The organism is Kribbella sp. VKM Ac-2571 (assembly GCF_004362255.1).
GTDB lineage: Bacteria > Actinomycetota > Actinomycetes > Propionibacteriales > Kribbellaceae > Kribbella > Kribbella pratensis.
Window position 1 is genome coordinate 1 of record NZ_SNWS01000006.1, and the last position, 56,511, is coordinate 56,511.

General features: G+C 69.1%; 53 protein-coding genes and 1 pseudogene (1 of these 54 only partly in view). 23 read left to right on the forward strand and 31 right to left on the reverse strand.

Features of this window, described 5'->3' with window-relative positions:
- Nucleotides 1-173: 173 nt before the first annotated feature.
- On the forward strand, nt 174-1,211 hold the full coding sequence (locus tag EV651_RS14605) for a hypothetical protein (protein ID WP_133785728.1): 1,038 nt from the start codon (nt 174-176) through the stop codon (nt 1,209-1,211).
- Nucleotides 1,212-1,290: 79 nt separating this feature from the next.
- On the opposite strand, the gene EV651_RS14610 is transcribed toward EV651_RS14605, so the two are convergent.
- Genes EV651_RS14610 through EV651_RS14635 form a run of 6 tightly spaced genes read right to left on the reverse strand, consistent with a single transcriptional unit; the run spans nt 1,291 to nt 5,746 of the window.
- Complete coding sequence (locus tag EV651_RS14610) at nt 1,291-2,028, reverse strand: ABC transporter permease (protein WP_133785729.1); 738 nt, start codon at nt 2,026-2,028, stop codon at nt 1,291-1,293.
- The gene (locus EV651_RS14615; protein ID WP_133785730.1) at nt 2,025-2,747 is read right to left on the reverse strand and encodes an ABC transporter ATP-binding protein; all 723 of its coding nucleotides are present in this window, start codon (nt 2,745-2,747) and stop codon (nt 2,025-2,027) included. Before EV651_RS14615 ends, EV651_RS14610 begins: the two co-directional genes overlap by 4 nt.
- Nucleotides 2,748-2,789: 42 nt before the next feature.
- Nucleotides 2,790-3,359 (reverse strand): HDIG domain-containing metalloprotein, encoded by a 570-nt coding sequence (locus EV651_RS14620; RefSeq protein ID WP_133785731.1) that lies wholly within the window; start codon nt 3,357-3,359, stop codon nt 2,790-2,792.
- Nucleotides 3,359-3,949: a TetR family transcriptional regulator gene (locus EV651_RS14625; protein ID WP_133785732.1), complete on the reverse strand. Its 591-nt coding sequence runs from the start codon at nt 3,947-3,949 to the stop codon at nt 3,359-3,361. The genes EV651_RS14620 and EV651_RS14625 overlap by 1 nt, the downstream gene beginning before the upstream one ends.
- Nucleotides 3,946-4,809 (reverse strand): sugar phosphate isomerase/epimerase, encoded by an 864-nt coding sequence (locus EV651_RS14630; RefSeq protein WP_133785733.1) that lies wholly within the window; start codon nt 4,807-4,809, stop codon nt 3,946-3,948. The genes EV651_RS14625 and EV651_RS14630 overlap by 4 nt, the downstream gene beginning before the upstream one ends.
- 4 nt (nt 4,810-4,813) lie before the next feature.
- Nucleotides 4,814-5,746 carry a Ppx/GppA phosphatase family protein gene (locus EV651_RS14635; RefSeq protein ID WP_133785734.1) on the reverse strand — a complete coding sequence of 311 codons (933 nt, stop codon included), beginning with the start codon at nt 5,744-5,746 and terminating at the stop codon, nt 4,814-4,816.
- Nucleotides 5,747-5,831: 85 nt separating this feature from the next.
- Here EV651_RS14635 and EV651_RS14640 point away from each other — a divergent pair, with 85 nt between their 5' ends.
- Nucleotides 5,832-6,572 carry a hypothetical protein gene (locus EV651_RS14640; RefSeq protein ID WP_133785735.1) on the forward strand — a complete coding sequence of 247 codons (741 nt, stop codon included), beginning with the start codon at nt 5,832-5,834 and terminating at the stop codon, nt 6,570-6,572.
- On the opposite strand, the gene EV651_RS14645 is transcribed toward EV651_RS14640, so the two are convergent.
- A complete protein-coding gene (locus EV651_RS14645) occupies nt 6,565-7,518 on the reverse strand; it encodes an NAD(P)-dependent oxidoreductase (protein WP_133785736.1) in 954 nt (317 codons plus the stop codon). The genes EV651_RS14640 and EV651_RS14645 overlap by 8 nt on opposite strands.
- 191 nt (nt 7,519-7,709) lie before the next feature.
- On the opposite strand from EV651_RS14645, the gene EV651_RS14650 reads away from it, so the two are divergent.
- Complete coding sequence (locus tag EV651_RS14650; protein WP_133785737.1) at nt 7,710-8,339, forward strand: VOC family protein; 630 nt, start codon at nt 7,710-7,712, stop codon at nt 8,337-8,339.
- Here the strand turns inward: EV651_RS14650 and EV651_RS14655 are convergent.
- Together EV651_RS14655 and EV651_RS14660 are read right to left on the reverse strand one after the other, a co-directional pair.
- Complete coding sequence (locus tag EV651_RS14655; protein WP_133785738.1) at nt 8,336-9,724, reverse strand: wax ester/triacylglycerol synthase family O-acyltransferase; 1,389 nt, start codon at nt 9,722-9,724, stop codon at nt 8,336-8,338. The genes EV651_RS14650 and EV651_RS14655 overlap by 4 nt on opposite strands.
- Nucleotides 9,725-10,023: 299 nt before the next feature.
- Nucleotides 10,024-11,448, reverse strand: a complete 1,425-nt coding sequence (locus EV651_RS14660) for a beta-N-acetylhexosaminidase (protein WP_133785739.1) — start codon at nt 11,446-11,448, stop codon at nt 10,024-10,026.
- A 163-nt stretch (nt 11,449-11,611) separates the two neighbouring features.
- On the opposite strand from EV651_RS14660, the gene EV651_RS14665 reads away from it, so the two are divergent.
- From EV651_RS14665 to EV651_RS14715, 11 genes are all read left to right on the forward strand, one after another.
- Nucleotides 11,612-12,811 (forward strand): MFS transporter, encoded by a 1,200-nt coding sequence (locus EV651_RS14665; protein ID WP_238156890.1) that lies wholly within the window; start codon nt 11,612-11,614, stop codon nt 12,809-12,811.
- A 4-nt stretch (nt 12,812-12,815) separates the two neighbouring features.
- A complete protein-coding gene (locus EV651_RS14670) occupies nt 12,816-13,511 on the forward strand; it encodes a class I SAM-dependent methyltransferase (RefSeq protein ID WP_133785741.1) in 696 nt (231 codons plus the stop codon).
- A gap of 90 nt (nt 13,512-13,601) precedes the next feature.
- Entirely contained in the window at nt 13,602-14,153 is a 552-nt protein-coding gene (locus EV651_RS14675) for a hypothetical protein (RefSeq protein ID WP_133785742.1), read from the forward strand.
- The gene (locus tag EV651_RS14680) at nt 14,143-15,387 is read left to right on the forward strand and encodes an ABC transporter substrate-binding protein (RefSeq protein WP_133785743.1); all 1,245 of its coding nucleotides are present in this window, start codon (nt 14,143-14,145) and stop codon (nt 15,385-15,387) included. Before EV651_RS14675 ends, EV651_RS14680 begins: the two co-directional genes overlap by 11 nt.
- Nucleotides 15,387-17,159 (forward strand): ABC transporter permease subunit, encoded by a 1,773-nt coding sequence (locus EV651_RS14685; RefSeq protein WP_133785744.1) that lies wholly within the window; start codon nt 15,387-15,389, stop codon nt 17,157-17,159. The genes EV651_RS14680 and EV651_RS14685 overlap by 1 nt, the downstream gene beginning before the upstream one ends.
- The gene (locus tag EV651_RS14690) at nt 17,156-18,439 is read left to right on the forward strand and encodes a hypothetical protein (protein WP_133785745.1); all 1,284 of its coding nucleotides are present in this window, start codon (nt 17,156-17,158) and stop codon (nt 18,437-18,439) included. Before EV651_RS14685 ends, EV651_RS14690 begins: the two co-directional genes overlap by 4 nt.
- Nucleotides 18,440-18,498: 59 nt before the next feature.
- On the forward strand, nt 18,499-19,899 hold the full coding sequence (gene radA / locus EV651_RS14695; protein ID WP_131335478.1) for a DNA repair protein RadA: 1,401 nt from the start codon (nt 18,499-18,501) through the stop codon (nt 19,897-19,899).
- Between the two features lie 170 nt (nt 19,900-20,069).
- Entirely contained in the window at nt 20,070-21,008 is a 939-nt protein-coding gene (locus tag EV651_RS14700; RefSeq protein ID WP_133785746.1) for a beta-ketoacyl-ACP synthase III, read from the forward strand.
- A 179-nt stretch (nt 21,009-21,187) separates the two neighbouring features.
- The gene (gene disA / locus EV651_RS14705) at nt 21,188-22,282 is read left to right on the forward strand and encodes a DNA integrity scanning diadenylate cyclase DisA (RefSeq protein WP_133785747.1); all 1,095 of its coding nucleotides are present in this window, start codon (nt 21,188-21,190) and stop codon (nt 22,280-22,282) included.
- A gap of 491 nt (nt 22,283-22,773) precedes the next feature.
- Nucleotides 22,774-23,349 carry a PadR family transcriptional regulator gene (locus EV651_RS14710; RefSeq protein WP_133785748.1) on the forward strand — a complete coding sequence of 192 codons (576 nt, stop codon included), beginning with the start codon at nt 22,774-22,776 and terminating at the stop codon, nt 23,347-23,349.
- On the forward strand, nt 23,325-24,839 hold the full coding sequence (locus tag EV651_RS14715; RefSeq protein ID WP_133785749.1) for a DHA2 family efflux MFS transporter permease subunit: 1,515 nt from the start codon (nt 23,325-23,327) through the stop codon (nt 24,837-24,839). Before EV651_RS14710 ends, EV651_RS14715 begins: the two co-directional genes overlap by 25 nt.
- Here EV651_RS14715 and EV651_RS14720 read toward each other — a convergent pair whose 3' ends face one another.
- Nucleotides 24,840-25,520: a hypothetical protein gene (locus EV651_RS14720; RefSeq protein WP_133785750.1), complete on the reverse strand. Its 681-nt coding sequence runs from the start codon at nt 25,518-25,520 to the stop codon at nt 24,840-24,842.
- Nucleotides 25,521-25,619: 99 nt separating this feature from the next.
- On the opposite strand from EV651_RS14720, the gene EV651_RS14725 reads away from it, so the two are divergent.
- A complete protein-coding gene (locus EV651_RS14725; protein WP_202870335.1) occupies nt 25,620-26,489 on the forward strand; it encodes an A/G-specific adenine glycosylase in 870 nt (289 codons plus the stop codon).
- A gap of 54 nt (nt 26,490-26,543) precedes the next feature.
- Here the strand turns inward: EV651_RS14725 and EV651_RS14730 are convergent, their stop codons facing one another.
- The 8 genes from EV651_RS14730 to EV651_RS14765 all read right to left on the reverse strand — a co-directional run bounded on the left by EV651_RS14730 (nt 26,544) and on the right by EV651_RS14765 (nt 37,927).
- Nucleotides 26,544-27,494, reverse strand: coding sequence for a DivIVA domain-containing protein (locus EV651_RS14730; protein ID WP_133785751.1), 951 nt, complete (start codon nt 27,492-27,494; stop codon nt 26,544-26,546).
- A gap of 72 nt (nt 27,495-27,566) precedes the next feature.
- The gene (locus EV651_RS14735; protein ID WP_133785752.1) at nt 27,567-29,549 is read right to left on the reverse strand and encodes a kinetoplast-associated-like protein; all 1,983 of its coding nucleotides are present in this window, start codon (nt 29,547-29,549) and stop codon (nt 27,567-27,569) included.
- 340 nt (nt 29,550-29,889) lie between these two features.
- Nucleotides 29,890-31,002, reverse strand: coding sequence for a CU044_5270 family protein (locus tag EV651_RS14740; RefSeq protein WP_133785753.1), 1,113 nt, complete (start codon nt 31,000-31,002; stop codon nt 29,890-29,892).
- Nucleotides 30,999-31,514, reverse strand: a complete 516-nt coding sequence (locus tag EV651_RS14745; protein WP_202870336.1) for a SigE family RNA polymerase sigma factor — start codon at nt 31,512-31,514, stop codon at nt 30,999-31,001. Before EV651_RS14745 ends, EV651_RS14740 begins: the two co-directional genes overlap by 4 nt.
- Before the next feature lie 145 nt (nt 31,515-31,659).
- Nucleotides 31,660-34,206 carry an ATP-dependent Clp protease ATP-binding subunit gene (locus tag EV651_RS14750; RefSeq protein ID WP_133785754.1) on the reverse strand — a complete coding sequence of 849 codons (2,547 nt, stop codon included), beginning with the start codon at nt 34,204-34,206 and terminating at the stop codon, nt 31,660-31,662.
- Between the two features lie 420 nt (nt 34,207-34,626).
- Nucleotides 34,627-34,956: an Lsr2 family protein gene (locus tag EV651_RS14755; protein WP_130384932.1), complete on the reverse strand. Its 330-nt coding sequence runs from the start codon at nt 34,954-34,956 to the stop codon at nt 34,627-34,629.
- 216 nt (nt 34,957-35,172) lie between these two features.
- A complete protein-coding gene (gene lysS, locus EV651_RS14760; protein WP_133785755.1) occupies nt 35,173-36,693 on the reverse strand; it encodes a lysine--tRNA ligase in 1,521 nt (506 codons plus the stop codon).
- A gap of 10 nt (nt 36,694-36,703) precedes the next feature.
- Complete coding sequence (locus EV651_RS14765) at nt 36,704-37,927, reverse strand: MFS transporter (RefSeq protein ID WP_133785756.1); 1,224 nt, start codon at nt 37,925-37,927, stop codon at nt 36,704-36,706.
- A gap of 58 nt (nt 37,928-37,985) precedes the next feature.
- Here EV651_RS14765 and EV651_RS14770 point away from each other — a divergent pair, with 58 nt between their 5' ends.
- The 4 genes from EV651_RS14770 to EV651_RS14785 all read left to right on the forward strand — a co-directional run bounded on the left by EV651_RS14770 (nt 37,986) and on the right by EV651_RS14785 (nt 40,663).
- Complete coding sequence (locus EV651_RS14770; protein ID WP_166658613.1) at nt 37,986-38,552, forward strand: helix-turn-helix transcriptional regulator; 567 nt, start codon at nt 37,986-37,988, stop codon at nt 38,550-38,552.
- Between the two features lie 74 nt (nt 38,553-38,626).
- Nucleotides 38,627-39,073, forward strand: a complete 447-nt coding sequence (locus EV651_RS14775; protein WP_133785758.1) for an NfeD family protein — start codon at nt 38,627-38,629, stop codon at nt 39,071-39,073.
- Entirely contained in the window at nt 39,061-39,954 is an 894-nt protein-coding gene (locus EV651_RS14780) for an SPFH domain-containing protein (RefSeq protein ID WP_133785759.1), read from the forward strand. Before EV651_RS14775 ends, EV651_RS14780 begins: the two co-directional genes overlap by 13 nt.
- A gap of 46 nt (nt 39,955-40,000) precedes the next feature.
- Nucleotides 40,001-40,663 carry a DedA family protein gene (locus tag EV651_RS14785; RefSeq protein WP_133785760.1) on the forward strand — a complete coding sequence of 221 codons (663 nt, stop codon included), beginning with the start codon at nt 40,001-40,003 and terminating at the stop codon, nt 40,661-40,663.
- On the opposite strand, the gene EV651_RS14790 is transcribed toward EV651_RS14785, so the two are convergent.
- Nucleotides 40,649-41,947 (reverse strand): hypothetical protein, encoded by a 1,299-nt coding sequence (locus EV651_RS14790; RefSeq protein ID WP_238156925.1) that lies wholly within the window; start codon nt 41,945-41,947, stop codon nt 40,649-40,651. The genes EV651_RS14785 and EV651_RS14790 overlap by 15 nt on opposite strands.
- A 171-nt stretch (nt 41,948-42,118) precedes the next feature.
- On the opposite strand from EV651_RS14790, the gene EV651_RS14795 reads away from it, so the two are divergent.
- Complete coding sequence (locus EV651_RS14795) at nt 42,119-42,679, forward strand: carboxymuconolactone decarboxylase family protein (RefSeq protein ID WP_133785762.1); 561 nt, start codon at nt 42,119-42,121, stop codon at nt 42,677-42,679.
- On the opposite strand, the gene EV651_RS14800 is transcribed toward EV651_RS14795, so the two are convergent.
- The 7 genes from EV651_RS14800 to EV651_RS14830 all read right to left on the reverse strand — a co-directional run bounded on the left by EV651_RS14800 (nt 42,667) and on the right by EV651_RS14830 (nt 49,852).
- On the reverse strand, nt 42,667-44,091 hold the full coding sequence (locus EV651_RS14800; RefSeq protein WP_133785763.1) for a multicopper oxidase family protein: 1,425 nt from the start codon (nt 44,089-44,091) through the stop codon (nt 42,667-42,669). The genes EV651_RS14795 and EV651_RS14800 overlap by 13 nt on opposite strands.
- Before the next feature lie 35 nt (nt 44,092-44,126).
- A complete protein-coding gene (locus EV651_RS14805) occupies nt 44,127-44,564 on the reverse strand; it encodes a DUF6220 domain-containing protein (protein WP_133785764.1) in 438 nt (145 codons plus the stop codon).
- 105 nt (nt 44,565-44,669) lie between these two features.
- The gene (locus tag EV651_RS14810) at nt 44,670-45,428 is read right to left on the reverse strand and encodes a type III pantothenate kinase (RefSeq protein ID WP_133786090.1); all 759 of its coding nucleotides are present in this window, start codon (nt 45,426-45,428) and stop codon (nt 44,670-44,672) included.
- Nucleotides 45,429-45,532: 104 nt separating this feature from the next.
- Complete coding sequence (gene nadC, locus EV651_RS14815; protein WP_133785765.1) at nt 45,533-46,387, reverse strand: carboxylating nicotinate-nucleotide diphosphorylase; 855 nt, start codon at nt 46,385-46,387, stop codon at nt 45,533-45,535.
- Nucleotides 46,380-48,038: an L-aspartate oxidase gene (locus tag EV651_RS14820; protein WP_133785766.1), complete on the reverse strand. Its 1,659-nt coding sequence runs from the start codon at nt 48,036-48,038 to the stop codon at nt 46,380-46,382. The genes nadC and EV651_RS14820 overlap by 8 nt, the downstream gene beginning before the upstream one ends.
- A 141-nt stretch (nt 48,039-48,179) precedes the next feature.
- The gene (gene panC / locus EV651_RS14825) at nt 48,180-49,007 is read right to left on the reverse strand and encodes a pantoate--beta-alanine ligase (protein ID WP_133785767.1); all 828 of its coding nucleotides are present in this window, start codon (nt 49,005-49,007) and stop codon (nt 48,180-48,182) included.
- Nucleotides 49,004-49,852, reverse strand: coding sequence for a Rossmann-like and DUF2520 domain-containing protein (locus tag EV651_RS14830; RefSeq protein ID WP_133785768.1), 849 nt, complete (start codon nt 49,850-49,852; stop codon nt 49,004-49,006). Before EV651_RS14830 ends, panC begins: the two co-directional genes overlap by 4 nt.
- Nucleotides 49,853-49,934: 82 nt before the next feature.
- On the opposite strand from EV651_RS14830, the gene EV651_RS14835 reads away from it, so the two are divergent.
- Both EV651_RS14835 and EV651_RS41865 read left to right on the forward strand, forming a co-directional pair.
- A complete protein-coding gene (locus EV651_RS14835) occupies nt 49,935-50,492 on the forward strand; it encodes a 2'-5' RNA ligase family protein (RefSeq protein ID WP_133785769.1) in 558 nt (185 codons plus the stop codon).
- A pseudogene (locus tag EV651_RS41865) lies at nt 50,492-51,133 on the forward strand (SAM-dependent methyltransferase); the annotation flags it as partial. The gene EV651_RS14835 and the pseudogene EV651_RS41865, both read left to right, overlap by 1 nt.
- A gap of 104 nt (nt 51,134-51,237) precedes the next feature.
- On the opposite strand, the gene EV651_RS14845 reads toward EV651_RS41865, so the two are convergent.
- Together EV651_RS14845 and EV651_RS14850 are read right to left on the reverse strand one after the other, a co-directional pair.
- A complete protein-coding gene (locus EV651_RS14845) occupies nt 51,238-52,644 on the reverse strand; it encodes a PH domain-containing protein (RefSeq protein WP_238156892.1) in 1,407 nt (468 codons plus the stop codon).
- Between the two features lie 11 nt (nt 52,645-52,655).
- A complete protein-coding gene (locus EV651_RS14850; protein WP_133785772.1) occupies nt 52,656-53,144 on the reverse strand; it encodes a PH domain-containing protein in 489 nt (162 codons plus the stop codon).
- A 26-nt stretch (nt 53,145-53,170) separates the two neighbouring features.
- Here EV651_RS14850 and EV651_RS14855 point away from each other — a divergent pair, with 26 nt between their 5' ends.
- Complete coding sequence (locus EV651_RS14855; protein ID WP_133785773.1) at nt 53,171-54,370, forward strand: NADH-quinone oxidoreductase subunit D; 1,200 nt, start codon at nt 53,171-53,173, stop codon at nt 54,368-54,370.
- Nucleotides 54,371-54,422: 52 nt separating this feature from the next.
- Here the strand turns inward: EV651_RS14855 and EV651_RS14860 are convergent, their stop codons facing one another.
- From EV651_RS14860 to EV651_RS14870, 3 genes are all read right to left on the reverse strand, one after another.
- The gene (locus EV651_RS14860; RefSeq protein WP_133785774.1) at nt 54,423-55,382 is read right to left on the reverse strand and encodes a hypothetical protein; all 960 of its coding nucleotides are present in this window, start codon (nt 55,380-55,382) and stop codon (nt 54,423-54,425) included.
- 124 nt (nt 55,383-55,506) lie between these two features.
- A complete protein-coding gene (locus EV651_RS14865; protein ID WP_133785775.1) occupies nt 55,507-56,280 on the reverse strand; it encodes an inositol monophosphatase family protein in 774 nt (257 codons plus the stop codon).
- A 24-nt stretch (nt 56,281-56,304) separates the two neighbouring features.
- A protein-coding gene (locus EV651_RS14870; protein ID WP_133785776.1) for a hypothetical protein crosses the window boundary here: on the reverse strand, nt 56,305-56,511 show its 3' portion. 189 nt of this gene lie beyond the right edge of the window; 207 of the gene's 396 nt are visible here — the last part of the coding sequence; its start codon lies off the right edge, out of view; it ends in the stop codon at nt 56,305-56,307.

Below are 56,511 nucleotides of genomic sequence, written 5' to 3' on the forward strand. Positions count from 1 at the left end.
CGCGAGATCTACCCACTCCTGCGACCAGTCCCCGGCAACGCCGAACACCAACTGCAAGCAGCCGCATGACCACTTGACAAACATAGGGGCATCCAGGCGGCACGTGGTCTCGACACTCTCCGACGAGCCATCGACCAGCGGCGGGCGTGCCAGGCGCTGTGAAGGAGAACGAGATGGAAGACGTAGAACAGATCAGCGCCGAACTCCACCGACTCGCCGAGTCGGAGGGGATGGATCCGCTGGACACGACCCGGGTGCTGGAGCGCGGCCGCCGCGGAAGGCGGCGCCGGAAACTGATCGGCGCGGGCGGGGCGGTCGCCGGTGTCGCGGTGATCGCACTCGGCGCGAGCCTGCTGCCCAACCTGAGTTCGGCCGGCAACCAGCCCGGTGTTGCGGGCGACCAGACCGCGAACTCGCAGTTCGGCCCCGTACCGGGTATCCCGCGCGGCGAGGCGTCCGCGGACCAGCGGATCACGCGCGCGGAGGCTGAGCGCCGCTGTTCCCTGCGGAACCCGAAGGAGACCCGAAAGCTCGCGGGCACGGGTACGGCGAGGTCGGGACATATGGCGATGTACCAGTTCAAGGAGGGCGCGAGCGGCATCACCTGCCTCATCCCCGGTGGCGACAAGCCGTCGGCGGAGCTGGTCGCGGCGGCGGCGAGGAACCCGCTCCCGAAGAGCACCGCGGACAAGCTGCGGAACTGTTCCGTGCTGGCCTGGGTCGACGTGACGGGCTGGCAGGTCGTGGCCTCGGACGAGTCGAAGGCGCTCGGACAGGCCCAATTGGTCGCGATCTCCCCCACGGGACACAAGGTCATGCAGTGCGAACTGCTCCGGGACAAGGCCATGGGGGGCGAGTTCGCGGGGAGCGCGACGTTCACGACGCTCACCAGCCTCAGCGGTGACGACCCGGTGCTCAACCCGGCGGACAAGTCGTCCCGTGCCGACATGTACGTGGCCGGCGGCGGGGGCGGGGGCTGTACGGCGGGTACCTGCACGGAGTACTCGATGACCGGCTGGGGCCGGGTCTCCTCCAAGGCCGCGGTCACGGTCCGGCTGCGGATCGGGAAGGGACCGGTCTACCAGGTCCCGGTCGGCGAAGGCGGCTGGTTCGCCTTCACCTGGAAGACCAAGTCCGTGTACAAGCTGAAGGACCAGCCGAAGGTCGCGGCGTACGACCGGGCCGGAAAGGTCGTCAAGGTCTTCCAGTAACGACGGTCATTATCAACCAAACGGCTGCGTCGTTGACGGCTGGGCCGGCGCGCGCCCGGCGCGGCGCGCGCCGGATTTCTCAGGCAGTACGGCGTTTGAGGGTGGCTGCGCCTAGGCCGAGGGCGGCGAGGATGAAGCCAAGGACGACCAGGGTGTCGCCGCCTGTGCCGGTGGTGAAGCCGTTGCCCTTGGCAACTCCTAGGACGGCGTCCACGGCGTACGACAACGGCAGTACGTCGCTGATCGCGTGCAGGACTGTGGGTAGTTGATCGCGCGGGACCAGGAGCCCGCACAGCAGAATCTGCGGGATCATCACGGCCGGCATCATCTGGACGGCCTGGAACTCGGTCGCCGCGAACGCGCTCGCGAACAGGCCCAGCGCCGTACCGAGCACGCCGTCGAGGACCGCGACCACGCCGAGTTGCCAGGCGGCGCCCTGGATGTCCAGATCCAAGAGGTACAAGGCGATCGAGACCACGGCGAGCGCCTGGACGACGGCGACCAGTGCGAACGCGAGCGCGTACCCGAGCAGGAAGTCCAGCTTGCCCATCGGCATCGTGAACAGCCGCGACAGCGTTCCGCTCGACCGCTCGCGCAGCGTCGCGACCGACGTGACGACGAACATGATGATCGACGGGAACACCGCGAGCAGCGGGCCGCCGATCCGGTCGAAGACCATCGGGGAATCGGTGAACATCCACCACATCAGGCTGACCAGCAGCGCCGGCAGCACGATCAGCATCGCCACCGTCCGGTGGTCCCGCCGCAGCTGGGCCAGCACCCGGGCGGCTACGGCAAACGTCACTCGCAGTGTCATCGCGCACCGGCCTTTCGCTCGATCAGGGTGAGGAACGCCTGCTCGATGTCGTTGGTCCCCGCCGACAGGAGCAGGTCCTGGGGCGTCTCGTCGGCGAGCAGTTCACCGTCGCGCATCAGCAGGAGACGATCGCAGCGCGAAGCCTCGTCCATGACGTGACTCGACACGAGCAGGGTCGCGCCGGCGTCGGCGAGCTGGTGGAAGAGGTTCCAGAGATCGCGGCGGAGGACGGGGTCCAGCCCGACCGTCGGCTCGTCCAGCACGAGGAGTTCCGGGCTTCCGAGCAGCGCCGCCGCCAGGGATGCCCTGGACGCCTGTCCACCTGAGAGCTGATCGACGCGGACGTCGGCGTGACTGGTCAGATCGACCACCTCGACGACCCGTTCCACGTCGGACGACGGGACCCCGAGGACGGCCGCGAAGAAACGCAGGTTCTCGGTGACGGTCAGATCGCCGTACACACTCGGCTCCTGCGTCACGTAGCCGATCCGTCCGCGCAGCTTCGGCGCACCGGCCGGCAGCCCGAGGACCGAGATATCGCCGGTCACCCGCGCCTGCAGGCCGACGATCGCGCGGATCAGCGTCGTCTTGCCGCAGCCGGACGGCCCGAGCAGCCCGGTCACCGATCCGCCCCGGAGGTCGAACCCGACCCCGCGCACGACCTCCCGGTCACCCCGGACCACGACGACGTCACGGCAGCTCACCGCGTTTTTCATCATATGATGAATTTAGCGCGTACGACGTTCCGTGGCAACAGGTCGTCAGACGACGGGGTAGCCCGTGTTCTCGCTCAGCGCGGTCAGCGACGGGTCGCCGTACCTTTCGCGCAGGGCGGCGAAGCGCTCCACCTTGTCCGTGCCGAACCGGCTGATCTCGGCGGCGAACGTGGTGCCGGTGAGGAACACCGGTGGGCGACGCTTGCTGTGGAACTTGTCGGCGTACAGGACCAGTTCCTCCTCCGGCGTCCGTGGGAGGTAGTCGTCCACCGGGATGGGCAACGCCTGACGCAGCACGTCGTCGCGCGTGATCCCGACGCCGGTGTGACACGACGCGAACCGGCAGAGCTCGATCGGGAAGCCGAGAGACGCGAGCAGTTCGTGCCCCAGTACGCCGTGCCGCACGTACGCCGTCGACTCCAGGCGATAAACCCCGATGTCGTGGAGCAGCGCGCCCGCACGCACCAGGTCGGTGTCGATGTCGACGCCGGCGAAGAACTGTTCGGCAATCGAGCACACCAGCCGACAGTGCTCATGGACGAGCTCGAACGCGTCGCGACTCGGCGCGTACTCGCGGTGGAGCGCGCGGATCTCGTCGTCGGTCGGGATCTCCATCAACCGGTCAGATGCAGCTGGAGAACCGGCGCCAACCGGTCGATCAAGGTCTCGATGTCGATGGACGCGATCGGTTCGAGCCCGACCAGGTACCGGACGATCGCGGCGCCGACCAGTTGGGTGGCGACCAGGCCGACCCGCAGTCGCGCGTCGGGTACGTCGAGCACCTGCGAGATGGGCTGGATGATCATCTTGGTGATGCCTTCGCGCATCATCCGCGCCACCTCGTCGCTGGTGACGACGCTGCGGAACAGCGCTTTCATCCGCTGCTGGCCGTCCGGCGACTCCCAGACACCGAGAAAGGCGGTGGCGATCCGACGCCCGATCTCTTCCAAGGGTCCGTCGAGGATCTGCGCGGCGATCAGGCGCGGGTCGATCGGGATCGCCATCGCCTCGATGAACAGCTCGTCCTTGCTGTCGAAGTAGTGGTGCACGAGGGCCGCGTCGACACCGGCCTGGCGTGCGACGGCGCGGATCGAGGTGGCCGCGAACCCCTTGTCCGCAAAGGATTCCCGGGCAGCCTGCACGATCTCGCCCCGGGTATCCGGTCCCCCTGGGCGGCGTCCCGGCGTACGACCGGTAGCTGTCACGGAGTCAGCTCCGAGATCTCACCTTCCGGGGTGACGGCGAACGACGTACGACGCGACCGGGAGGCTCCAGGTCGGACGAAGTGCTTGCGGGTGAACTCGAGAGACTCGACCAGGTCGACCTCGCGCTCGGAGCGGCTGGTCGCGCGGCGGGTGTTGATCTCGATGATGATGTGGCCGCGGAAGTCCTGCTGTGCGAGGACGCCCAGCAGGTCCGCGGCGCGTTGCGTGCCGCGTCCCGGGACCAGGTGCTCGTCCTTCGCGGAGCCGGTGCCGTCGGTCAGATGTACGTGGGTCAGACTCTTGCCCATCGTCGCGGCCAGCTCGACGCAGTCCTGCTCGGCGGTCGACGCGTGCGACAGGTCGAGGGTGGTGTGCGCGTACTCCTGCTCGGTCGGGTCCCAGCTCGGCGCGTACGCCTGCAGGTCGCGGCCGGGCGCGCGCCACGGGTACATGTTCTCCACCGCGAGCGTCACGCCCGTCTCGGCCTCCAGCCGGGCGATCCCCTCGACGAAGCCGCGCGCGTAGTCCCGCTGCCAGCGGAACGGCGGGTGTACGACGACCACGTCGGCACCGAGCTCCTTCGCGGCCTCGGCGCTGCGCTCGAGCTTGCTCCACGGATCGGTCCCCCAGACGCGCTGCATGATCAGCAGGGTCGGGGCGTGGATCGCGAGCACCGGCAGCTGGTGGTAATCGATCAGCCGCTGGATCGCGTCGATCTGGGTGCTCAGCGGATCGATGCCGATCATCACCTCGACACCGTCGTACCCGAGCCGGGAAGCCAGCTCGAAGCCGCTCGCGGTGGATTCCGGATACACCGAGGCGGTGGACAGGCCGATCTTGGCGGTCGTACGGGGGTTCATTCGTTCACCGAGGTTGCAGCTGGTCGAGCCGGGACAGGATGACGCCTTCACGCAGGGCCCACGGGCAGACCTCGAGCGCGGGCAGGTCGAAGAGGTCCATCACGGCGTCGGCGACCAGCGCGCCGGCGGTCAGCTGCGACGCGCGACCGGCCGAGACCCCGGGCAGGGCGGCCCGCTCGGCGGCCGACATCTTGGTCAGCTTCGGGATCCACTCGTTCAGGTCGTCCCGGTTCAGCGTGCGCGGCACGTACGGTCCGTCGGCGGACGGGGCCGCGCCGGTGATCCGGGCCAGCGAACGGAAAGTCTTGCTGGTGGCAACCGAACGCTGCGGCTTACCGGCCCGCAGGACCGGACCGGCCACCGCGGCCAGCTCCATCCGGATCCGGCGACGCAGCGCCCGGACCTCGTCCTTGGCCGGCGGGTCCGTGGTCAGCCCCTCGCGGGTCAGCCGGCCGGCGCCGAGCTGGACCGACTCCGCCACGGTCGGCTGCTCGTCCGACCCGGCCGCGATCTCCAGCGAGCCGCCGCCGATGTCGAACACCGCCAGGCGCCCGGACGACCAGCCGAACCACCGCCGTACCGCCAGGAAGGTCAGCCGGGCCTCGTCGTCGCCGCTCAGCACCTCGAGGTCCACGCCGGTCTCGTTGCGGACCCGGCCCAGCACCTTCTCGCCGTTCGGCGCCTCGCGGAGCGCCGAGGTGGCGAACGCGAGCACCGACTCGCAGCCCTTGTCCTCGGCCAGCTCGACCGCCTGCTTGGTGAACGCGACCAGCCCGTCGGCACCGGACTGGTCGATCTTGCCGTCCTTGTCCAGGTGCTCGGCCAGCCGGAGCTCGATCTTGTGCGAGTACGCCGGCAGCGGCGCGGCACCGCGATGCGCGTCCACCACGAGCAGATGGACGGTGTTGGATCCCACGTCGAGTACGCCGAGCCGCATACCCTCACGCTACTGGACAACCGGATAATCGGTGTTCTGGCGTCGGCGTTCACGGATGGGCAGGTAGTGCGCGTAGGCTTTCCAGGTGCCTGAGGTTTCTCTCGATTTCCCCCGTGACTGGGTCGAGTTCACCGATCCCGCCGACCCCGACCAGGTCTTCCGCTGCGACCTGACCTGGCTGACCTCCAACTGGTCCTGCATCTTCGGCGGTGGCTGCCAGGGGATCTACAAGGGCCGTCCGAACGACGGCTGCTGCACCCTCGGCGCGCACTTCTCCGACGCCGACGACGAGAAGCGGGTCAAGAAGTACGTCAAGGAGCTCGGCAAGGACGACTGGCAGTTCCGCAAGGAAGGCCGGACCAACGGCTGGGTCGAGACCGACGACGAGGGCGAGCGCAAGACCCGGGTCTGGGAGGGTGCCTGCATCTTCCTGAACCGGCCGGGGTTCGAGGGCGGCGCCGGCTGCGCGCTGCACGGGCTGGCGTTGAAGCGCGGCATACATTTCGTCGAGACCAAGCCGGACGTGTGCTGGCAGCTGCCGATCCGGCGGACCTTCCGCGAGGTGGAGCGGCCGGACGGGACGACGTACACCGAGGTCGGCATCGGCGAGTACGACCGGCGCGGCTGGGGACCGGGCGGGCACGACCTCGACTGGTACTGCACGGGCAACACCGAGGCACACATTGCGGTCGAGCCGGTGTTCGAGTCCAGCAAGGTCGAGCTGCAGACGCTGATGGGTCCCAAGGCGTACGACGTACTCGTCGATCTGTGCCGTCAGCGCCTGGAGGCCGCGCGGCCCTTGCTACCGCATCCCGCCTCTAAGTAGCGATCTTGCCGTTGTCGACGAGCCAGCTGATGCCGGAAAGGGCTGCCTCGAACGCGGAGTAGCGCGGACGGAAGTCGAGCAGCCTGGCGGCCTTCTCCATCGAGCAGTGGGGGCTGTGCTCGATGTGGTCCCGGGTGGCGCCCGCGTCCTGCTTGGACAACCGTTGCTGCAGCTGGCCGATCGGGAGGAAGCCCAGCTGCGCCGGCTGGCCGAACCAGTCGGCGACCTCGTGGGCGTACCCGCGCAGGGTGATCGCGTCACCCGCCACCGCGTGGAAGCTCTCGCCGATCGCGGTCGAGCGACTCGCGATCGCGGCCAGGAACACGCCCGCGACATCGTCGGCGTGGACCGGGTTGAGCGTCTCCAGGCCGAGGTTCGGCAGCAGGACGTCCTGCCCTTGGGCGAGCTTCTCGTAGACGGCGAGGTCGAAGTTGCCGGCCGGGTTCACCGGCGTCCAGCCAGGGCCGCAGATGTGACCGGGGTGGACGATCGTGACCGGGAAGCCGTCGCGGCGGGCCTTGGCGAGCAGGTAAGCCTCGATCGCGGCCTTCTGCGTGCCGTAGTCGCCGAACGGCTTGCGCGGCGCGTCCTCGCGGGTCGGGACGCTCACGCTCGGTCCGTGGACCCAGATCGTGCCGCAGTGCAGCAGGTGCTGGATCTTCCCTTCGACCGCCTCCGTGAGCTGCCGGGCACTGTCCTCGGTGAAACAGATCAGGTCGATGACGACATCCGGGCTCAGGTCCGCGACCCGTCGGCCGAACGTCCCCGCGGCATCCTCCGCGGCCCGGTCGACCTGGACGAACTCCACGTCCTTCCAGGTGCCGTCCGAGTGGTACGGCGTACGCTCGCCGCGACTCAGCACCGTGACGTCGTGCCCGAGCCGGATCAGCCGCGGGACGAGATAGGTTCCGATGTGACCGGTACCGCCGATGACTACTGTGCGCATGGCACCTCACAGTAGGGCACGCCTCCCGATCCCACGCCGTCGCGAGGAGGTGCTCGGTGCGGTGCATCGGCGTGCGGGGGCGAGGTGCCGTGCCGAGTGCCCCGCAGTAGGCGTGGGATCGGGAGGCGTGCCCTGGGTCCGACACACCCCGGGGGCCGCGAGTGTCGGTGGAGGGCGTAAGAATGACAGGCATGCGTCTGGATCATCTGTCGTACGCGTGCGGGCCCGATGGGTGCCGGGCGACCGTCGAGCGGTTGTCGGCGGCCCTCGGGGCCGAGTTCGTCGACGGCGGGGTGCATCCGCGGTTCGGCACGGTGAACCAGATCCTCCCTCTGGAGAACGATCGGTACATCGAGGTCGTCGACGTGCTCGACCATCCGGCGTCGGACAAGGCGCCGTTCGGTCAGGCGGTCCGGGCCCGCAAGGAGCTCGGCGGCGGCTGGCTGGGCTGGGTGGTGGCGGTCCGCGACATGGAGCGGATGGAGAAGCGCCTCGGACGGGAGGCGGTCCCGGGCAACCGGCACCGGCCCGACGGGGTCAACGTGACCTGGCGGCAGATCGGCGTGAAGGGCCTGATCGCCGACCCGCAACTGCCGTTCTTCGTGCACTGGGACGACCTCGGTCAGCACCCGTCGATCGGCGGCAAGGGCATCAAACTCAGCGCCCTCGAGATCGCCGGCGACCCCGCCCGCGTCACCGACTGGATCGGCCACCCGGCCGACCACCTCCTCGACGACCTCGACGTCGACTGGCGCCCCAACGGCCAGCCCGGCCTGGTCTCCGCCGTCTTCGAAACCCCGAACGGCACCGTCCGGCTCTAGTGGATCTTCTCGAGCTCCGTCAGGGACGTCTCGAGGTGAGCGAGCATGCGTTGCAGGTGCGGGACGGTGCGGCGGCAGCCGATCAGGCCGAAGTGGAGTTCGTGGGCGTAGCTGGTGACGCTGATGTTCAGCGCCTGGCCGTTGAGGACGATGCTCGCGGGGTACATACCGAGCAGGCGCGAGCGGTTCCAGTACAGCGGGCTGTCGGCCGGGCCGGGCACGTTCGAGATGACCACGTTGTACGGCGGTGTCGTACGACCGGCGACGCCCGGTAGGACCGCGGCGGGGCCGGCGACGCCGAAGCCGAGTGCGCCGACGATGAGGTTCTGCAGCGGGCTGAGGTCGGACAGAACGCGTTTTCCGTGCGCGGTCGACGCCATGATCCGGCGGATCCGGCGCTCGGGATCGGCCTGGTCGGTGGCCAGGTCCGCGATCAGCGTGGCAAGCGAGTTCCCGCCTCCGGGCGCGTCGTCCGACGTACGTAAAGAGACCGGCACCATCGCGGTCAGCGCCTTGTCCGGCAACGCGTCCAGCTCGAGCAGATAGTTGCGCAAGGCCCCTGAACACATGGCCAGCAGTACGTCGTTCAGCGTCGCGCCGGTGATCGCCCGGACCTTCTCCAGCCGTTCGATCGGCCACGACTGCGCCGCGAACCGCCGTGCGCCGGTGATCGGCTGGTTGAAGATCGTCCGCGGCGCCTGGAACGGCATCGCCGAGTGCAGCAGGCTCTTCACACCGGCCAGCGGGAGACCGGCCAGCCCGGCGGCCGTCTTCACCGCGTCACCAGGCACCTTGGCGATCGTCTGCAGCAACCGGGTCTCCGGCCGCGGCGCGGCGGTCTTCGGCGGCAGCGCGTACGTGGCCGGCATCCCGGTGCGGGTCGGGTCGGTGGTGAGGGTGTCCTGCATCCAGCGCAGCGCGCTGACGCCGTCGATCATCGAGTGGTGGATCTTGCTGTAGAGCGCGAACCGGCGGCCCTCGACGCCCTCGATCAGGTGCATCTCCCACAGCGGGCGGTGCCGGTCGAGCAGCGTCCCGTGCAGGCGGCTGGTGAGCTCGAACAGTTCGCGGTACCGGCCGGGACGGGGCAGCGCGGACAGGCGGACGTGGTACTCCAGGTCGATCTGGTCGTCCTGTTCCCAGGACCAGTAGCCGAGGTCCACCGGCCGGTTCCGCACCCGGCGCGCGAACAGCGGATTCACCTCCGGCGCCGCGACCATCTCGTGGTACAGCCGCGACACGAAGTCCCGCGACGACTCCGGGAACACATGATCCCGGCCGGCCCCTTCCGGGAGCTCGAACAGCATCAGCCCACCGACATGCATCGGCTGCTCCCGCGACTCCCCACCCAGAAACATCGCATCCAGCGGCCCCACCACGCTCATGCGCGCCTCCGCTTCCCGACCCGCCTCCTGGCAATTCATCCTTCGTCAGGTCCACCAGGGCCGTCTACCCCTGCTAACAGGACTAACCGAGATTTTGTTACCCCATCAGCTATCCCGGCCTCTGGTGGGTCCACCCACCAGAGGCCGGGTTTGCGTCCGAGATCCCGGACGCAAACCCTGCATCTCGGACGTCAACCCACCAAAGTGCGCGGCGGGGTGACATGCGCGGGGCGGGGCGGGGTGACGTGCGCGGGGCGGGGCGGGGCGACGAGTGCGGGACGGGGCGGTGGTGGGGCGGGTCAGTCGAGGGGGCGGTAGTTGAGGCCTAGGGCCTCGATTCGGGTGAGGTGGGGGCGGAGGCGGCCGATGAACTCGTCGTACGAGACCTTCGGGGAGCCCCAGGCGCGTTCGGCGAAGGCGGACAGGCGCGGCAGGAGCATGTAGCCGACCTGCTCCGGGCCTTCCATGTACTCGGTCCAGATCTGGCACTGGGTCCCGACGATCAACGCCTTCTCCTGGTCGGACAGCCCCGCCGGGATCACCTCGAAGTCGTACACCTTCTCCAGCGGGATGTTCCCGCCGATGGCGAGCGGCTCGGTCGCGGGGTCGCCCTGGTAGTAGTCGAAGTACACCGACTCACACGGCGCCATCACGACCTCGTGCCCCGCCTTCGCCGCGACCTCGCCGCGCTGCGCACTCCGCCACGCCATGATGACCGCGTCCTTCGGGCAGTCGGTCTCGACCATCTCGTCCCAGCCGACCAGCCGGCGCCCTTCCTCGGCCAGCACTTCCGCGACCTGCGCCGTGAACCAGCCCTGCAACTGTCCCGGTTCGTCCAGCCCGAGCTCTGCCTGCCGCTTCTGCGCCGCCTCCGACTCGGCCCACTGCACCGACGGGCACTCGTCGCCACCCAGGTGGATGTACGGCGACGGGAAGATCTCCAGCACCTCACGCAGCACGGTCTTCACGAACTCGACGGTCGCGTCGTTCACGTTCAGCACGTCGTCGCTGATGCCCCAGTACTGCCGGACCGTCAACTGCCGGTCCGGGTGGTTCCCGAGCTCCGGGTACGCCGCGATCGCGGCCTGCATGTGCCCCGGCAGGTCGATCTCGGGTACGACGGTGATCCCGCGGTCCGCGGCGTACGCGACGATCTCACGCAGGTCGTCCTTGGCGTAGAACCCGCCGTGCGGCGTGCCGTCGTACTCGAACTCCTGCTGGCCGTGCGACATCTTGCCGACCATGGTCTCGGCCCGCCACGCGCCGACCTCGGTGAGCCGCGGGTACGCCTCGATCTCGACCCGCCAGCCCTGGTCGTCGGTGAGGTGGAAGTGCAGCACGTTCAGCCGGTGCAGTGCGAGCACGTCGATGATCCTGAGGACGAACTCCTTCGGCATGAAGTGCCGCGCGACGTCGAGCATCATCCCGCGCCAGCCGAACCGCGGCGCGTCCTCGACGTGCGCCAGCGGTACGGCGACCTTCCCGTCCGCGGCCGGCTCCGCCGACTCGACCAGCTGGGCGTACGTCGTCTCCGCGTGCCGGAGCGCGTCCTCGGAGCCGGCCGTGAGCCGGGCGCCGTCCGCACTGATGTCGATGCGGTACTCGTTCGGGTCGAGGTTCTCGACCACGTCCCGGACGGCGTCGGCGACCGGATCGGCGGTGATCCACCGGCCTTCGTCGACGGTGAGTTGTCGCGGGGCAGGGACGATCGCGATGTCGGACATCCGGAGTCTCCAGAGGCGCGGTGAGATATGTCAGAACGATCCTATAGAGGGTCCTCAGACACCCTCGCAGCGTGCGGAAGTGCGTGGAAGTCGGTGGCGGAGAGCAGTCGCGAGCATCCAGAACGGAGCTGCTTCTGCGTCAGGTTCATGAGAGGGTTTGCCCGTGACAAGCGAGCGGCAGCGGACGACCCTGCGGGTTCTGGTGGCGAGCAACGCGCTCGGAGGGGTCGCAACGGCGAGCGGATTCGCCGTCGCGGCACTGCTCGCGGAGAACGTGTCCGGCTCCACGTCCATGGCCGGGCTGGTCGCCACGTCGACCACGTTGGGCGCTGCCGTTCTCGCCGTACCGCTGGCCGGTCTGGCTCGCTCACACGGTCGACGGGTCTCGTTGAGCGTCGGCTACTCGATCGCCTTCCTTGGCGCTGCGCTGACGATCCTCGCCGCGCAGATCGGCTCACTGGCGCTACTGCTGGCCGCAGGGTGTCTATTCGGCAGCGGCTCGGCCTCCAACCTCCAGTCGCGGTACGCCGCCACAGACGCCGCAGAGCCCAGCCGCATCGCCCGTTCGCTCGGGCTGGTCGTCTGGGCCACCACGATCGGTGTGATCGTCGGACCGAACCTGACCGGCGTCGGCGGCTCGGTCGGCACGTCACTCGGAATCCTGGCCTTGGCGGGTCCGTATGTGTTCTCTGTCGTCGCCTTCGGCCTCAGCGCGGCCACGGTGTGGGTCGGCATGCGCAGCCAGGTACGGCCCGGCAAAGTGGAGCGCCAGCCGCTGGCCGAGACGTTCCGCCAGGTCATCCGCATCCCGCACGCGCGTCTCGGCCTGCTCGCGATCGCGACGGCGCACGCGGTGATGGTCGGCGTGATGTCGATGACCTCGGTCCACCTGCGCCACCACGGCGCCTCACTGACGATCGTCGGTTTCGTCATCAGCGGGCATGTGGCCGGTATGTACGCCCTGTCCCCGCTGACCGGGTGGCTGGCCGATCGGCTCGGCCGGATCCCCACGATCGGCATCGGCCTCGGCATCCTCGCGATCGCGATGACACTGGCCGCTGTCGCGCCGGACGACGCGCACGCGCTGACCGGGCTGGCGCTGTTCACCCTGGGCCTCGGTTGGTCCGCCTGTCTGGTGGCCGGGTCCACGCTGCTGTCGCGGTCCGTGCCGGACAGCATCCGTACGTCGGCGCAGGGCCTGTCGGACCTGACGATGGGCGCCCTGGCTTCCCTTGCGGGCACAGCTGCCGGGCCGGTCCTCGCGTACCTCGGCTTCCACTGGCTGGCCGTCTTCTGCGGCATCCTCCTCATTCCGGCCGCCCTGCTCGCTGCCACCACCAAACAGGCAGTGGCTAGGGTCTAGCGATGTGAGCATCGCGGAGGGCGGGATCCCGAGTCCGAACATCTGGCACCACCCGAAGGTGTACGAGGTCGAGAACCGGGCGGTCGATCCGAACGGCGTGATCGAGCCGGCGATGCGGGCGATTCGCGACTGGGCCGGCGCGACGGTCCTCGACATCGGCTGCGGCACCGGGTTCCACCTGCCGACGTTCGCCGCGACGGCCGCACAGGTGATCGGCGTCGAGCCGCACGGAGCACTGGCGGACGCGGCTCGTCGACGTACCCAGGCGTTGCCGAACGTCGACGTACGGCAGGGCACGGCGCAACGCCTGCCGGTACCGGACGCGTCGATCGACGTGATGCACGCGCGCTGGGCGTACTTCTTCGGGCCGGGGTGCGAGCCCGGGCTGGCCGAACTGGACCGGGTGATGCGCCGCGGCGGGACCGCGTTCGTGATCGACAACGACGGGAGCCGGTCGACGTTCGGTGAGTGGTTCAGTACGTCGTACCCGAAGATCAAGGCGCCTGTGGTGGAACGGTTCTGGACCGATCGCGGCTGGCACCGGACGCCGCTGGACATGGGCTGGCGGTTCGAGAGCCGCGCCGATCTCGAGGCGGTCGTGAAGATCGAGTTCACGCCTGAGGACTCCAAGCGGATCTTGGCCTCGCACCAAGGAATAGAGGTCGACTACGCGATCAACTTGTGGAGCAGGACCTTCTGACGACACTCTGTGGTCTGCGGACGGACCTCCGGTCCTCATAGGGTTGACGCACCACTTGACGGGGCATTCCTGGGGAGGCGCCAGCCGCGGATGGACGGACTGCTGCTCGATCACGTGCCGGGGCTGCCGGGGCGGCTCCGGATCGACGTAGGTGAGCAGCGTGCGGTGGTGGTGCCTCAGGCAGCCGACCGCCGCAGGCTGGCCGACATCGTGACCGGACTGGACGATCCACCGCCGGGTGCGCTGGTGCTGGCCGGCGGAACCGTCCGGCTGGTACCTGCGGAAGGCGGCCTGCTCCCCCACCTCACTGTGCTCGGCAACGTGATGCACGGGCACCGCACGTCGCAGGCGATCACCAGACAGGCCGCGCGAGAAGCGAGTGTGGTCAAGGCGATCGGCTGTGGGCTGGAAGACGTGCTGGACCGCTACCCGTACGAGATCACGGCAGGCCGTCGCCGCCTGGCCGGAGTGGCTCGTGCACTCGGCGCGTACCCGCAGGCGATCGTGCTGGAGGACGCCAATGGCCTGCCTACCTGGGGATCGCTCCTGTCGCTCCGTCCCAACCCCGACCTCGCTTCAGCCGCGCTGCTGCTCATCACGACCAGCGCGACACGTACGACGGGGTTCGTCGATGCTGAGTAGCCGCAGAGCGTTCCTGGGGACCGCAGCAACACTTCTGCTTGCCGGGTGCTCGAGTGACGTACTGGGACTGCGGCGTGCGGTCCGCGTGGCCGTCAGCTGGAGCGGCGAGGAACTGCGCGTGTTCCACAAGGTCCTGGACGGCCTGGACCTGAGTTACCCGGTCGAGGTCGTACCGCTCGGCGACGACATCTCCACCGCCTTCGGCGCCCGCTCCACCCGCAGACCGGACATCGTCATGCTGCCGCAGCCGGGTCTGGTCCCGCGCCATCTCGCTGACCTGGAGCCGATCCCCGACGACATCGCACCACTCGGCCGGGCCCGCCTCTGGAAAGAGCTCCTGGTTCATGAAGGAACGACGTACGGCGTGCCGTTCAAGACAGCGCACAAGTCGGCGGTCTGGTACCGCCCCTCGGTGTTCCGGCAGGTCGGCGTACAGCCGCCGCGGCTGTGGAGCGAGTGGCTGACGCTGAACCGGACGCTGACAGAGGCGGGCGTCACGCCGTTGGCACTGGCCGCAGGTGACGGCTGGGTCCTGACGGACTTCCTGGAGAACGTCCTGCTGGGCATCGCGCCGTCCGTGTACTTGGGTCTGGCAACCGCGACAGACCCGCGGCCTTCGCAGCAGCCACAGTTCGGGGCCGCACTGCGGTTGCTGGGCACCATGTGGTCGGCGCCTGGCCTTCTTGCCGGCGGTGTGAAGGAGTCACTCGTCCAGCAGTTCCCGGACGCGCTGGTGGAGGTGTTCGGCCACCGCAAGGCCGCCATGGTGCTCGCGTCCGACTTCGCCGAACCAGTGGTGCGCTCGTTTGCCGCAGACCCCAGCGACATAGGGCTTTTCACGTTCCCTCCCATGACTGCCGGCGCTGCCGCACCCGTAGTCGTCGGAGGCGACGTGATGGTGCTGCCGAAGCCGACCACGGAAGACGCACGCGACCTGGTACGCCGGTTGTCCGCGCCGGCCGCTGCGAACCCGTGGATCGCCGAAGGTGGGTTCCTGGTCGACGGACGGACCAGCGGGTACTCCCCCGAGCTCACCCGGCTCGCCGAGCAGCTGACCAGGCCGGGAGAGCAACTGCAGTTCGACCTCTCGGACCGGCTCGGTCGCATCGGAGACATCAATGGGCTGTGGCGAGTGCTGACCGACTTCCTGGTCGCGGTCGGCCGTCGTGACACCGCCGTACAGGATGCGGTAGACGACGCGATGGCCGACCTGCGGAAGGTGGAGGAGGGCTGATGGGCCTGCAGACCAACGGCCTGTCGCTCGAGATCGTCGGCCGGGAGATCACCGGCCGTCCGGTGCAGGGCAAACCGCGCCGACCCGCCGGGCCGTATCTGCTGGGGCTGCCGGCGTTGCTGTTGAGCTGTGTGCTGCTGGTGCCGATCGGTGTGACCGTGGTGGCGGCGTTCCGGACGCGGGGCGGGTTCGGGTTCGGCAACTTCGCTGTGATGAGTGACCCGTCCGCGCTGCATGCCGTGGGCAACAGTCTGTTGTGGGTCATGGTCGCGTTCGGGACCGTGGTGGTCGGGTTCTTCCTTGCTCTGCTGAGTTATCGGCTCCCAGCGGTCACGACGTTCCTGCAGCCCGCCCTGGTCATTCCGTTCGCTGTCTCGGTGCTGGTGTCCGGTGCGACGTTCCGGCTGATCTTCGACCCGACACCGGAGCGGGGGACGATTACTGCTGTCTGGACGCGGCTGTTCGGCACCAGCCCGGTGTGGCTGGGTCCTGGTCTGTTCTGGCTGGTGCTGGTGTCCGCGTTCGGCTGGACCTGGCTCGGGTACGTCGTGTCGCTCTTCCGCGCCGGTCTGGACGCGATACCGGACGACGTGTCGCGGACGATCACAGCTGAAGGCGTGACGGGCTGGAGACGGCTGCGGGCGTTGGAGATCCCGCTGCTGCGTCCGGTCACCGGTGTCGTCACGCTGACGCTGGTGATTGCAGCAGTGCGGGTGTTCGACCTGGTGCTGATCGTCGTACCAGGATCCATGCAGCGGTCCGCCGACGTACTGGGGCTGAACTGGTGGCGGGCCACCACGACAGGTGGCGACTCTGGGCGTACGGCGGCGCTCGGTGTCGTGCTGTTCGCGATCGTCGCGGCGGTCGGGCTGATCGGCGTCCGCGGACTGCGCCGACGGCGGTGGGCGATGCCGGTGACCGTCGTACGGCCGGATCCGTCAGTAGGGCGGCCGAAGCCCGGCCGGGTGGTACGGCGGTTCGGATGGCTCATCGGACTTGCTGTGGCACTGGTGTGGATCTTCCCGGCCGTCGTACTCGTCGCCACAGCGCTGCACTCGCCCCGAGAGGCCGGTCTCCGCGGGTGGTGGTCGCTGTCCGGCCTGGGGTTCTCGTCGTTCGCCGCCGCGGCCAACGTCGGGTTGTTCCGGGCACTGCTGTCCACGCTGGTGATCGCAGCCGCTGCAACAGCCGTTCTGCTCGTGATCGCCGTACCAACGGCCTACCTGGTCGCCTGGGGCGGTCTGCCGACGCGACTCGGGCGGATCGCGATGGGCGTGTTCGTCGTACTGGCGGTGACACCAGTGCAGATGTACGCCGCTCCGCTGCGGGATGCGATCGACACAGCCGGCTTGGCCGGGTCGCGGGTCGCACTGGCATTGGTGCACGCGGCTGCCGGCCTACCGTTCGCCGTACTGCTGCTGAGATCCGCCTTCGCGTCTGCACCACCAGCGCTCGTGTCCGAGGCGCTGCAGGGCCCAGCGCGACAGAGCGCCGTACTGGCGACTGTGCAGCGGACATACCGCCCCGCACTGATTGCTGTTGCGGTGCTGGAGTTCGCGCTGGTGTGGAACGACTTCATCGTCGGGTTCCTGATCAGTGGTCCTGGTACGACGCCGTTGTCGCTGGTGCTGTGGGGTGAGGCGCGGCAGTTCTCCACGTCGAGCGGACCGGTCGCTGCTGCGGCTGTAGTCGCATCGGTGGTACCTGTGGTTCTCATGCTGTCGTTCTGGCGGACCGTGGTGCGCGGACTGACGACAGGGAGCCGGCCATGAGTGAGGAGCAGCCGAAGCCGACACAAGAACCCCCGGAGGAGCAGTCGCGGATCCAGGAGTTCTCCCTGGTCGTCGGCGGTGTCGCATCCGCTTTGCTCACCGACCTCACCTCACAACTGCTGAACCAGAGCCTTGGCCAACGCGGCATTGTGCAGTGGGTCGGGTACTCCGTGGCCGCCCTGCTCGTGGTCATCTCCTACCTTCGGTTGCGTGCACGCCGCCGGCGTGCGCGCACCCGCCGCCTGCAAGGCGCGAGTGAACTGCACGCTGCGGCCGAGGAAGCCGAGCAGTGGATGATCGCGCTCGGCTCGGACGCCGGCGGGATGGCCGCCGCCGAGTGGTTCACGGTCAACGAGGACTGGCTCCGCGACCTGGTCGCGACCGAGAAGCCGCAGAACGCAGCCGTCGACGACTTCGCCCGGATCTGCGACGCGCTCGAGGCCTGGTACGTACGCCGTCCCGATCCCGAAGCCCTCCTCGAACTGAGCGAGCTCCTGAGCGCCACGGCCGAGGCCAACGGTCGCCGCGGTCTCGCCGAGCTCGCAGCGGCTCGGGCGGCAACGGCGTACCGGATGCTGGGTGACCTGGACACCGCCAGCACCCGGCTGGGCGTCTCCGACAACATCGCGACCCACGGCCGTACGGCGGCTGCACTGAAGATGAGGCGCCAAGTCGAACGCGCCCTGCTGCACCTGGCCCGCGCTGAACGCGCACCAGCCGGCAACGACCGCGACGAGGCCGTCCTGAACGCCCGCGACCGGCTCGACGACGCACGACTCGCCCGCCCCGGTCCTGACCTCGCGGCCGACGTGGCGATCTCCATCAACCTCGCCGTCGTGCACCTGTATCAGCACGACGACGAAGGCGCCCTGGAGCAGCTGCGACCCGCACTCGCCCGTGCGACAGCAGCCGGCGACGTGAGTGGCCAGGCCCATGCGCTGGAGCTCATGGGTGTGGCCGCGTGGATGCGGCGCAACCAGCACGAGGCCGGCAGCCGGTGGGAGCACGCCGCCCACCTGTACGCCGAGATCGACGAACGCGAAGGTCACGCCCGCTGCCTGCAGCACCTCGGCTCCGCGGCCGTCCACGCCGGCGAACTGGACACCGCGCGCGAACTGCTCGAGCGGAGCGCAGCGCTGCGGACGTCGGAGAGCGAGATCCTCACCAAGTACCTCGACGCGGCCCGCCGTACCTCGGAACTTCCCGTCGTCGCCGACGACCCACCACGCCGTACGGCGGTCACCTGGCTGAAACGCCTCCGCACCTTCCTCACCCGCTGACCGACCGCGTCGCGCGGCGTCGCAGCAGGTTTGTCGGAGGGCTCACCTAGGTTGGTCCCATGGCAAAGGCGGGCACTCAGGCAAAGAGCAAGGCCGCATACGCGTGCTCCGAGTGTGGATGGACCTCGGCGCGGTGGATCGGGCGGTGCGGCGAGTGTCAGGCCTGGGGCACGGTCACCGAGGTCGGTGCGCCGAAGGCCGCGCGGATCACCGCCGGCCCGGTGACCTCGCCGGCGATGCCGATCGCGAAGGTGTCCGCGATCGAGGCCGAGTCCCGCCCGACCGGTATCGGCGAGCTCGACCGCGTGCTCGGCGGCGGTGTCGTGCCGGGCGCGGTGATCCTGCTCGCGGGCGAGCCGGGCGTCGGCAAGTCCACGCTGCTGCTGGAGGTCGCGGCGCAGTCGGCCCGCGGCGGCCAGCGGACGCTCTACGTGTCCGGTGAGGAGTCGGCCGCGCAGGTGCGGCTCCGGGCCGGGCGGACCGACGCACTTGTCGACGAGCTCTTCCTGGCGGCCGAGACCGACCTGGGCGCGGTGGTCGGTCAGGTCGACGCGGTCGAGCCGTCGTTCCTGGTGATCGACTCGGTGCAGACGATGGCGCACCCGGAGGTCGACGGGGCGCCGGGCGGCGTGACGCAGGTCCGCGAGGTGACCGGCGCCCTGGTCCGGCTCGCGAAGGAGCGGCACATCGCGGTCGTGCTGGTCGGTCACGTGACGAAGGACGGCGCGATCGCCGGTCCGCGGATGCTCGAGCACCTGGTCGACGTCGTGCTCGCGTTCGACGGCGACCGGCACTCCGGGTTCCGGATGGTGCGCGCGACCAAGAACCGGTTCGGCCCGTCCGACGAGGTCGGCTGTTTCGACATGGTCGACACCGGGATCGTCGAGGTCACCGACCCGACCGGGCTGTTCGTCTCCGAGCACGCCGAGCCGGTGGCCGGCACGTGCGTGACGGTGATGATGGAGGGCCGCCGCCCGCTGCTGGCCGAGGTACAGGCACTGGTCGGCCCGTCCGCCGCACCACAACCGCGCCGCACCACGTCCGGGCTGGAGTCGTCCCGGGTCGCGATGGTCCTCGCCGTACTGGGCAATCGCGCGGGCCTGAAGCTGGCCGACCAGGAGGTGTACGTCGCCACCGTCGGCGGCGTGAAGATCACCGAGCCGGTTGCGGACCTGGCGGTCGCTATCGCGGTCGCGTCCTCGGTGATGGACAAGCCGATCCATCCCGGGCTGGTCGCGATCGGCGAGGTCGGCCTGGCCGGCGAGGTACGCCGCGTCGGCGGCCTGGAGAAACGTCTCGCGGAAGCCGCGCGGCTCGGGTTCACCAAGGCGATCGTCCCCGCCGACATCCCGAACCGGAGCAAGGACGTGAAGCCGATGGACATCCAGAAGAAGTACGGCCTGCGCACCTTCGCCGCCCCCGACCTCCGCTCCGCCCTGCTGGCCGCAGGGCTGGCTTGAATTGCTGCGACTCCGCCGCGACGGGTCATGGGGCCTGCCTGGCGCTCTGTGGCCAACGCCACAGGTGAGACCGGGGATCTACAGCGGCCGGGTCGGGAACGTACTCTGGGGACGCCCCCGCCGGGTTCACCGTCGAGCCCGGGTGTACGACGACCCGCAGGAGCACGTAGATGACCGGATCAAGAGTTGTCGCGCTCGGCCACTACCAGCCGGAACGGGTGCTCACCAACGACGAGCTCGCCACGATGGTCGAGACCAACGACGAGTGGATCCAGAGCCGGGTCGGCATCCGGGAGCGCCGGATCGCGGCGCCCGACGAGCAGGTGGACGAGATGGCCTGGCGGGCCGCCGACAAGGCCGTCGCGAACGCGGGGATCGACACCTCGGAGATCGACTACGTCGTGGTCGCCACCTGTACGGCGATCGACCGGTCGCCGAACATGGCCGCTCGGGTCGCCGCTCGCCTCGGCCTCGGCAACCCGGCCGCGATCGACCTGAACACCGCGTGCTCGGGCTTCGCCTACGCACTGGCGACGGCCGACCAGGCCATCCGGGCCGGCGCCGCGACGAAGGCCCTGGTCATCGGCGTGGAGAAGCTCAGTGACTGGACGGACTGGACCGACCGCACCACCTGCGTGCTGATCGGTGACGGCGCGGGCGCGGCCGTGCTGGTCGCGAGTGACGAGCCCGCGGTCGGTCCGGTGGTGTGGGGTTCGGTCCCGGAGATGTCGGACGCGGTCCGGATCGAAGGACGCGACGGCCCGTTCGCCCAGGAAGGCCTGAGCGTCTTCCGCTGGGCCACCACGCAACTGCCGGAGATCGCCAGGCAGGTCTGCGAGAAGGCCGGCCTGAAGCCCGAGGACCTCGGCGGCGTCGTCCTGCACCAGGCCAACCTGCGCATCATCGAGCCGCTCGCGAAGCGGCTCGGCGCGGTCAACGCGGTGGTCGCCAAGGACGTCGTGGAGTCCGGCAACACGTCGGCCGCGAGCATCCCGATCGCCCTGTCGAAGCTGGTCGAGAAGCGCGAGATCCCGTCCGGCGCGCCGGTGCTGCTGTTCGGATTCGGCGGCGGCCTTACGTACGCCGGTCAGGTCATCCGCTGCCCCTGACGCGGCAGGCGTCGTACGTCCATCGACCTCGTTCACGCGGGAAATCCCAACTGCACAGTCCGATGCACGGGCGACTGCACGCGCATGCGCCGCCGCGGGCCGATCCGCGAGCGCCGCAGCGAGCGCTGCGGCAGATATCCGGACAACGGCAGGCGGCTGACCGCATAGACTCAGGTTCCGTGGCGGCGAACACGGACAAGAACAGCACCGGCGCCCGGCTCCGCGCGACGCTCGCGGCAGTGGCGCCGGGTACCGAACTGCGCGAAGGCCTGGAACGGATCCTGCGCGGACGGACCGGCGCACTGATCGTGCTCGGGCACGACAAGGCGGTGGACGCGATCTCCACCGGCGGCTTCGAGATCGACGTCGAGTTCACCGCGACCGGACTGCGTGAGCTGAGCAAGATGGACGGCGCGATCATCCTCGACCGCGACGCCACCCGGCTGATCCGCGCGGCCGTCCACCTGATGCCGGACCCGTCGATCGTCACCCAGGAGACCGGCACCCGGCACCGGACCGCCGACCGCGTCGCGCGGCAGACCGGGTTCCCGGTGATCTCGGTGTCGCAGTCGATGCACATCATCGCGCTCTACGTCGACGACCAGCGTTACGTGCTCGAGGACTCGGGCGCGATCCTGTCCCGCGCCAACCAGGCGCTGGCCACCCTCGAGCGCTACAAGCTGCGGCTGGACGAGGTGTCCGGCACGCTGTCCGCCCTCGAGATCGAGGACCTGGTCACCGTCCGGGACGTGGCTGCCGTCGCGCAGCGACTCGAGATGGTCCGCCGGATCGCGACCGAGATCGACGGGTACGTCGTCGAGCTCGGCACCGACGGCCGGCTGCTCACCCTGCAGCTCAACGAACTCGTCGCGGGCGTGGCCGGTGAACGTGAACTGGTGGTCCGCGACTATCTCCCGCCGGCGACGGGTCGCCGAGCCAAGACCGCGGACGACGTACTGCTCGAGCTGGACGCTGTCAGTCCGACGGACCTGCTGGACATCGGCCAGGTCGCCCGGGCGCTGCAGCTCGGCGGCGCCGAGCAGCTGGACGCGGCGGTCACCCCGCGCGGCTACCGGCTGCTGGCCAAGGTGCCGCGGCTCCCGGGTGCCGTGATCGACCGGCTGATCGACCACTTCGGGCACCTACAGAAGTTGCTCGCGGCAAGCATCGACGACCTGCAGACGGTCGAGGGGGTCGGCGAGAACCGGGCCCGCACGGTCCGCGAGGGCCTGTCCCGGCTGGCCGAGTCCAGCATTCTCGAACGCTACGTCTAGAAGCCCGCACGGGACATTCGCGACATCTGCCGGGGGTGCCCGCCCCAGCGGCGGGCAACCGGGTGGGTCATTGTGGGGAGCTTCACCCTCCCAAAACAGGCAGTAGCCCTCCCCAGTCCCGATGAAAGGTCTCCCCAAACCGGTTTGGGACCCCCGCCCTCCCCGTTCCGTCACAAGGCCTCCCCAAACCGGTTTGGGGAGGCCTGTGGGCATGGACTGGGGAGCCGGGCTGCCCGTTTCGGGAGTGCAGGACTCCCCAAACTGGTTTGGGGAGGAACGGGCGCGTCGAGGAGGGCTTGTTCGGGCAGGTGATTCCAGCGCTTGTCAGCGTGCGCCCGGGCTCAGGCCGTGAACTTCAGGAGCGGGCTCTCGTCGCTCACTGTCATTACGCCTCCGGTTCGTGAAAGAACCGGAGGCGCCTTGATTTTCGACACGCATCGCCTAATACTCCATATGGAACATTTCGTGCGGAGCAATCCAGGTGGAGGATCATGGCGGCCGAACTCACCCCGTTGGCGATCTCGGTCCTGGCGTTGCTCAAAGAGGAACCGATGCACGCCTACGAGATGTACCAACTGCTGGTCAAACGACACACCCACTGGCTCGTCAAGGTCCGGCCCGGCTCGCTCTACCACACGGTCGAGCGGCTGGCGCGGCAGAACTACGTCCGCGCCACCGGCACCGAACGGGAGGGGAACCGCCCGGAGCGCACGACGTACGAGCTCACCCCGGAAGGCGATGTCGCCCTGACCCGGCGGGTCGAGACGGGCATCGAGGAGTACGTCCACGAGTACCCGCTCTTCCCGGTCGTGCTGAGCGAGGCGCACAACCTCGACGCCGACGACGCCGTACTCCGGTTCCGCAGCCGGATCGTGGACCTGGAGCGCTGGGTAACCGAGATCGACGAGGCGCTCGCCGGCGCCCGGGCGCGGCAGGTGCCGGAGGTGTACTGGATGGGCGGCGACTACCTCCGGACCCAACTGACCGCCGAGCGCGACTGGCTGGTCACCACCATCGAACGTATCGAGAGCAAGGACTTGGAATGGCAACCTCGCAACACTCAGTGAGCCCCGAGGTTCGGCCGTGGCCCGCGCTGTGGGCGCTCGTGCTCGGCTTCTTCATGATCCTGGTCGACTCGACCATCGTCTCGGTTGCCACCCCGGCGATCCTCGAGGACCTCGGGGCCGACGTCGGCACGGTCGTCTGGGTGACCAGCGCATACCTGCTCGCGTACGCCGTACCGCTGCTGATCACCGGCCGCCTCGGCGACCGGATCGGCCCCAAGAAGCTGTACCTGACCGGGCTGGCGCTGTTCACGCTGGCGTCGGTGTGGTGCGGTCTGACCAACTCGATCGAGATGCTGATCGTGGCCCGGGTGTTCCAGGGTCTGGGCGCCTCGATGATGACGCCGCAGACGATGGCGGTCATCACCCGGATCTTCCCGCCGAACGAGCGCGGCCGGGCGATGAGCCTGTGGGGCGCGACCGCCGGCGTGGCAACGCTGGTCGGCCCGATCCTCGGCGGCGTCCTGGTCGACGGGCTCGGCTGGCAGTGGATCTTCTTCATCAACGCGCCGATCGGCGTGGTCGGCTTCGTGCTGGCGATGCGGCTGGTGCCGGACCTGCCGACGCACGAGCACAAGTTCGATCTGATCGGGGTCGTGCTGAGCGCGGCCGGGTTGTTCCTGCTGGTGTTCGGGATCCAGGAGGGGCAGAAGTACGACTGGGGTCAGATCAAGGGCCCGATCTCGGTCTGGTCGCTGATCATCGCCGGCCTCGTCGTACTGGCAATCTTCGTCGTCTGGCAGTCCCGCAACCGCGGCGAGCCGCTGCTGCCGCTGCGCCTGTTCAAGGACCGCAACTTCTCGCTGGCGAACGTCGCGATCACCACGGTCGGGTTCGCGATCACCGCGATGGCGTTCCCGCTGATGCTGTGGGCGCAGGCGGTCCGCGGGCTGACGCCGACGCGATCGGCGCTGCTGCTGGTGCCGATGGCGGTGATCGCGGGTGCGTTGTCGCCGTTCGTCGGGCGACTGGTCGACCGGACGCCGCCGCGGTTCATCGCCGGGTTCGGGCTGCTGTGCTGCGCGGTCTCGCTGTTCTGGATGAGTCAGGTGATCGAGCCCGACGTACCGATCTGGCAATTGCTGCTGCCGATCGCCTTGCTGGGTGTCGCCAACGGGTTCATGTGGGCGCCGATCGGTACGACGGCGACGCGGAACCTGCCGATGCACCAGGCCGGCGCCGGGGCCGGCGTCTACAACACGACGCGGCAGGTCGGCGCAGTGCTCGGCAGTGCGAGCATCGCCGTACTGATGGAATCGCGGCTGGCGCACAACCTGCCGGCGATGGCCGGCGGCACGCCTGCGGGCGAAGGGTTCTCCAGCGGCCGGCTGCCCGAGATGGTCCGGCAAGGGTTCAGCGACTCGATGGCGCAGTCGATGGTGCTGCCGGCGCTGGTGTTGCTGGTCGGGCTGGTCGCCGCGCTGCTCTTCGTCGCGCCCAGTCACCTGCAGAAGCAGAAAGACGATGCTACTCAGCCGGTCGAAGCCGGCTGATCACACCACCAGGAAGGCCTGGGCGCCCGACAGGCGGCCGTCGTACTCGGCCTTGACGACATAGGTCCCAGGCTTGGCGACCGGTTGACCCGGAAGGCAGCCAGGCCTGGACCGGTGCCCGTTCCAGGGCACCGTGACCGTCGACTGTTTGCCCTTGGCAACAACGAGGGTCGCGGTCTGGATCGCCTTGTCGCACTGGGTCGTGCTCCAGATCTGGTCCGTTCCCGACGTGACCGTGACGGTCAGCTTGTCGGCGTTGACGGTCGCCTTGCACCCGTCGTCGAGCGGTGTGAACTGGATGACGAAGTTGAGCATCGAGCCGGAGACGATCTTCCGGTTCGCGGGCAACGCGTCGATGCTGAGGTCCGAGCCCTGGCAGGTGAGGTCCGCGGGCGGCGTGGTCTTCGTCGGCTTCGGAGTCTTCGTCGGCGTCGTGTTCGGTTCAGTGCTCGGCTCGGTGCTCGACTCGGTGCTCGGTGTCCCGGACGGTGTCGCCGGTGCGGCGCCGGTGGGATTCGGCTGCGGGTCCGACGCGGCGGCGTTCTTCGTGTCGTCGCCACCGCCCGCGAACAGCCGCGAGATCAAGATGACCAGCACCACTACGACCGCGAGCACAAGTCCACGCCGGAACCAGTACACGCTGGCGGGCAGGTGCCCGACCGGACGGAGCAGACTGCTCATGAAGCGCACTCTAATATCGGCTCCGTGCCCCACCACTCAGGCTCGCCGCAGTGCATATTGCCGCGACTCCGTCGCGGCGGGTCACGGGGCTTTGACTCCGTGACCGCCATCCACGCCCCTGTGCTGCGTTGGTACGACGCCAACGCGCGGGAGTTGCCGTGGCGGGAGCCCGGGGCCGGGGCGTGGGCTGTGATGGTCAGTGAGTTCATGCTGCAGCAGACACCGGTGAACCGGGTGCTGCCGGCGTACCGGAGCTGGCTGGAGAGGTGGCCGAAGCCGGTGGACCTGGCCGCAGAGGCTCCTGGTGAGGCTGTGCGGGCCTGGGACCGGCTTGGGTACCCCAGGCGCGCCCTCCGGCTGCACGCGGCCGCTCAGGCGATTGTGGAGCGTCACGGCGGCGAGGTCCCGGACGACCATGCGGCTCTGCTCGCGTTACCCGGCGTCGGGACGTACACGGCCGCCGCGATCGCATCCTTCGCCTTCGGCCAGCGGCACGCTGTGGTCGACACGAACGTACGTCGGGTCCTCGCGCGCTCCCTCACCGGCGTCGCGCAGCCGAGCATCTCCCCCACCGCGGCCGACCAGCGCCTCGCAGTCAGCGCACTGCCCGCCGACGAGCGCACCGCCGCCCGCTGGGCCGTGGCCTCCATGGAGCTCGGCGCCCTCGTCTGCACCGCCCGTACGCCGCGCTGCGCCGACTGTCCCATCCGGTCCCAGTGCGCATGGGTCCTGGCCGGAAGCCCGCCGTACGACGGACCTCCGCGCCGCAGCCAGACCTACGAAGGCACCGACCGGCAAGCCCGCGGCCGCCTTCTGGCCGTACTGCGAGCCGCATCGGCGCCCGTACCGAAGACCGAGCTGGACACCTGCTGGCCGGACCCGGTCCAACGCGAACGGGCCCTGGACGGTCTGGTGGCCGACGGCCTCGTCGAACCCCTCAGCCGCGGCCGCTACCGACTTCCCGCGTGACAGACCAAGACGCCGGCTCGAAGGGCTCGAGCCGGCGTCTTATGTCGTGGTGCTTCAGTTCTTCTTGCTGCCGGAGGTGGCGTCTTCCTCGTCGTCGGCCAGCAGGTCGAGCGGCATCGCCGGGCTGCCGGACAGCGTCGCCAGCATCTGGCGGACGTTGGTCAGCTGCGCGTTGATGCTGTCCCGGCGCTGCGTCGCGGCCGCGAGCTCGCGCTCGGACTCGGCACGGATCCGCTCGGACTTGTCCTTCGCGGCGGCGACGATCTCCTGGGCCTGCCGGTTCGCGTCGGCGAGCTGCTGCTGCGCGAGCCGCTCGGCCTCGGACCGCGCGCGGTCGGCCTCACGCTGCACCTGAGCAGCGCGGTCGGTGACGGCGGCCAGCTGCTGCTCGGCGAGCGCCGTACGGGCGGCGAACTCCTGCTCGACCTTGCCCCGGCGCTCGGCCAGGGTGGTCTCGAAGGCAGCCGCGGCCTGAGCGGACTTGGCCCGCTCCTGCTCGTACAGCGCCTGGGCCTCGCTGCGGCGCGCGGTGGCGTCGCGCTCGGCCTCGTCGCGCATGTCGTCGGCCTGGGTCCGGGCCTCTTCGAGGATCCGGGCGGCCTCGGCGTCGACCTCGCTCTTCCAGTCCAGGGAGTACTGCTCGGCCTCCTTGCGGACCTTCTTCGCGTGCGCCTCGGCGTCGGCGACGATCGCCTCCGCGTCGGTGCGGGCGCGGGTCACCAGGTCACGGGCCTCGTCGTCGGCCAGCGACAGGATCTTCGCGACGCGCTCACCGAACTCGGTGAAGGTGGGCGTGCGGTCCTTGGAGTCCTCCTGGGCGGAGATGACGGCCGCTTCCGCCGCGTCCGTGCGGGACTGCAGCTCCTGGACGTGCCGCTGCAACTGCTCGGACTGCTGCTGCAGGGCGGTCAGAGAGGTGGTCAGCTCACGGATGTGCTGATCCACCTGGGCAGGCTCGTAGCCACGCAGAACGGTGCGGAACGGGGTTGGGCTTTCACTGCTCATGTTTTCCGATGCTCACTTCGATGGGTGGGTGGATCACACATTGTCACTGACAAGGATCTGACTGTCACGTCCTCATCCTGATTCCCCCGTGGAACCCTCACTGGAGGACATTCCACCACCTGGGCGGAACCCCGGTACAGCGAGTGCCTCGATCACACCCGAAAGCTGGGTGAGCTCCTTGGTGATCTCATCACGGCGCTGGTTCAGCGCAGCGACCCTCGCCTCGGCTTCGGCGAGAAGTTTTCGGGCCTGGGCACGCAAGGTGTCGGCGTGCTCGCGGGCCTGGGCCTCGAGCTGCTGAGCCTCCGCCCGGGACTTGCGGATCAACTCGTGCGCCTGACGCTGCGCCGCGGACAGGTCGTTGGCCGCGCGCTCCCGCAGGACCTGGGTGCTCTGCTCGGCCTCGGCCTCGCGGCGGTTCGCCCGCTCGATGATCTCCCGCGCGTCCTCGGCGGCCGACGCCTTCAGCCGGTCGGCCCGGGTCTGCGCCTGGGCGGTGACCCGCTCGGCCTCCTGCTTGGCGGCGGCCAGGGTGGCCTCGGCCTGCTCGCCGGCCGAGTACAGCGTGGTCTCGGCGAGCTGGGTCAGCTCGGCGTTCTCCTTGGCGATCGCTTCCTGGGTCTGCTTGAGTCGGCTGGTCGACCGGCTGACCACACGGCGCAGGTGCGCGCGCTTCTGCTTGAGCAGCGCGGCCGCGTCGGCGGCGGCCTGCTCGCGGATCGACTGCGCCTCGGACTCCGCGGCGCCGATCAGTTCGTCGACGGTCTTCTTGCTCCACAGCGTCTGCTTCTCGGCCTCGGCCATCGCCGCTTCGGCGGCTTTGTTCGCGTCCTCGACGATCCGCTGCGCCTCGGCCGCCGCCGTCCGGCGGTCTGCCTCGATCGAGTCCACGACCAGCTTGGCCTGGGCCCGGGCGTCCGCCATCAGCCGCTCGTTACCGGCCTCGGCCTCGGCCTTGCGCTCGGCGATCTCCGCTACCGCCTCGGCCCGCAGCTTGTCGATCTCCAGCGAGATCGCGGCCAGCTTGGCGCGCTCGGTCTCCTCGAGCTCCGCCGTACGGCGTTCCAGCTCGGTCCGGTTCTCGCCGCGCAGCCGCTCGATCTCGGCGTGCGCGTCGGCGATCTCGATGCGGGAACGCTCCCGGGCCGCCTCGACCTCGCGCTCGACCGCGGCCCGCAGCTCGGCCGCCTCCGACTCGGCGCGGGCGATCAGGTCGGCCTCGTTGCGTACGGCGGCCTGCGACACCAGCGCCGCCTGCTCGCCGGCGTCGGCGACCAGCTGCTGCGCCTCGCGGCGGGCCCGCTCCACCATCGCCTGGGCGGACTCGCGAGCCATCCGGGCCTCGTCGAGGAGATCCTCGGCCTCGTCCTTCACCCGGCGCGCTTCGGCCTCGGCCTCCGCAACCCGTTGATCCGCCGCCGCCTGCGACTCGACCCGCAACTTCTCGGCCGCCGCCTCACTCTCTACCCGAAGCTGTTCGGCGGCCGCTTCTGAGTCCGCCCGACGCTTGGCCACCTCTTCGGCGACCGCAGCGCGGAGCTGCTCCGCGGCGGACTCCGACTCGCTCTTGAGCCGCTCGGCGAGAGCGGTTGCCTCGGCGCGAACCCGCTCGGCCTCGGCGGTCGACTCGGAGGCCAGTTGCTCGGCTGCGGCGGCAGCGTCGCGGCGTACCCGCTCGGCCTCGGCGGTCGACTCGGCGCGCAGCCTCTCGGCCGTCTCCTCGGCCTCGGAGCGGACCCGCTCGGCCTCGGACTCGGACTCGGTGCGGAGTTGCTCGGCGGACCGCTCGGCGTCGTTCAGCACGCGCTGGGCGGCCGTCATCGCGTCCGACCGGAGCTTCTTCGCGGCGGCCTCGGCGTCGGCCTGCAGTCGCTCGTTCGCGGCCCGGATCCGCGCGGCTTCTTCGCGGGCGAGATCGTTCTCGTGCTCGGCCTGCTCGCGGAGCGTGTCAGCGATCCGCTGGGCCCGCTCGAGAACTCCACCCGCCTGCCGCACGCCAAAGGAACCGGTGTCGGCGACCGGTTCCTGGGTCAATGGCAGACGCGGAGCGTCCATGCGACGAGATGATTCCATCCTCGGCCCCCTTTCCGACAGTCCGGGTCCGAACAGCGTGGTCACAGGGTTACAACGCGGCAGACAGGCGGTAAGTAACTGCTTGCTCAGCAGTCGCGCGATCTTCCCATCGATCCTTCCGTGACGGAAGCCGTCTCCGTATCGAAGCGATCACGCTCCGCAGGACGATACGACCAATCAGTAGCCTTCGCACAAATCGGCGTGTTTTCGGTACGCCGAGCAGCGCCGGAGTACTCGCACACCGGCCTGGACCAGTCCCGCGCCGCGCACATGCGACGACCCGCCAACCCCCGGAGGGTTGGCGGGTCGAGACGAAGTGACCTCACTTGATGGCGGCGGGCGGCGCCTTCGGGGTGTCGTTGGTCCAGCCGGAGAGCAGGATCGTGCTGTCCCCGTTCTTCCCGCCCGTGTGGCTGCTGCTCAGCAGCTTGCCGGTCTTCGGGTCGACGATCAGCCGGAGGTTCACCTGGTACGCCGGGAAGGAGAACCCGACCGCCGTACCCGTCCGGCCTGCCAGGTCAGTGACGTTCTGCTGGACCGTGGCGCCCGGCAGCCCGGCCAGTAGCCGGAATGCTGCCCCGCGGACCTTCGGCAGTGCCGGAGTGTCACTGAGCAGACCGGCCGAGAGCTCCGCGAGAGCGGCCACGTCGGTGGCGTCAGGAGCGGTCGACTTCTTCACGTCGAGCAGCCGGGCGCGCAACTGGTCCGGGCTCGCCGGCAGCGCCAGCACGTCCTGCAGCGTGCCGTTCGCACCGAGAGCGGTGTAGCGGTCCGCGGCGTCCTTCGCCTCGAAGAACGTCGCCTTTCCCGGCTTGGACGAAATGACCTGGTCGTGCTTGACCGCGGTGTCGGCCGGACCGGCGTTCCAGTTCGCCGGCGCTCCCGCCTTTCGCCAAGCCGCCTCGTCGGCCGCCGTTGCCGGGTGCGCGCCCAGCGAGCGGGTTCCGATCCAGGCGGTGCCGCCCTTCAGGCCGGTCCAGGTCTCGGTCACCGTCAGCTCACGCAGTTTGTAGCCGCCCGGACCGGCCGGGCCCGACCCGCAGCAGACGATGTTGCCGCCTGCCTTGACGGTCCACTCCCTGCTCTCGACCTTTCGCACCCGGAAGTACTTGCCCGTCGTCGGTTCGGCCTTCTCCTCGTGAGCTGCCGCGACCAGGAGCAGCTGGCCTGCCGACATCGCCGTCGTGGTGCCGGCCGCGGGAGGCGCCGAGAGCGCCGAACCCGAGTCGCCGGAGTGCGGGCCAGGTGCGAACGCCAGCGGCACCGCGAGGGCGCCGGCGACGACGGCCGCGGCGACCGCGGTGAGGCCGGCGCCGGCGAACCGGCGACGACGGGCGGCACTCCGGCCGCGGCTGAGGTCGGCCGCGACGTCTTCGTCGGTGACGACCGGGTCGGTACCGGCTGCGTGCTCGAGAAGGCTCTTCAGATCAGTCATCGCACTTGCTCCAGTGTGTTCAGGGGTTCGACGATGAGGTCGCGCAGCTTGTCCAGCCCACGAGCGGTCTGGCTTTTGACGGTGCCCTGGCTGCTGCCCATCAGCTCGGCGGCAGCGGCCACGTCCAGATCGCAGAAGTACCGCAGGACGACAGCGGCCCGTTGGCGCCTGGGCAGCTGTTCGAGCGCGGCCAGCACGGTCAGCCGATCCTCCGGTCCGGAGCCGGCCTGCGGTCCGGGCTCGGCGACCTCGCCGGTCAACGTCTCGCGATGACGCCAGAACCGGCGCTTCTCGTCCAGGAACACGTTGATCAGGATCTTGTCGGCGTACCGCGCCGCTCCAGTCTCGGGCCTGACCGCGCCCCACTTCACATAGAGCTTGGTCAGTGCGGTCTGCACCAGATCCTCGGCCCAGTGCGCGTCCCCGCTGGTCAGCAGACGCGCGATCCGCATCATCCGCCCGCGATGGGCACTCACGTACTCGGTGAAGTCCTGATCTCGATTGCTCGCCACGCGTCCTCCGGTCTTGGTTGGGCGCTTCCTCACCGTTAAGTACCGGGTGGGGCGAGCCTCCGGTTGCATTCCCCGGAACTGGCAGGCGTACGACGAGGGCCCCGCGGACATGGTGTCCGCGGGGCCCTCGCTACCGGCTACTGGCTCAGCTGTCCTGAAGACCTGTGGTACCGGTCGTGCCACCGGTGGTGAGGTCGGTGAGCTCCAGGTCGGAGGCCGACGACTTCTGGTTACCGGTGAAGGTGAAGTACTCCGGCAGTCCGTCGCCGTCGACCGTGCCTTCCGGTGCCGCGTCGACCAGGACGATCTGGCCGGGGCGCAGTTCCCCGAACAGGATCTTCTCGGCCAGCACGTCCTCGATGTCGCGCTGGAGTGCGCGGCGCAGTGGACGGGCACCCAGGACCGGGTCGAAACCACGCTTCGCGGCGAGTTCCTTCGCCGCCGGCGTGAGCTCGATGCCCATGTCCTTGTCCTTCAGCCGCAGCTCGATCTGGGCCACCATCAGGTCCACGATCCGGACGATGTCCTCCATCGTGTGCTGGTGGAAGACCACGATCTCGTCGACGCGGTTCAGGAACTCCGGCCGGAAGTGCTGCTTCAGCTCCTCGGTGACCTTCGACTTCATCTTCTCGTACGACGACGTGGTGTCGCTCGCCTGCGAGAAGCCCAGGGAGACCGCCTTGGCGATGTCCTTGGTACCGAGGTTCGTGGTCATGATGATCACGGTGTTCTTGAAGTCGACCACGCGGCCCTGGGCGTCGGTCAGCCGACCCTCGTCCAGGATCTGCAGCAGCGAGTTGAAGATGTCCGGGTGGGCCTTCTCCACCTCGTCGAACAGCACCACGCTGAACGGCTTGCGGCGCACCTTCTCGGTCAGCTGGCCACCCTCTTCGTAGCCGACGTACCCAGGAGGCGAACCGAACAGCCGGGAAGCGGTGTGCTTCTCCGAGTACTCCGACATGTCGAGGCTGATCAGCGCGTGCTCGTCGCCGAACAGGAACTCGGTCAGCGCCTTCGACAGCTCGGTCTTACCGACACCGGACGGGCCGGCGAAGATGAACGAGCCGCTCGGGCGGCGCGGGTCCTTCAGGCCGGCGCGGGTACGCCGGATCGAGCGGGACAGCGCCTTGACCGCGTCGGTCTGGCCGACGTACCGCTTGGCCAGCTCCTTCTCCATGTCGAGCAGCCGCGAGGACTCCTCCTCGGTCAGCTTGAAGACCGGGATGCCGGTCGCCGTGCTGAGCACCTCGGCGATCAGCTCCTCGTCGACCTCGGCGACGACGTCCATGTCGCCGGCCTTCCACTGCTTCTCACGCTCGGCCTTCGCGTTGATCAGCTTCTTCTCGTCGTCACGCAGGCGCGCGGCGCGCTCGAAGTCCTGCGCGTCGATCGCGGACTCCTTCTCCCGGCGCACGGTCGCGATCTTCTCGTCGAACTCGCGCAGGTCCGGCGGTGCGGTCATCCGGCGGATCCGGAGCCGGGCACCGGCCTCGTCGATCAGGTCGATCGCCTTGTCCGGCAGGAACCGGTCCGAGATGTACCGGTCGGCCATCTGCGCGGCGTTCACCAGCGCGGCGTCGGTGATGGTCACCCGGTGGTGCGCCTCGTACCGGTCGCGGAGGCCCTTGAGGATCTCGATCGTGTGCGCGATCGAGGGCTCGGCCACCTGGATCGGCTGGAAGCGGCGCTCCAGCGCGGCGTCCTTCTCGACGTACTTGCGGTACTCGTCGAGGGTGGTGGCGCCGATCGTCTGCAGCTCACCGCGGGCCAGCATCGGCTTCAGGATGCTCGCCGCGTCGATCGCGCCCTCGGCCGCACCGGCCCCGACGAGGGTGTGGATCTCGTCGATGAACAGCACGATGTCGCCGCGGGTGCGGATCTCCTTGAGCACCTTCTTCAGGCGTTCCTCGAAATCACCGCGGTAGCGCGAACCGGCTACCAGGGCGCCCAGGTCGAGCGAGTAGATCTGCTTGTCCTTCAGCGTCTCCGGGACGTCACCGCGGACGATCTGCTGGGCCAGACCTTCCACGATGGCGGTCTTGCCGACACCCGGCTCACCGATCAGGACAGGGTTGTTCTTGGTCCGCCGAGACAGCACCTGCATGACCCGCTCGATCTCGGTCTCGCGCCCGATCACCGGGTCGAGCTTCGCCTCACGAGCGGACTGGGTGTAGTTCCGGCCGAACTGGTCGAGCACCAGGGAGCTGCTGGGTGCACCCTCCGGAGCCGTGCCCTGCGGCGACGACTCCTTGCCCTGGTAACCGCTCAGCAGCTGGATGACCTGCTGCCGGACCTTGTTCAGGTCCGCACCGAGCTTGACCAGGACCTGCGCTGCGACACCCTCACCCTCACGGATGAGGCCGAGCAGGATGTGCTCGGTGCCGATGTAGTTGTGGCCCAGTTGCAGGGCCTCGCGCAGGGAGAGCTCCAGCACCTTCTTGGCGCGGGGGGTGAACGGGATGTGCCCGCTCGGTGCCTGCTGCCCCTGGCCGATGATCTCCTCGACCTGGGAGCGGACGGCTTCGAGCGAGATACCCAGGCTCTCGAGAGCCTTGGCGGCGACCCCTTCACCCTCGTGGATCAGGCCGAGCAGGATGTGCTCGGTCCCGATGTAGTTGTGGCTGAGCATCCTGGCTTCTTCCTGTGCCAGGACGACTACCCGACGGGCGCGGTCCGTAAATCGTTCAAACATCGCCAAAGCGCTCCTTGCCTCAGAGGAGTCGGACGTGCCGTGTTGGCCGACCCCCGTACATGCATGCTAGTCCCCGGTACCGACAGGCTCGCTCTCGGCGAACACCTGATCACGCGTCCATCGGCAGTCCGGGTGGCATCACAAGGGAACAACCGCACTGGTGACCAGCGTGTTCCCGATGCACCGCGATCCGACAGCGTGTTCGCCACCAGCGAATTCCCAGAACTGCCTGCGCGGTCAGCCATCAGCCGCGACACGCCGTTGTCCCACTCTGTGAAACAACCGGAATGCGGACGGTCCCACGGAGCGAAGCTCCACATGACACAGAGGGGCGGGGTAGGTCCACGCTTTCTGTGGACACACCCCGCCCGTTCTGCCTCCGGCACCCCAATCGGGTGCCGGGACCGGCGACAACTGGAATTACTTCGCGTCGTTGTACGCCGCGCGCACCTCGGCGGAGATCCGGCCGCGCTCGCTGACCTCGTAGCCGTTCTCCTTGGCCCAGGCCCGGATGTCCGCGGAGTCCGAGGCCGACCGGCCGCGGCCGCGCGCCCGGCCCGCCGCACCCCGGCGGCCGGCCACCCGGCGGCCAGAGCCGACGTACGCGGCGAGGGCGTCGCGCAGTTTCGCGGCGTTCTTCTTGGACAGGTCGATCTCATAGGTCGTTCCGTCCAGCCCGAAAGTGACGGTCTCGTCGGCCTTACCGCCGTCGAGATCGTCCTCGAGAACCACCTGCACCCTTTGCGCCATCGATGACAACCTTTCCGCGCCCGCCATCGGGCACAATCCCCTGCTGAATTGTTAGCACCTGATTTGTACCGCACAAACCAGGTGCTTGTCATTCATCGACGCTGCGCAGTCATGGTGACCTTGAGTATTCATCCGGTACGAACCGGCCGGGCCGGAATGAATTCAGCCCCGGGATTTGCGAAGGCCGACCGTTGTGCTATGCAACGACCTGGAAAATCACTCCGGACGCAGCAACGGGAACAGAATCGTCTCCCGGATACCGGTCCCGGTGAGCAACATCACCAAGCGGTCCAGGCCCATCCCCATGCCGCCGGCCGGCGGCATCCCGAATTCCATCGCGCGCAGGAAGTCCTCGTCGAGATCCATCGCCTCCGGGTCGCCGGCGGCGGCCTGCAACGACTGCTCCACCAGGCGATCGCGCTGGATCACCGGGTCGTTCAGCTCCGAGTACGCGACCCCGAGTTCGACGCCGTTGAAGAACAGGTCCCAGGCCTCGACCAGTCCCGGAATTTCCCGGTGCGGCTTCGCCAGCGGCCGCGCCGACTCCGGATAGTCGCGGACAAAGGTGGGCTGGATCAGGGTGTGCTCGCAGAGCTTCTCGAACAAGTCGACGGCGATCTCGCCGGCATTCCGGCCCGGCTGCAACTCGACGTCGTGCTGCTCGGCCAACTTCGTCAGACCAGCCAGGTCGGTGGTCGCGTCGACACTCTCCCCGACCGCTTCCGAGAGCAGCCCGAAAAGCGTCGCATGCCGGAACGGCTGCTCGATGTCGATGGTGGAACCGTCGCGCCCGGTGACCGTCGTACGACCGATCGCACGGCCCGCGTTCCGGATCAGCTCCTGGATCAGCTCGGCCATCGTGTCGTAATCGCCGTACGCCTGATACGCCTCGATCATCGAGAATTCCGCGGAGTGGGTCGAGTCCAGCCCCTCGTTACGGAACGTGCGGCCGATCTCGTACACCCGGTCGACGCCGCCGATCATCGCCCGCTTGAGGTCGAGCTCGAGCGCGATCCGCAGCTTCATCTCCTGGTCGAACGCGTTCAGGTGGGTCGAGAACGGCCGGGCCGCGGCGCCGCCGTTGGTCAGCTGCAGCACCGGCGTCTCGACCTCGACGAAGCCGTGATCGTCGTACGTCGCGCGCAGCGCCTTCAGGACGGCTGCCTTCGCGCGGACCATCTCGCGCGCCTCGGGGCGGACGATGAGGTCGACGTACCGCATCCGGACGCGCGCCTCTTCGCTGAGCGGCTTGTGCTCGTTCGGGAGCGGGCGGAGGGTCTTCGCGGCCATCTGCCACGCGGTCGCCTGCACGGACAGCTCACCGCGGCGGCTGGTGATCACCTCGCCCTGGACGGCCAGCAGGTCGCCGATGTCGACGAGTTGCTTGAACCGGGCCAGCTCCTCCTCGCCGAGGTCGGCGAGCGAGAACATCACCTGCAGCTCGGTCCCGTCCCCCTCGCGCAGCCGGACGAAGCAGAGCTTGCCGGTGTTGCGCAGGAAGATCACCCGGCCGGCCACCGAGACCTGCTCGCCGGTCCGGGTGTCGGGCTCCAGGTCCTGCGCGTCGTACTTCGCCCGCAGGTCCTTGAGCAGGTGCGTCCGGGCCACCGAGATCGGGTACGGCGGCACTCCTTCCGCCAGCAGGCGGTCACGCTTCTCCCGGCGAACCCGCATCTGCTCGGGCAGGTCGTCCTGCCCGCTGTCGGGGTTCACCGGGTCCACGTGTGCGTCAGTCATGCCCCAAAGGCTAGTGACTGACTGCCTCCAGCTCCGAATCCTTTGATTCGTCCTTGCTCCGGGCGATCAGGCCACCGACGATCGCGGCGGCCACCACGCACGCCACTCCGCACGACACGAATGTCCCGCGCGGACCGAGCAGCGCACCGGCGAGACCGCCCAGCAGCATCGCGAGAATGCTGAACGAGCGGACCGTTCCGTTCAGGGCCGCGATCACCCGGCCACGGACGGCTTCGGCGGACCTGGTCACTACGAGTGCGCTGGTCGCCGCGTTCAGCAACCCGCTGCCGACGCCGATCGCGGTGGCCCCGATCAGCAGCGTCACGAGGTTGCCCGCCAGACCCATCAGCACGCTCGACCCGCCGACCGCCGCCGTTCCCACGACGACTCCCATTGCCCGGGCCCGGTCGCCGTTCAGCCGGCCGCTGCACCAGGCCCCCAGGATCGCCCCGGCTCCGGTCGCCGCGCCCGCCACGCCGTACATAGCGGGCCCCAGGCCGAGCTCGCCGGTGATCAAGAAGACCTCCACGACGTTGACCGCCTCGCCCACGACCACGAACATCCACAGCGCGGGCACCAGGATCTTCAGGATGTCGTCACCGAAGATGGCGCGCAGTCCCGCCGACACCCCGCCGCGCTCACGAGCGGCCCCGGGCTCCGGCCGGCGGCGGGTCCGGACCAGTTGCGCGATGACCACCAGGGCAAGGAAGGTCGCGGCGTCGACGAGCAGTGCGCCGCGGCTGCCGACCCAACCGACGAGCACACCACCGGCCGCCGAGCCCGCCAGCGTCGCGACCCCGATCAATGCCTGACTGGTGCCGGTGGTGCGACCGACCAGTTCCTCGCCGACGATCCGCGGGATCAGCGCACCCCACGCCGGTCCGGCGACAGCCTGGCCGATCTGAAGCACGCACACCAGCGCCAGCGTGTTGACCAGGTCGTGCACGAACGCCAGCCCGATGCCGGCGACCACCTGCAGCAGCCCCGACCAGACCAGCACCGTCCGCGAGTCGAACCCGTCCACGATCCGCCCCGCGAACGGGATCATCAGCACGGTCGGTACGGCGAACGCGAGCAGCAGTGCCGTGACGGCCGCCGGCCCGTGACTGTCGGAGACCCGCAGCAGCAACGCGATCATCGCGATCGAGTCGCCCGCGTACGACAGCGCGCGAGCGGGCAGCACCAGCCGGATGTCGCGGAGAGACCAGATCGAGGTCTGAAGTGTTTGCTTCATAGTTATGAAGTACACACTTCAGATCTTGCGGCGTCAAGGGGTTCGCTACGCTGACCTCGTGGCGAAGAAGAAGCGGCTGGTGATCACGGACCCGAAGGCGATCCGGGCCCTCGCACACCCGGCCCGGCAGCGGGTCATCGACGAACTGTTCAACGGCAAGGTGCTGACCGCCACCGAGTGCGCGGAGCTGGCCGGGTTGACGCCGTCCGCGATGAGCTATCACCTCCGCGCCCTGGAGAAGTGGGGCATCATCCAGCGCGCCGACGAGTCCGCCGACGGCCGCGAGCGGCCCTGGCAGGCGCCGGCCGCCAGCCTGGTGATCTCGTCGCAGTCCACCAGCGCCGGGCGGCTGGCCAGCCAGGCGATGATCAAGACCGCCATGGACGGCGTCCTCGACCAGTTCGTGGACATGGCCGCGGACGACCCCTGGGACGATGTGAGTTCGATGAGCCGGTCCCGGCTGTGGCTGACCCATGACGAGGCGAAGAGGTTCAACGAAGAGCTGATCGAGGTCGTCGACCGCTACAAGAAGGGCCGCACGATCACCAGCCATCCGGCCGGCGCACGCGAGATCACCTCGCTGATCGCCGTCGTACCGACCGGGGATCCGCCGGAAGGCAGCTGAACCGTTAGCTGCCTGACCGCGTATCCAGGAGTACCGTCGAATGTATAGGTATTTTCCGCCGTCGGGTGGTCGCTATGCAGTCCTGGATCCTGTGGTTGATCGTCGCCGCCGTCCTCGGCACGGCCGAGTTGATGACAGCGACCTTCGACCTGCTCCTGCTCGCCGTCGCCGCGCTCTCGGCGGCCGCGATCGGCGGGCTGGGACTCGGGATCGCCTTCCAGGTGCTGGCCTTCGCGGTCACGGCCGCGACCATGGTCACGCTGGTGCGCCCGGTCGCGCGCCGGCATCTGACCGGGCACCCGGGGCTTCGTACCGGCGTCGCCGCGCTGGTCGGGCGCGAGGCCGTCGTCCTCGCGCCGTGTGACCGCGACGCCGGCCGGGTCCGGATCGGCGGCGAGGAGTGGAGCGCCCGCTCCTACGACCCGCACCTGCAGATCCCCGCGGGCACCCGGGTCGACGTGTTCGCCATCGAGGGGGCTACCGCTCTCGTCCATCCTCAGGAGGAACCATGGCCGAACTGATCATCGGAATCGTCGTCGCGCTGCTCGCCGTCGTCCTGGTACTGCGGACCGTGCGGATCGTGCCGCAGGCGCGGGCCAGCAACGTCGAGCGCCTCGGCCGGTACCTGCGCACGCTCGAGCCCGGCCTGAACGTGGTGATCCCGTTCGTCGACCGGCCGCGGCAGCTGATCGACCTGCGCGAGCAGGTGGTGTCGTTCGAGCCGAACTCGGTGATCACCGAGGACAACCTGGTCGTCCACATCGACACGGTGCTGTACTTCCAGGTCACCGATCCGCGCGCCGCGGCGTACGAGATCCAGAACTACATCCAGGCGATCGAGCAGTTGACCGTGACCACGCTGCGGAACGTCATCGGCGCGCTGGACCTGGAGAAGACGCTGACGTCGCGCGAGCACATCAACTCGATCCTGCGCGGGGTCCTCGACGAGGCGTCCGGCAAGTGGGGGATCCGGGTGAACCGGGTCGAGCTGAAGGCCATCGAGCCGCCGGGGTCGATCAAGGAGTCGATGGAGAAGCAGATGCGGGCCGAGCGGGAGAAGCGGGCCGCGATCCTGAACGCCGAGGGCGTGCGGCAGTCCCGGATCCTGACCGCGGAAGGCGACCGGCAGGCGGCGATCCTGCGCGCCGAGGGCCAGGCGAAGGCGATCGACACCGTGTTCGAGGCCATCCACCGCAACGACCCGGACCCGAAGCTGCTCGCCTACCAGTACCTGCAGATGCTCCCCGAACTCGCCAAGGGACCGGGCAACACCTTCTGGGTGATCCCGTCCGAGGTCACGACGGCGTTGCAGAACGTCACCAAGGCGTTCAGCGGCGACACGACCCCACCGCAGGTCCCGTCGGAGAACGGCCACACCACCCCTGAAATACCCCGGAGTTAGTTGCCCCGGCACCAAATCGGTTGTCCGGCGATGTCACTATGGGTGCATGGGGGAACCTCTGCTCGCTCAGGCGATCGCCATTCCTACCGGGGTGGCCGTCCTGGCGTATCTGGTGGTCGCACTTGTCATCGGCGTGGAGAGCATGGGTGTGCCGCTGCCCGGTGAGACCACGCTCATCGCGGCCGCCCTGCTGGCGTCGCAGCAGCATCATCTGAAGATCGAGTTCGTGATCCTGGCCGCCGCCGCGGGCGCGATCATCGGCGACTCGATCGGCTACTTCATCGGCCGCAAGGCCGGCCGCCGGCTCTTCGAACGGCTGGGCAAACGGTTCCATCACTTCTCCGAGGACCGGATCGTCCGGGCCGAGAAGTACTTCCACAAGTACGGCGTCTGGACGGTGTTCTTCGGCCGCTTCGTCGCACTGCTGCGGATCTTCGCGGGCCCGATGGCCGGCATGCTGCGGATGCACTACCCGCGCTTCCTGGCCGCGAACGCGGCCGGCGGCATCGCCTGGGCGACCACGATCGGTGTCGTCGCCTACAAGATCGGCGACAACGCCGACAAGATCTTCGGCCGGGTGTCCGTCTTCGCGCTGATCGCCGTCGCGGTCGTGGCGGTCGCGCTGTACGTCGTACACAAGGTCCGCAAGCGTCGTCGCGACGAGGCCGAGTCGGTTCCCGAGGCGGCGACCGAGTCAGCGGACGTGTAGCTGCAGCTGCGGCGTCGTGGTCCCGTCCATCGGACGGCCGAACATCATCGCGCCGGGGATCACGAACCGGTAGACGAAGTCGCCCGGCTGCGCGGCCTTGAACGCCAGCGCGGCCTGGCCGTTGCGCATCGGCAGCGCCTTGGAGTCCACCCACCGGCGGGTCTGCCGGTTCCAGGCCTGCAGCATCACGATCGTGTTCAAGGCCGGCTTCACGGCGACGGACACGGTCACGGTCGAGCCCTTCGCCGTCGCGGTGTTCCCGTTGGCGAATCCGGCCGACGCGATCCGGACGATGCTCTTCGTGTACGCCGGCTTGCTGGTCGACGTACCCGTGTGGGTCCCGCCCTTGGTGTTCTCCGGCACGGTGATCTTGTACGGCCGGCTGCCGCCGGTCGGCACCGCGATGTCGTAGTACCCCCCGGCCGTCGTCGACCCGCGGGCCGCCGGTGTCCACCGCGAGCCCGGGGTGACCTGGGTCAGCACCACGACCGGTACGCCGGCCGGGGTCGCGCGCTGGCTCGTGCACGGCGAGTCGAGGTCACAGCCGACCTGGTACAGGACGACCCGTCCGCGGACCCGGATCGGCACGCTGAACTGGGCCAAACTCGGCACGGCCGCGTTGATGGAGCTGGTCAGCCCGAGCACCTGCCCGCCGATGCTGGTGCTCCACTCGTTCTGGGTGCGCAGCTGGAAGGTGTACGGCGGTTTGATGCTCTTGATCACCTGCCGGGTCGAGGTCGTCGCCGGGCCGATCACCTTCAGCATCTGGCCGGGACGCCCGATCAGCGGCACGTACCGCTGGGTCTTCTTGCCCTTGACGTCCAGCGGGTCGTTCGGGGTGAAGTCCTGCGGAGCGACCGGCACCGACCATCTGATCAGCACCCCGCGCCCCTGCTTCGCCACCGCCGCCGCACTCGGCCGCACCGGACCGTCGGTGTCGAACACCGGCGACCTGGTGAGCTTGCTGGTCACGCCGCCTTGTGAGGTCCCGGTCGCGACGGCGACCTTGTAGTTCCCGTCCGGCGGGAACGCCGAGGTCGGGATCTCCCACCGGTTCGGTTCGCCGGCCGCGATGTACTTCACGTACGACGGGCTCTCGCTGAGCACACCCTCGATCGTGATCCGGTTCGGCTGCCCGTTGTCCTTCCAGGTCACCAGCACCGCGGCCCGCCCCTTGGGCGCCCACGCGACGCCGACATCGGTCGGCGCCGGATCGGAGGCACAGGCAGTCAGCGAGGCAGCGCCCGTGACTACCGCCAGCACTACGGCGAGCACGCGCCGCATTCCGACCACCCCTCGTCTCCTCACGACCAACCGGGTGAACCTTACCCAGTCGCAGGTGCCCTCCCCCTACACCCGTTGCCGGATCGGTATCGCAGACCTACCGTGAAGTAGAGGTCGCGCAGCAGGCGGCACCTAGCCGCGGGACCTCTAAGCCGCTGAGGGGGGACCACGATGGCATTCATCAGTACGCCGAACGTTCCGGAGATGTTCGCGGCGAATCGGGCGCCGGCCGGGCACGTGCCCAACTTCGTCCACACGTTCGCCGCGCGACCGGCCGTCTACGAGGCCTGGAAGCAGCTGAACGGCGCGATCAAGGAGTCGATGGACCTGCGCCGCTACGAGCTCGCCACGCTGGCCGCGGCGACCGCGCTGAAGTCGAGCTACTGCAGCCTCGCGCACGGGCAGGTCCTGGCGGACAAGTTCTACACCGCCGAGGAAGTCGCGGCGCTCGTCGACGAGCCGGCGAACGACCCCGTCGACCGCGCCGTGATGGCCTTCGCCCGCCAGGTCGCGCTCGCCGCAGACACCGTCACGCAGGCGGACGTCGACGTACTGAAAGCACTCGGCCTGACCGACGCCGACGTACTCGACGTGGCCCTGGCAGCCGCGGCCCGAGCGTTCTTCTCCAAGACCCTCGACGCCACCGGAACCCAACCCGACGAGGCCTTCAACGGCCTCCCCGAAACGCTCCGCACCTCCCTCACGGTCGGCCGGCCGATCTACTCGGGCTGATTGTTCGGGGTGCCGCCGAGGTGGTGATCGGTGGTGACGCCGGTGTACATCAGGTGGGTCACGAGGCCTTGGGCGGCGTGCGGGAGGTTGTGGCAGTGGTCCATCCAAATGCCCGGGTTGTCGGCCACGAAGGCGACCTCGTAGGTCTCCTTGTCCTCGACGTTGAGGGAGTCCGTGCGCCACGGGCTTCCGGTCGCGCGCACCCCGTTGCGGCTCAGGACGACGACGTGGTGGCCGTGCAGGTGCATCGGGTGGACCTGACCTGAGCTGTTCTTGATCGTCATCCGCACGATGTCGCCCTCGCTCACCACGAACATCGGCACGTCCGGGTACTGATGTCCGTTGATCGTCCACCACAGCCCGGGTTTCCCGTCGAAGAACCCGATCCGCCGGCCGATGTCGTACCGGAACACCCGGCTCGCCTTCGTGGGATCGAACCCGATCTGTTTCGGGGCTCCGTAGTTCAGCAGGTCGACCCGGTCCCGCGGCTCGGTCCCGGTCGGCGCGTCACCGTCACCGATCACCAGTGTCGTCGGTCCGCCGCCGAGCCCGATCCGCACCGCTTTCGACGTGGGGATCTCGAGGTCCACCCGCCCGCCCGCGGTGACGAGCACCGCCTTCCCACTCACCTCGGTGGGAGCGTTCACCTCGCTCCCGTCGACCGCGACCACCTTGTACGGCGCCCCGTCGACCCAGGCCGCCATCGGTCCGTTGTCCGTGTTGATCAACCGCACCCGTGCGATCGGACCGGGCGCCTTCACGCGACGTTCGCCGTACTCGCCGTTGACCGTGCGGACCTTGTCGTACGTGTGCACCGCTGCGATCACATCCGCGGCGGTCGGCTGGACGATCAGTACGCCGTACAGCCCCTTCTGCACCTGCTCGTGCGAGACCTGGTGGGAGTGGTACCAGTACGTGCCGGCGTCCTTCGCGACGAAGCGGTACACGAACGACTTGCCCGGCGCAATCGCGTCCTGCGTGATGCCCGCGACACCGTCTTCCGCATTCGGTACGTCGACGCCGTGCCAGTGCAGTGTGATGCCGTCGGCAACGTTCTCGTTGTGCAGGGTGACCTGGACGAGATCGCCTTGTTTCGCGACGATCCGCGGCCCCGGTGACGTGTGGTTCAACGTGTACCCGTCCATCGGCCCGCGGCCGGGGAGGTCGAAACGCTCCTTGCGCGCCACGAGATCCACCGCGACATCCGGCTTCTGGTCGGCAGGACCGGTCAGCCGGTTGAGGTCGGTCCCGTGATGCGCCATCGCCGGCCCGCCGCCGTAATCGGCGTACCCCATCGTCATCGGTGACAGGTCGTTCGGGATCAGGCTCCGCTGCCAGAAGAACCCGATCGGCGCGAGCACGACCAACGTCGCGATCACCGCGATCAATGCACGACGAGACGGCGACCGCATCCTCACGACCCCCGTCCGTCAGTTGCCAACGGCATCTAGATCGTCGGGGCCGGGGATGCTGCGGGCGCCGGCACCGGCTGAGCCGCGGCTCGCCGGGCCGCCATACCCGCGACGGCCATCAGGACGAACGCGTTCAGCCCGTGCAGCGCGCCGACCGCGGACACGCTGAACGACAGGGCAGCCAGCCCGAACTGCAACGCGACCAGGCCGAAGACGTACAGCGCCCACTTCACGCCGCCGTCGACCTTCGCGAAGAACGAGACGATCAGCAGCAGGATCGCCAGCAGCGGGATGACCCCACTGCCCACGATGGTGTGGATCATGTGCCCGACGTTGGCGTCGGAGTTCTTGTCGAACACCAGGCCGCCGTCGACGTCCTTCAGAACCGTGAACCACGCGAGTGCGATCGCCATCGCCTGGACGATCACCAAGATCGCAATGAGCCCGGCCAGGGCACGGTAAACAGACCTCATCTTTCCCCCAACCCCTGAAGTCACCCCTGGCCTCATAGTGAGGCAGATCACCTCAAGCGCACAAGAGGTTAGGTCCTGTCTGGATTACCAGACAGGACCCAGGTCTCAGCCGTGGTTGCGGGCGAAGGCCTGATACAGACCGCGCAGGGTCAGCAACGGTTCGTCGCGGACCGGGGTGCTCAACTGGCCGGCCAGGAGCGGCGCGAGGGCGCCGGTGAGCACGACCGCGACATCGTCGCCCAGAGACTGCTCGGTCCGGATCCGCGCGACCAGACCGTCGACCAGCGCGGCGAAACCGTGGATCGCACCGGACTGCAGCGCCTCGACGGTGTTCTTCGCGACCACCGACCGCGGCCGGACCAGCTCGACCCGGCGCAGTTGCGCGGCCGCCTGCCCGAGCGCGTCGGACGCGGTTTCGATGCCCGGGGCAATCACTCCGCCGATGAAGGCGCCGGCCGGGTTCACCACGTCGATCGTGATCGCCGTACCGACATCGACGACCAGGCAGGGCGCGCCGTACAAGGTGGCGGCCGCCAGCGCGTTCGCGATCCGGTCCGTGCCGACCTCCCGCGGGTTGTCCACCAGCACCGGCAGCCCGGTCTTCACACCGGGCTCGACGACGACGCTCGGCACACCCTGGTAGTAGCGCGACACGACGTCCCGCAACTCGTGCAGCACATGCGGTACGGCGGAGCACACGGCGATCCCGGACACCGGCGATTCACCCGTGAGCAGGCCCTGCAGCAGCACCGCCCACTCGTCCGCCGTACGACGCGGATCGGTCCCGACCCACCAGTGCCGCTTGACCGTGCCTTCGAACACCAGGCCGACCAACGTCCTGGTGTTCTCGACGGCGACGGCCAGGGTGTATCCCTCACTCCCACGCCGTAGCGAGCAGGTGCTCGGCGGAGTGCCTCGCCGAGTGCCGCGCAGTAGGCGTGGGAGTGAGGGATACACCCTTGCAACACTCAGGCCTCCTTGAGGTCCAACGCGATGTCGAGCACCGGCGCAGAGTGCGTCAGCGCACCGACCGCGAGGAAGTCGACACCGGTCTCGGCGACCTCGCGCGCCCGCTCCAGGGTCAGCCCGCCGGAGGCCTCCAACCGGGCCCGGCCGGCGACCTTCTCAACGGCTTCACGCAGCAGCGGGACGTCCATGTTGTCCAGCAGGACCAGCTCGGCGCCGGACTCGACCGCGATCACCGCGTCGTCGACCGAGTCCACCTCGACCTCGATGCCGATCTCCGGATAGGCCTTACGCACCAGTCGGAACGCCTCCGCGACGCCACCGGCCGCGATCACGTGGTTGTCCTTGATCAGCGCGGCGTCGGACAGAGCCATCCGGTGGTTCTTCCCGCCCCCGCAACGGACGGCGTACTTCTCGAGGGACCTGAGCAACGGCATGGTCTTGCGGGTGTCGCGGATGACCGCGCCGGTGCCCTCGACCGCGTCCACCCACTGCCGGGTCAGCGTCGCGACACCACTCAGGTGACAGAGCAGGTTCAGCGTGGTGCGCTCGGCTGTCAGGAGTTGCCGCGTCTTGCCGCGGACCGTCATCAGGATGCCGCCGCGCTGCACGGAGTCGCCGTCGCGGACGGTGTGCTCGATCTCGATCTCGTCCGGCGCCGCGACCTGGCGCAGCACCAGTTCCGCGATCTCCAGGCCCGCCACCACGCCGTCGGCGCGGGCGACCAGCTCGGCGACCGACACCTGTTCCGGGTCGACCGTGGCGGTGGTCGTCACGTCGACGCCTCCGGCCAGGTCCTCCTCGATGGTTGCCCGCACGAGGTCACCGACCCACTGCCGGTCGACTGTCTCATCCATTCCGGTCATTCTCCTCGGATTCGCGCGAAACAAACGTGGCCTGTGGCACAGCCTGTTGATCAAGTGTCACGTCCAGGCTTCCGAACCAGTGCAGATCATCGCGGTCCGGGTGGTCCTCGCGCCAGTGCGCGCCACGGCTTTCTTCGCGGGCGGTCGCCGCGGCGATCAGCGCGGAGGCGACGGTCACCAGGTTCGTCGCCTCCCAGCCCGGCGTTCCCGGCTCGTCGTACGGCTGCTCGATCAGCTTGCCGATCGCCGCACCCGCCTCCGAGAGGCCGGTCGCGCTCCGGATCACGCCGGCGCCGACGGTCATCGCCCGCTGCAGCTCGGGTACGACGTCCGCGTCGACGAGTCCCGGCGTACGGCGGTCCACGACTGGCTCCCGCTGTTCGGGCAGCCCGTTCGCGAGGTGCGCGGCGATCCGGCGGGCGAACACGAGTCCTTCGAGCAACGAGTTCGAGGCGAGCCGGTTGGCGCCGTGGACGCCGGTGCACGCAACCTCACCGCAGGCGTACAGGCCGGGCACCGAGGTCTGGCCGTTCAGGTCCGTCCACACGCCGCCCGACGAGTAGTGGCAGGCGGGGGCGACCGGGATCAGTTCGCGGACCGGGTCGATACCGTGCGAGCGGCAGGACGCGAGGATGGTCGGGAACCGCACCCGCCACTTCTCGTCGCCGAAGTGCCGGGCGTCCAGGTAGACGTGGTCCTTGCCGGCAGCAAGCATCTGGCGCATGATCGCCTTCGCCACGATGTCCCGCGGCGCCAGGTCGGCGAGCTCGTGCTGGCCCTGCATGAACCGCTTGCCGGTGTGGTCGACGAGGAACGCGCCCTCGCCGCGAACCGCCTCGGACACCAACGGCTGCTGGCCTTTCGCGCTCTTGCCCAGCCAGAGCACGGTCGGGTGGAACTGCACGAACTCCAGGTCCCGCACCTTCGCGCCGGCCCGGAGCGCGAGCGCCATGCCGTCGCCGGTCGACACGCTCGGGTTGGTCGTTGCCGCGTACAACTGTCCGAGGCCGCCGGACGCCAGGATTACCGCCCGGGAACGGATCGCGCCGACGCCGTCGAGTTGTCCCTCGCCCATCACGTGCAACGTCACGCCGGCGATGGAGCCGTCGGCCGCGGTGAGCAGGTCGAGGACCAGGGCGTGCTCGACCAGCCGGATGTCCTTGGCCCGTTTGACCGCGGCAACCAGCGCCCGCTCGATCTCAGCGCCGGTCGCGTCGCCGCCCGCGTGCGCGATCCGGTTGCGGTGATGCCCGCCCTCACGGCCGAGCGAGATCTCCCCGTCGGCCATGGTGTCGAAGCGTGCGCCGAGGTCGATCAGGTCGCGGACAGCGTCCGGGCCTTCGGTGACGAGCACCCGGACGGCCTCCGGGTCGCTCAGTCCGGCGCCGGCGACGAGCGTGTCCTGCAGGTGATCCTCGGGAGAGTCCTCCGGGTCGAGGGCGGCGGCGATGCCGCCCTGCGCCCACTGCGTGGAGCCGGAGGCGACGACGTCCTTCGTCACCACCAGAACGGTGCCCAACTCGCGGGCCCTCAGCGCAGCGGTCAGCCCGGCGACCCCGGACCCGATCACCACCACGTCAACCGAGTCGGTCCAACCGGCCTCCGGCGCGGCGAGCCGTTGCGGGACTGCAGGACCGGTCACGGGGCCTCCCGGCCTGGACTGAGGAGCGCAGGGAGCGAAGCGACCGGAGCGACGAGGGAAGGCCGGGAGTCACAGCCCCGGGACCCGCCGCGACGGAGTCGCGGCATCAGCACTGTCATCCCGCGACGGTATCAACCGGATTCATCGGAGGGTGATGGAAATGTTGTCGATGAGACGGGTCAGGCCGACGCGGGCGGCGATCAGCATTCGGGCCTCGCCGGGGCCGATCACCGGGCCGAGGTCGGGTGCTCGCAGGGCGAGATAGTCGATCTTGACCGACGGCACCGCCTCGAGCTCGGCCTGCGCCGCGGCCAGCACCGCGTCCGGCCCGTTCATCCCCGCCTTCGCGCCGGCGCTCAGCGCCCGGTACAGCACCAACGCCTCGTCACGCTCGGTCTCACTCAGGTAGCGGTTGCGTGAGGACAGCGCGAGACCGTCCGCCTCCCGCACGGTCGGCACCGGCACGATGTCGACGTCCATGTCAAGGTCGCAGACCATCTCGCGGATCAGCGTCAGCTGCTGATAGTCCTTCTCGCCGAACAACGCCAGGTCGGGTGCGGTCAGGTGCAGGAGCTTCGACACCACGGTCAGTACGCCGGAGAAGTGGCCCGGCCGGAACACGCCTTCCAGCTCGTCGGCTAACGGGCCCGGATGCACCGTGATCGACGGCTCGTTCGGGTACAGCTCGTCCCGGGACGGGTTGAAGACCAGGTCGACGCCCTCGTTCTTCGCGATCGCCAGGTCGCTGGCCAGCGTCCGCGGGTACCGGTCGAAGTCCTCGGTCGGCCCGAACTGCAACGGGTTCACGAAGATCGTCAGGACCACGCTGCCGTCCGGCCCGACCCGTTCGCGGGCCTCGGCCAGCAGCGCGGCATGGCCGTCGTGCAGGGCGCCCATCGTCATCACGACCGCCCGTGGCCTGATCGCGGCCGCCGCTCGCAGTTCGGCCTTGGTCTGGGTGAGTCTCATCGCGGTGCCTCCCCTGTCCGGTCTGCCCGGTGCCCGTCCAGTACCTCGGTCAAGCGGCGGACCGTCTCCGCGTCCAGCCGCCCGTCCGTCGCCAGCTCCACAGTCGCCCGGGCCAGTTCGGCGTACGTGCGCCTCGTACTGCCCCGAAGTACTGCCAGATGTGCTGCCACCGTGTCGGCATCGCCCCGGGCGATCGGCCCGGTGAGCGCATGATGACCGGATCGCAGCGTGTTGTCGAGGGTTGCGACGAGCAACGGCCGCAGTGTCGCCACCGGATCCGCCACACCCGCCTCCCGCAGTACGGCGACTGCTTGCGAGACCAGCGTGGTGAGGTGGTTCGCGCCGTGGACCAGACCGGCGTGGTAGCGCGCTCGCTGGTCGTCGGCGATCCACTGCACCTGTGCGCCCAGCGCCTTCACCAGCCGCTCGACAATCGATCGTGCCGCATCAGGAGCGGTCGCGGTGAACATGACCCCGTCCAGGCTCACCGGACCGCCTGGAAAGGTCATGGACGGGTGCAGTGCGACCGGCGTCGCAGCAAGCCCGCTCAGAGGGGCCAGGCCGTGCGCTCCGGACAAGTGCACGACGTACTGCGCACTGGTCAACGGCAGCGTGTGAGCAACCTCGTGAATCAGGTCGTCCGGTACGGCGACCAGTACGACGTCGGCGCGCCTCGTGACCTCGTCAGCGGTCAGCACGGGCACAGCGGGCAGAAGGCGGGCGGCGCGGTCCAGGGACGCGTCCGAGCGCGCGGTGACTCCGACCAGGGGATGTCCGGCTGCCGCCCAGGCTGCTCCCAAGGCGGTCCCGGCCCGGCCGGCTCCGATCAAGCCGATCCGTTCCATCGCTCACTCTCTTCTCGTTCCAGTCCCGCTGCCGGGTACCAGACGATCTACCTGTCAGCGTAGGTGATGAGAGCATGTGTGGGTGAGTGATGCGTGGGCGGCAGGTTCGGAATTGACCGCGATCCTGATCACAGTTCCCGAGCTGGCGGAGTACACAGAGCGTTGGCGTTCGGTGTCACGGTCGACCGCGAGACCACAGGTCCCGTTGACGGAGCTCATCCCGCCGCACGTGACCGTGCTGGTCCCCTGGGTTGCTGAGCCCACCGAAACCGACCTGGCCCGGCTGAAGGCAGCAGTCGCGTCCATCGAGCCGTTCGAGCTCAGCTTCCCGACCGCGGGTCAGTTCCCGAACGGTACGGCGTGGCTGAAGCCGGAGCCGTTCGACAAGGTGCAGTCGATACTCCTGTCCGTCTTCGACGCCTTCCCCGAGTGCCCGCCGTACGGTGGTGAGTTCCCGGACCCGCATCCGCACCTGACCATCTCGTCGTCTGCCCAGGGCGGTCCGGCCGTGGTAGCCGAGGCGAACGCCGCCCTGGCCGCCGCCCCGGCCCCAACCGTCCAGCTGACCGAGCTGCAGCTCTGGCGCGAGGACGCGAAGGGCGTGTGGCACCAGCTCCACGCCGTACCGCTTGGGTCCTGATGTCCGAGACGTTCCGAGCGGCCTGGCAGCGGGCTCTCTACGGCTCCGGCGGTTTCTACCGCCGGGAGCGCCCGTCTGCGCATTTCCGTACGTCGGTCCACGCGTCCGCGCTGTTCGGGCAGGCCATCGCGCGCCTGGCGGGTCAGCTCGGCGTGGACGACGTCGTGGATATCGCCGCCGGTTCTGGTGAGCTGGGCAAGGTCCTGCGCGCGGAAGGCCTGACGGTCGTCGACATCGAGCTGGACGATCAGCTGCCCGAGCGCCTGACCGGACTGGTCATCGCCAACGAGTGGCTCGACAACGTCCCGTGTGAGGTCGTCGAGTGGGACGAGGACGGCGTACCGCGTTATCTGACCGCCGACCTGACCCCGGGAGACGTTGTGGACGGCAACGACCTGGACTGGTTGCGGGAGTGGTGGCCTGGCGAGCCGGGGGACCGGGCCGAGGTCGGCAGGGCACGGGACGAGGCCTGGCAGGACGTGGTGCGGCGGCTCGCGGACGGCGCAGTCGCGATCGCCATCGACTACGGGCACCTGAAGTCGACCAGGCAGCCGTACGGAACCCTGACCGGTTTCCGCTCGGGTCGTGAGTGCTCGCCGGTTGCCGACGGCAGCTGCGACATCACGGCCCATGTGGCGCTTGACTCGCTCGGCGGCACGATCGTGAGCCAGCGAGACGCCCTGCACGCCTTGGGCGTCAGCGGGTCTCGGCCGAGCCTGGAGTCGGCTCAGACCGAGCCGCTGCGCTACCTGTCCGAGCTCTCGTCAGCCGGGGAGGCTGCAGAGTTGCTGGACCCGTCCGGGCTCGGTGGGTTCGGCTGGGTCTGGACGGCGACCGACGCAGCCACCGTACGGCGAGCCTCGCGCGCCCTCTCCGCCTGAGCCGCCACCAGCGCCGCAGCCTCCACCTGGTCACGATGCAGCGCGGTCGCGTCGGTCGGACCCAGTGGGGTGTCCACATGCACGTTGGCCAGCCCCAGGCGCCGCTGGATCGGTCCCTGCTCCAGCCGGACCGACTGGGTCTTGTGGTGCAGCACGATCGACGTACGGCGGCTCACCCAGCCGCGCGTGGTGACCATGACCTGGTCGTCGACGCCGTACGTCAGGTAGCGCCAGCCGATCGGACGCAGCCACTTGGCGCGCTCCGGTGCCGGGTGCATCTGAATACGGCTCAAGTCGAAGCCAGGCAACACCCGTGCGAGGACGTAGGCGACCTCGGCACGCTCGCCGACCGGTAGCAGCTGTGCGCCCTCCAGCGCGTCGTCGCCGTCCTCCTTCTGACCGGCCACGCCCGCGATGTCCAGCTCGACCCGGGACCAGCCGAGCAGCCGCCAGATCAGCGGCTCGGTGATCAGCAGGCCCTGCACGCGGCCGGGAGGCACTGTCTGGCGCTGAACGTCGAACAGGCCACGTTTGGTCCGCAGACCGTGGCTGGACTCCGACAGCGTGAACCCGTGGTTCCCCACGACCTGCTTCCAGATCGGCTGCACGACACCGAGCAGCAAGGGCAGACCGGCGAACAGACCGATGTGGAAGTCCAGCACCATGGTCGCGACGATCAGCCAGACCAGGGCCCCGGCACTACCGACAACGGTCGACGACAGCAGCGTCGCACCGAGCAGGCGGTTGGTCGGGACCGTCAGCAGCGGCGGAGCCGTCGCCTCGGCCTGCTGATCGTGCTCCTGCTGCTCAGCAGCCTTCTCGCCCTTGGCACGGACCAGCAGCGTGGTGCGGAGCTGCTGCGCCTCGTCGTACCTGAAGTAGCTCAGCTTGCCGTCGCTCTTGCCGCCACCGGCCACGTCCATCCGCAGCTCGGCCATACCGAACAGCCGCGCGACGAACGGCTGCGCCACGTCGATCGCCTGGATCCGGTCGAACCGGATGATCCGAGTCCGGCGAAACAGGAATCCGCTGTCCACCCGGATCGCATCGCCGGTCAGCTGCCACTTGGTGAACCACCAGGACAGTGCGCCGAGCAGGATGCCGCCCACGAGCACACCGGCCAGGCCGATGCCTGCGACCGTCAGGTTGCTCCGCAGACCCTCGTTGTTGACCAGGGCGACGGCCGCAACGACGAAGTACCCCCATCCCTTGACGAACGGGGTGAGTGGGTGAAGCCGCTGGCCGACGACCTCGACGGTCTGCTGTGTCACCGGTTCTTGACTCACAGGCCCCACGCCTGAGCCTGTCCGAGAGCGGACAACCTGTCGCGGAGCCGGCCGGCCTCGTCCGGGTGCAGCCCCGGGATCTTCGCGTCGGTTGCCGGTGTCGCCGTGTGCAGCTCCACCGTGGCCATCCCGTACGCCCGCTCCAGCGGCCCGGCGGTCACGTCCACGAACTGCATCCGGCCGTACGGTACGACGACCAGCTCGCGGAACATGACTCCGTGACTGACCAGCAGCTCGTCCTCACGCTCGGCGTACTTCCAGGAGCGCTGGTTACGGCCGATCAGCACCCACGCCCAGCCGAGAAGCAGTGCGATCAGCACAACCGCAAGTACGCCGTACAGCCAGCTCAGAGTCAGCCCGAGCACGACCAGCGCCGCGATCGCGACCAGCCCTGCGACGATCGCCGCGTTCAGCCGGCGCAGCGTGGCGAGCTTGGGCGAGACCGGCGTCCAACTGACATCCGAGGGTGCGAAGAGGTCGTCCACGGGTAAAGCCTGTCACGATAGTGGTCATGAGTACGGAAAGAGTCGTGGGAGTCGGCGCGGGAGCGGCTGGATTCGACCCGGCGTACGAGCGGGGTGGGACCGGCGCCGGCTCGGAGCTGGCGACCTCCGACATGGTGCTCAACATCGGGCCCCAGCACCCGGCGACCCACGGCGTACTGCGGCTGCGGCTGACCCTCGACGGCGAGCGGATCGTCGGCTGCGAGCCGATCATCGGCTACATGCACCGCGGTGCGGAGAAGCTGTTCGAGGTCCGCGACTACCGGCAGATCATCGTCCTCGCGAACCGGCACGACTGGCTGTCCGCGTTCGCCAACGAACTCGGCGTCGTGCACGCGGTCGAGCGGATGATGGGCCTCGAGGTCCCCGTCCGCGCGGTCTGGCTGCGGACCCTGCTGGCCGAGCTGAACCGGGTCCTGAACCACCTGATGTTCCTCGGCTCGTACCCGCTCGAACTCGGCGCGATCACGCCGGTGTTCTACGCGTTCCGCGAGCGCGAGACGATCCAGGCCGTGATGGAGGAGCTGTCCGGCGGCCGGATGCACTACATGTTCAACCGGGTCGGCGGCCTGAAGGAGGACCTGCCGTACGGCTGGCTCGGCCGCGCCGCTGCCGCCTCGGCCGCGGTCCGGACCCGGCTGCCCGACATCGAGGAGATCATCCTCGGCAACGAGATCTTCCGCGCCCGCACGGTCGGCGTCGGCAAGCTCTCCCCCGAACTGGTCGCGCAGTACGGCGTCTCCGGGCCGATCGCCCGCGCCTCCGGGGTCGACGCCGATCTCCGCCGCGACGAGCCGTACCTCGCGTACGGCGAACTGCAGGACGTGCTGCGCGTCGTCACCCGTCCCGAAGGCGACTGCTTCGCCAGGTTCGCCGTACTGCTCGAACAGGTGAAGGTCTCGCTCGACCTGGTCGACGCCTGCCTCGACAAGCTGTCCACGCTGCCGGCCGGGCCGGTCAACGTCCGGCTCCCGAAGATCCTCAAGGTCCCCGAGGGCCAGACCTACGCCTGGACCGAAAGCCCCCTCGGCATCAACGGCTACTACCTGGTGTCCCGCGGCGACAAGACCCCCTGGCGCCTCAAGCTCCGCTCAGCCAGCTTCAACAACATCTCCGCCCTCCCCGCCCTGCTCCCCGGCACCATGATCCCCGACATGATCGCCATCCTCGGCAGCATGTTCTTCGTAGTCGGCGACATCGACAAGTAGCGGTGTCTGGGAAACAAATGTGCGTCTGCTGACGAATTCTTTCCCAGCAACCTCAGCGAACGGGGCAGAACGGGCGGCTGCATGTGCGGGCGGAGAGGGTTGGGGCCTGGCGACGCATCACCTGCAGGACCTGCGCGGCGGCCGCACACGGACGACTCGTGATGTCGAGCCAGCCGTAGCGCAAGGTCGTCTCGGACCTCAGGGCTGCACGGTTGTCGCGATCGAGATCTCGCCACCTCCGGTCAGGCGCGAAATGGAAGCGGCCATCCAGCTCGACCACCAACTCGTACCGCAGGTACGCGACGTCCGTGAACTCGCCGTCAACAGCCCGCTGGCGCTGCCCCGTCGGCAAGCCGTGAGCTCGCTCGACGTCCCGCAGGTACCGAAGTTCGAGTAACGAGTGCGTGCCCTCCGCCACGTCCGCGAGGATCGGCCGCAGCGCGGAACCGTGGCGGAGCCGTCGGCGGTCAGCGAGTGCGGCCAGGATCTGGTCAGGCCTCACCCTGCCACTTTGGCAAGCCTCCGCGACGACTGCCGCCGCGGCGTCCAAGGATCGGGAGATGCCGACGATCTCCAGCACCGCCTCGGCGGGTCGGCTTCGCGGCGGTATGACCGTAGCCAGGCGTTCCTCCCAGTGCGCGTCCCGGGTGATCACAAGGTTCGGGCGAGCGCGAACCCTTCGGCGCCATGGAATCGTCACGTACACCGGACGCCGGTCATCAGGTCTGATCAGGCCGAATTGCTCTGCGGCGGTGTAGTGACTCCAAGCGGCCTCCGGCCCCGCGTAGAGCAGCGCCGCCACGAGTTGCTCGTCGTACCCGACCGGCCCGGTGTGTGTCACGTACACACCAGGATGGATCGCTTGCCAGCGGCGGCTGCGAAGCCGGCGCCGTACCTCGGCGTCGGGCACGCCGGCGGCCTGCAGTTGTGCACGGGCCACGACGCGATGTTGCTCGTGAATCAGGACCGCGAGGCCCTCGTCGTCGAGTTGTTGCCGCCACCACCAATCCACCGCATCAGCGTGACGGATTTCGGCGAGTGCCGCAGACCCCCTGTGGACAACTCCCCCCAGCACGCCGGATGCCCGCAACTGGGAAACAAATGTGCGTCTGGTGACGAAAAATTTCCCAGTTGCCTCAGCCGCCGAGAAGTTCCTGGAGCGGTTCGCGGATGCCGTTGGCGACGGCGAAGACTCCTTGGGACTCGGGGGTGTGGTTGGTGCCGTCGAGGTCCAGGACGGTGACGTCGGCCTCGCGGCAGATGGCTACGCCGGCCATCGTGTCCCAGGGCTTGTTGGAGAACATGATCAGGGCGTCGAAGTAGCCGTTCGCCGTCCAGGTCAGTGCGGTGGCCGCCGTACCGATCATCCGGACGCGCTGCACGCGAGGGACCAGCCGCTGGGTCAGCGCCGCCCGATCGACGTTCACCGCCTCGGCGTTCGGCCCGACCGCATAGTCGCCCACGGCAACCAACGCGTTCTCGAGGTCGGCGCATTGACTGCCCCGGATCGGCTTCCCGTTGCACGTCGCGCCCAGTCCCTCGGCCGCGGCGTACGTCGTGCCGAGCGCCGGGTGGTCGATCACGCCCGCGACGGCACGGCCCTCGTGGATCAGCCCGAGCGAGATCGCCCACAGCGGTACGCCGTGGATGAAGTTCACCGTCCCGTCGACCGGGTCCAGCACCCAGCGCGTCCCGTCGGTGGCGCCGCCCTCCTCCTCGCCGAGGACGCCGATCTCCGGCGTCTCCCGCTCGAGGAAGGCGCGCACCTCCCGCTCCACCGCGAAGTCCACCTCGGAGGCCATGTCCCGGTCGCCCTTGAACGTCAGCTCCCCGACCGCGCGGCTCTGTGTCACCGCCCGCCCACGCTCGACGGCAGCTCCGGCAACTTTCAGCAGCTTCGCGAGATCCACACCTCAGAACCTACGCGACAACAGCTACGCCGTACCGAGTGATCTCGCCCTTCGACGCCAGGCCGCGGCCGCAGCGGCGCCTCCGATCACCAGGAGTCCGGCGCCGGCCGCCTGGGCGATCTTGATCGGGCAGCCGCTCGCGCAGTCCGGGATCGGGTACGGCTGGCCGGGGTTCAGTTCGTGGGTCTCGTCGGCGCCGACGTACGCCTCGTCCGCCGGGAACGGGAAGCC

Coding starts and splice junctions, on each gene's coding strand:
- EV651_RS14720 (WP_133785750.1), bottom strand. CDS start 25,520: ATGAGCAGTCTGCTCCGTCCGGTCGGGCACCTGCCCGCCAGCGTGTAC.
- EV651_RS14675 (WP_133785742.1), top strand. CDS start 13,602: ATGGACGGACTGCTGCTCGATCACGTGCCGGGGCTGCCGGGGCGGCTC.
- panC (WP_133785767.1), bottom strand. CDS start 49,007: ATGAGACTCACCCAGACCAAGGCCGAACTGCGAGCGGCGGCCGCGATC.
- EV651_RS14700 (WP_133785746.1), top strand. CDS start 20,070: ATGACCGGATCAAGAGTTGTCGCGCTCGGCCACTACCAGCCGGAACGG.
- EV651_RS14735 (WP_133785752.1), bottom strand. CDS start 29,549: ATGGACGCTCCGCGTCTGCCATTGACCCAGGAACCGGTCGCCGACACC.
- EV651_RS14830 (WP_133785768.1), bottom strand. CDS start 49,852: ATGGAACGGATCGGCTTGATCGGAGCCGGCCGGGCCGGGACCGCCTTG.
- EV651_RS14755 (WP_130384932.1), bottom strand. CDS start 34,956: ATGGCGCAAAGGGTGCAGGTGGTTCTCGAGGACGATCTCGACGGCGGT.
- EV651_RS14780 (WP_133785759.1), top strand. CDS start 39,061: ATGGCCGAACTGATCATCGGAATCGTCGTCGCGCTGCTCGCCGTCGTC.
- nadC (WP_133785765.1), bottom strand. CDS start 46,387: ATGGATGAGACAGTCGACCGGCAGTGGGTCGGTGACCTCGTGCGGGCA.
- EV651_RS14605 (WP_133785728.1), top strand. CDS start 174: ATGGAAGACGTAGAACAGATCAGCGCCGAACTCCACCGACTCGCCGAG.
- EV651_RS14685 (WP_133785744.1), top strand. CDS start 15,387: ATGGGCCTGCAGACCAACGGCCTGTCGCTCGAGATCGTCGGCCGGGAG.
- EV651_RS14650 (WP_133785737.1), top strand. CDS start 7,710: ATGCGTCTGGATCATCTGTCGTACGCGTGCGGGCCCGATGGGTGCCGG.
- EV651_RS14615 (WP_133785730.1), bottom strand. CDS start 2,747: ATGATGAAAAACGCGGTGAGCTGCCGTGACGTCGTCGTGGTCCGGGGT.
- EV651_RS14775 (WP_133785758.1), top strand. CDS start 38,627: ATGCAGTCCTGGATCCTGTGGTTGATCGTCGCCGCCGTCCTCGGCACG.
- EV651_RS14785 (WP_133785760.1), top strand. CDS start 40,001: ATGGGGGAACCTCTGCTCGCTCAGGCGATCGCCATTCCTACCGGGGTG.
- EV651_RS14710 (WP_133785748.1), top strand. CDS start 22,774: ATGGCGGCCGAACTCACCCCGTTGGCGATCTCGGTCCTGGCGTTGCTC.
- EV651_RS14795 (WP_133785762.1), top strand. CDS start 42,119: ATGGCATTCATCAGTACGCCGAACGTTCCGGAGATGTTCGCGGCGAAT.
- EV651_RS14730 (WP_133785751.1), bottom strand. CDS start 27,494: ATGAGCAGTGAAAGCCCAACCCCGTTCCGCACCGTTCTGCGTGGCTAC.
- EV651_RS14750 (WP_133785754.1), bottom strand. CDS start 34,206: ATGTTTGAACGATTTACGGACCGCGCCCGTCGGGTAGTCGTCCTGGCA.
- EV651_RS14690 (WP_133785745.1), top strand. CDS start 17,156: ATGAGTGAGGAGCAGCCGAAGCCGACACAAGAACCCCCGGAGGAGCAG.
- radA (WP_131335478.1), top strand. CDS start 18,499: ATGGCAAAGGCGGGCACTCAGGCAAAGAGCAAGGCCGCATACGCGTGC.
- lysS (WP_133785755.1), bottom strand. CDS start 36,693: ATGACTGACGCACACGTGGACCCGGTGAACCCCGACAGCGGGCAGGAC.
- EV651_RS14630 (WP_133785733.1), bottom strand. CDS start 4,809: ATGAACCCCCGTACGACCGCCAAGATCGGCCTGTCCACCGCCTCGGTG.
- EV651_RS14635 (WP_133785734.1), bottom strand. CDS start 5,746: ATGCGGCTCGGCGTACTCGACGTGGGATCCAACACCGTCCATCTGCTC.
- EV651_RS14740 (WP_133785753.1), bottom strand. CDS start 31,002: ATGACTGATCTGAAGAGCCTTCTCGAGCACGCAGCCGGTACCGACCCG.
- EV651_RS14610 (WP_133785729.1), bottom strand. CDS start 2,028: ATGACACTGCGAGTGACGTTTGCCGTAGCCGCCCGGGTGCTGGCCCAG.
- EV651_RS14660 (WP_133785739.1), bottom strand. CDS start 11,448: ATGTCCGACATCGCGATCGTCCCTGCCCCGCGACAACTCACCGTCGAC.
- EV651_RS14645 (WP_133785736.1), bottom strand. CDS start 7,518: ATGCGCACAGTAGTCATCGGCGGTACCGGTCACATCGGAACCTATCTC.
- EV651_RS14655 (WP_133785738.1), bottom strand. CDS start 9,724: ATGAGCGTGGTGGGGCCGCTGGATGCGATGTTTCTGGGTGGGGAGTCG.
- EV651_RS14765 (WP_133785756.1), bottom strand. CDS start 37,927: ATGAAGCAAACACTTCAGACCTCGATCTGGTCTCTCCGCGACATCCGG.
- EV651_RS14715 (WP_133785749.1), top strand. CDS start 23,325: ATGGCAACCTCGCAACACTCAGTGAGCCCCGAGGTTCGGCCGTGGCCC.
- EV651_RS14800 (WP_133785763.1), bottom strand. CDS start 44,091: ATGCGGTCGCCGTCTCGTCGTGCATTGATCGCGGTGATCGCGACGTTG.
- EV651_RS14805 (WP_133785764.1), bottom strand. CDS start 44,564: ATGAGGTCTGTTTACCGTGCCCTGGCCGGGCTCATTGCGATCTTGGTG.
- EV651_RS14680 (WP_133785743.1), top strand. CDS start 14,143: ATGCTGAGTAGCCGCAGAGCGTTCCTGGGGACCGCAGCAACACTTCTG.
- EV651_RS14855 (WP_133785773.1), top strand. CDS start 53,171: ATGAGTACGGAAAGAGTCGTGGGAGTCGGCGCGGGAGCGGCTGGATTC.
- EV651_RS14790 (WP_238156925.1), bottom strand. CDS start 41,947: ATGCGGCGCGTGCTCGCCGTAGTGCTGGCGGTAGTCACGGGCGCTGCC.
- EV651_RS14620 (WP_133785731.1), bottom strand. CDS start 3,359: ATGGAGATCCCGACCGACGACGAGATCCGCGCGCTCCACCGCGAGTAC.